The sequence below is a fragment of the Spirosoma sp. genome (assembly GCF_026391055.1).
Lineage (GTDB): Bacteria > Bacteroidota > Bacteroidia > Cytophagales > Spirosomataceae > Spirosoma.
This window is the reverse complement of the sequence record NZ_JAPLET010000014.1, coordinates 170,156-227,826: the sequence shown is the minus strand read 5'-3', so window position 1 is coordinate 227,826 and position 57,671 is coordinate 170,156. Positions and strand designations below refer to the sequence as shown.

Annotated in this window: 54 protein-coding genes and 1 pseudogene (2 of these 55 running past the window's edge); 14 read left to right on the top strand and 41 right to left on the bottom strand. The window is 52.8% G+C overall.

Annotated features, from left to right (window positions below):
- Window positions 1-3,337: the 5' portion of a CusA/CzcA family heavy metal efflux RND transporter gene (locus tag NT073_RS05695; RefSeq protein ID WP_297370077.1), read on the bottom strand. 1,106 nt of this gene lie to the left of the window's left edge; 3,337 of the gene's 4,443 nt are visible here — the first part of the coding sequence; the start codon lies at window positions 3,335-3,337; the stop codon falls past the left edge of the window.
- A 97-nt stretch (window positions 3,338-3,434) separates the two neighbouring features.
- A complete protein-coding gene (locus NT073_RS05690) occupies window positions 3,435-3,773 on the bottom strand; it encodes a DUF6660 family protein (protein WP_297370074.1) in 339 nt (112 codons plus the stop codon).
- Between the two features lie 1,925 nt (window positions 3,774-5,698).
- Here NT073_RS05690 and NT073_RS05685 point away from each other — a divergent pair.
- On the top strand, window positions 5,699-6,700 hold the full coding sequence (locus tag NT073_RS05685) for a replication initiation protein (RefSeq protein ID WP_297370071.1): 1,002 nt from the start codon (window positions 5,699-5,701) through the stop codon (window positions 6,698-6,700).
- A 144-nt stretch (window positions 6,701-6,844) separates the two neighbouring features.
- On the opposite strand, the gene NT073_RS05680 is transcribed toward NT073_RS05685, so the two are convergent.
- Window positions 6,845-9,928: a Tn3 family transposase gene (locus NT073_RS05680; RefSeq protein WP_297370067.1), complete on the bottom strand. Its 3,084-nt coding sequence runs from the start codon at window positions 9,926-9,928 to the stop codon at window positions 6,845-6,847.
- A gap of 142 nt (window positions 9,929-10,070) precedes the next feature.
- On the opposite strand from NT073_RS05680, the gene NT073_RS05675 reads away from it, so the two are divergent.
- The 7 genes from NT073_RS05675 to NT073_RS05645 all read left to right on the top strand — a co-directional run bounded on the left by NT073_RS05675 (window position 10,071) and on the right by NT073_RS05645 (window position 15,261).
- The gene (locus NT073_RS05675) at window positions 10,071-10,337 is read left to right on the top strand and encodes an isoprenylcysteine carboxylmethyltransferase family protein (RefSeq protein WP_106139129.1); all 267 of its coding nucleotides are present in this window, start codon (window positions 10,071-10,073) and stop codon (window positions 10,335-10,337) included.
- 152 nt (window positions 10,338-10,489) lie between these two features.
- Entirely contained in the window at window positions 10,490-11,125 is a 636-nt protein-coding gene (locus NT073_RS05670; protein ID WP_012931354.1) for a Crp/Fnr family transcriptional regulator, read from the top strand.
- Between the two features lie 78 nt (window positions 11,126-11,203).
- Entirely contained in the window at window positions 11,204-12,010 is an 807-nt protein-coding gene (locus NT073_RS05665; RefSeq protein WP_297370063.1) for a sulfite exporter TauE/SafE family protein, read from the top strand.
- 94 nt (window positions 12,011-12,104) lie between these two features.
- A complete protein-coding gene (locus NT073_RS05660) occupies window positions 12,105-13,517 on the top strand; it encodes an MBL fold metallo-hydrolase (protein ID WP_297370060.1) in 1,413 nt (470 codons plus the stop codon).
- A gap of 12 nt (window positions 13,518-13,529) precedes the next feature.
- Entirely contained in the window at window positions 13,530-14,153 is a 624-nt protein-coding gene (locus NT073_RS05655) for a class I SAM-dependent methyltransferase (RefSeq protein WP_297370056.1), read from the top strand.
- A 15-nt stretch (window positions 14,154-14,168) separates the two neighbouring features.
- A complete protein-coding gene (locus NT073_RS05650; protein WP_297370053.1) occupies window positions 14,169-14,744 on the top strand; it encodes a YeeE/YedE thiosulfate transporter family protein in 576 nt (191 codons plus the stop codon).
- A gap of 13 nt (window positions 14,745-14,757) precedes the next feature.
- Complete coding sequence (locus NT073_RS05645) at window positions 14,758-15,261, top strand: DUF6691 family protein (RefSeq protein WP_297370050.1); 504 nt, start codon at window positions 14,758-14,760, stop codon at window positions 15,259-15,261.
- 38 nt (window positions 15,262-15,299) lie between these two features.
- Here the strand turns inward: NT073_RS05645 and NT073_RS05640 are convergent, their stop codons facing one another.
- Window positions 15,300-15,599: a hypothetical protein gene (locus NT073_RS05640; protein WP_106139124.1), complete on the bottom strand. Its 300-nt coding sequence runs from the start codon at window positions 15,597-15,599 to the stop codon at window positions 15,300-15,302.
- Window positions 15,600-15,668: 69 nt separating this feature from the next.
- Here NT073_RS05640 and NT073_RS05635 point away from each other — a divergent pair, with 69 nt between their 5' ends.
- Window positions 15,669-15,947 carry a hypothetical protein gene (locus NT073_RS05635; protein ID WP_297370043.1) on the top strand — a complete coding sequence of 93 codons (279 nt, stop codon included), beginning with the start codon at window positions 15,669-15,671 and terminating at the stop codon, window positions 15,945-15,947.
- 361 nt (window positions 15,948-16,308) lie between these two features.
- Here the strand turns inward: NT073_RS05635 and NT073_RS05630 are convergent, their stop codons facing one another.
- The 16 genes from NT073_RS05630 to NT073_RS05555 all read right to left on the bottom strand — a co-directional run bounded on the left by NT073_RS05630 (window position 16,309) and on the right by NT073_RS05555 (window position 28,908).
- Window positions 16,309-16,827 (bottom strand): hypothetical protein, encoded by a 519-nt coding sequence (locus tag NT073_RS05630; RefSeq protein ID WP_012931361.1) that lies wholly within the window; start codon window positions 16,825-16,827, stop codon window positions 16,309-16,311.
- Window positions 16,828-17,028: 201 nt separating this feature from the next.
- Window positions 17,029-17,580 carry a hypothetical protein gene (locus tag NT073_RS05625; protein WP_012931362.1) on the bottom strand — a complete coding sequence of 184 codons (552 nt, stop codon included), beginning with the start codon at window positions 17,578-17,580 and terminating at the stop codon, window positions 17,029-17,031.
- A 39-nt stretch (window positions 17,581-17,619) separates the two neighbouring features.
- Entirely contained in the window at window positions 17,620-18,873 is a 1,254-nt protein-coding gene (locus NT073_RS05620; protein ID WP_297370038.1) for a sulfite oxidase, read from the bottom strand.
- Window positions 18,874-18,996: 123 nt separating this feature from the next.
- Window positions 18,997-20,001 (bottom strand): putative sulfate exporter family transporter, encoded by a 1,005-nt coding sequence (locus NT073_RS05615; protein ID WP_297370035.1) that lies wholly within the window; start codon window positions 19,999-20,001, stop codon window positions 18,997-18,999.
- Window positions 20,002-20,076: 75 nt separating this feature from the next.
- A complete protein-coding gene (locus NT073_RS05610; RefSeq protein WP_012931365.1) occupies window positions 20,077-20,973 on the bottom strand; it encodes a LysR family transcriptional regulator in 897 nt (298 codons plus the stop codon).
- Between the two features lie 12 nt (window positions 20,974-20,985).
- A complete protein-coding gene (locus tag NT073_RS05605; protein ID WP_297370031.1) occupies window positions 20,986-21,300 on the bottom strand; it encodes a DUF1622 domain-containing protein in 315 nt (104 codons plus the stop codon).
- Window positions 21,290-21,676, bottom strand: coding sequence for a DUF1622 domain-containing protein (locus NT073_RS05600; RefSeq protein ID WP_012931367.1), 387 nt, complete (start codon window positions 21,674-21,676; stop codon window positions 21,290-21,292). The genes NT073_RS05605 and NT073_RS05600 overlap by 11 nt, the downstream gene beginning before the upstream one ends.
- Window positions 21,677-21,919: 243 nt before the next feature.
- Window positions 21,920-22,606: a sodium:calcium antiporter gene (locus NT073_RS05595; protein ID WP_297370027.1), complete on the bottom strand. Its 687-nt coding sequence runs from the start codon at window positions 22,604-22,606 to the stop codon at window positions 21,920-21,922.
- On the bottom strand, window positions 22,569-22,886 hold the full coding sequence (locus NT073_RS05590; RefSeq protein ID WP_297370024.1) for a hypothetical protein: 318 nt from the start codon (window positions 22,884-22,886) through the stop codon (window positions 22,569-22,571). Before NT073_RS05590 ends, NT073_RS05595 begins: the two co-directional genes overlap by 38 nt.
- A gap of 2 nt (window positions 22,887-22,888) precedes the next feature.
- Window positions 22,889-23,818, bottom strand: coding sequence for a substrate-binding domain-containing protein (locus NT073_RS05585; RefSeq protein ID WP_297370021.1), 930 nt, complete (start codon window positions 23,816-23,818; stop codon window positions 22,889-22,891).
- 64 nt (window positions 23,819-23,882) lie between these two features.
- Window positions 23,883-24,338 carry a DsrE family protein gene (locus NT073_RS05580; protein WP_297370017.1) on the bottom strand — a complete coding sequence of 152 codons (456 nt, stop codon included), beginning with the start codon at window positions 24,336-24,338 and terminating at the stop codon, window positions 23,883-23,885.
- A 64-nt stretch (window positions 24,339-24,402) separates the two neighbouring features.
- A complete protein-coding gene (locus NT073_RS05575; protein ID WP_297370013.1) occupies window positions 24,403-25,479 on the bottom strand; it encodes a c-type cytochrome in 1,077 nt (358 codons plus the stop codon).
- A 13-nt stretch (window positions 25,480-25,492) separates the two neighbouring features.
- The gene (locus NT073_RS05570; protein ID WP_297370011.1) at window positions 25,493-25,861 is read right to left on the bottom strand and encodes a sulfite exporter TauE/SafE family protein; all 369 of its coding nucleotides are present in this window, start codon (window positions 25,859-25,861) and stop codon (window positions 25,493-25,495) included.
- Window positions 25,862-25,869: 8 nt separating this feature from the next.
- Window positions 25,870-26,448, bottom strand: a complete 579-nt coding sequence (locus NT073_RS05565) for a DUF308 domain-containing protein (RefSeq protein ID WP_297370008.1) — start codon at window positions 26,446-26,448, stop codon at window positions 25,870-25,872.
- Window positions 26,449-26,523: 75 nt separating this feature from the next.
- A complete protein-coding gene (locus NT073_RS05560; protein WP_297370005.1) occupies window positions 26,524-28,374 on the bottom strand; it encodes a cbb3-type cytochrome c oxidase subunit I in 1,851 nt (616 codons plus the stop codon).
- 12 nt (window positions 28,375-28,386) lie between these two features.
- A complete protein-coding gene (locus tag NT073_RS05555) occupies window positions 28,387-28,908 on the bottom strand; it encodes an AraC family ligand binding domain-containing protein (protein ID WP_297369999.1) in 522 nt (173 codons plus the stop codon).
- A 219-nt stretch (window positions 28,909-29,127) separates the two neighbouring features.
- On the opposite strand from NT073_RS05555, the gene NT073_RS05550 reads away from it, so the two are divergent.
- Entirely contained in the window at window positions 29,128-29,871 is a 744-nt protein-coding gene (locus NT073_RS05550; protein ID WP_297369989.1) for a substrate-binding domain-containing protein, read from the top strand.
- 121 nt (window positions 29,872-29,992) lie between these two features.
- Window positions 29,993-30,652: an MBL fold metallo-hydrolase gene (locus NT073_RS05545; protein ID WP_297369985.1), complete on the top strand. Its 660-nt coding sequence runs from the start codon at window positions 29,993-29,995 to the stop codon at window positions 30,650-30,652.
- A 35-nt stretch (window positions 30,653-30,687) separates the two neighbouring features.
- On the opposite strand, the gene NT073_RS05540 is transcribed toward NT073_RS05545, so the two are convergent.
- The 14 genes and pseudogenes from NT073_RS05540 to NT073_RS05475 all read right to left on the bottom strand — a co-directional run bounded on the left by NT073_RS05540 (window position 30,688) and on the right by NT073_RS05475 (window position 49,654).
- Window positions 30,688-31,824 (bottom strand): efflux RND transporter periplasmic adaptor subunit, encoded by a 1,137-nt coding sequence (locus tag NT073_RS05540; RefSeq protein ID WP_297369978.1) that lies wholly within the window; start codon window positions 31,822-31,824, stop codon window positions 30,688-30,690.
- Window positions 31,825-31,920: 96 nt separating this feature from the next.
- Window positions 31,921-35,187: an efflux RND transporter permease subunit gene (locus NT073_RS05535; protein ID WP_297369971.1), complete on the bottom strand. Its 3,267-nt coding sequence runs from the start codon at window positions 35,185-35,187 to the stop codon at window positions 31,921-31,923.
- Between the two features lie 12 nt (window positions 35,188-35,199).
- Window positions 35,200-36,624: a TolC family protein gene (locus NT073_RS05530; RefSeq protein ID WP_297369968.1), complete on the bottom strand. Its 1,425-nt coding sequence runs from the start codon at window positions 36,622-36,624 to the stop codon at window positions 35,200-35,202.
- Window positions 36,625-36,678: 54 nt separating this feature from the next.
- Complete coding sequence (locus NT073_RS05525) at window positions 36,679-36,954, bottom strand: hypothetical protein (protein WP_297369965.1); 276 nt, start codon at window positions 36,952-36,954, stop codon at window positions 36,679-36,681.
- 133 nt (window positions 36,955-37,087) lie between these two features.
- Complete coding sequence (locus tag NT073_RS05520; RefSeq protein WP_297369960.1) at window positions 37,088-38,482, bottom strand: HAMP domain-containing sensor histidine kinase; 1,395 nt, start codon at window positions 38,480-38,482, stop codon at window positions 37,088-37,090.
- A 26-nt stretch (window positions 38,483-38,508) separates the two neighbouring features.
- The gene (locus tag NT073_RS05515; RefSeq protein WP_297369958.1) at window positions 38,509-39,180 is read right to left on the bottom strand and encodes a response regulator transcription factor; all 672 of its coding nucleotides are present in this window, start codon (window positions 39,178-39,180) and stop codon (window positions 38,509-38,511) included.
- A 111-nt stretch (window positions 39,181-39,291) separates the two neighbouring features.
- On the bottom strand, window positions 39,292-40,542 hold the full coding sequence (locus tag NT073_RS05510; RefSeq protein WP_297369956.1) for a divalent metal cation transporter: 1,251 nt from the start codon (window positions 40,540-40,542) through the stop codon (window positions 39,292-39,294).
- Between the two features lie 37 nt (window positions 40,543-40,579).
- Window positions 40,580-41,113: pseudogene (locus NT073_RS05505) on the bottom strand (fasciclin domain-containing protein).
- Between the two features lie 53 nt (window positions 41,114-41,166).
- A complete protein-coding gene (locus tag NT073_RS05500; protein ID WP_297369953.1) occupies window positions 41,167-42,459 on the bottom strand; it encodes a chloride channel protein in 1,293 nt (430 codons plus the stop codon).
- Between the two features lie 85 nt (window positions 42,460-42,544).
- Window positions 42,545-43,774 (bottom strand): glycosyl hydrolase family 28 protein, encoded by a 1,230-nt coding sequence (locus NT073_RS05495; RefSeq protein WP_297369950.1) that lies wholly within the window; start codon window positions 43,772-43,774, stop codon window positions 42,545-42,547.
- Between the two features lie 40 nt (window positions 43,775-43,814).
- The gene (locus tag NT073_RS05490; RefSeq protein ID WP_297369947.1) at window positions 43,815-47,015 is read right to left on the bottom strand and encodes an efflux RND transporter permease subunit; all 3,201 of its coding nucleotides are present in this window, start codon (window positions 47,013-47,015) and stop codon (window positions 43,815-43,817) included.
- Entirely contained in the window at window positions 47,012-47,953 is a 942-nt protein-coding gene (locus tag NT073_RS05485) for an HlyD family efflux transporter periplasmic adaptor subunit (RefSeq protein WP_012931378.1), read from the bottom strand. Before NT073_RS05485 ends, NT073_RS05490 begins: the two co-directional genes overlap by 4 nt.
- Window positions 47,928-49,247: a hypothetical protein gene (locus NT073_RS05480; protein WP_297369944.1), complete on the bottom strand. Its 1,320-nt coding sequence runs from the start codon at window positions 49,245-49,247 to the stop codon at window positions 47,928-47,930. The genes NT073_RS05485 and NT073_RS05480 overlap by 26 nt, the downstream gene beginning before the upstream one ends.
- 2 nt (window positions 49,248-49,249) lie before the next feature.
- Window positions 49,250-49,654 carry a PepSY-like domain-containing protein gene (locus tag NT073_RS05475; RefSeq protein WP_041618072.1) on the bottom strand — a complete coding sequence of 135 codons (405 nt, stop codon included), beginning with the start codon at window positions 49,652-49,654 and terminating at the stop codon, window positions 49,250-49,252.
- Between the two features lie 209 nt (window positions 49,655-49,863).
- On the opposite strand from NT073_RS05475, the gene NT073_RS05470 reads away from it, so the two are divergent.
- Window positions 49,864-50,292: a hypothetical protein gene (locus NT073_RS05470; protein WP_012931381.1), complete on the top strand. Its 429-nt coding sequence runs from the start codon at window positions 49,864-49,866 to the stop codon at window positions 50,290-50,292.
- A 67-nt stretch (window positions 50,293-50,359) separates the two neighbouring features.
- Window positions 50,360-51,091, top strand: coding sequence for a phosphatase PAP2 family protein (locus NT073_RS05465; protein WP_297369933.1), 732 nt, complete (start codon window positions 50,360-50,362; stop codon window positions 51,089-51,091).
- A gap of 172 nt (window positions 51,092-51,263) precedes the next feature.
- On the opposite strand, the gene NT073_RS05460 is transcribed toward NT073_RS05465, so the two are convergent.
- The 5 genes from NT073_RS05460 to NT073_RS05440 all read right to left on the bottom strand — a co-directional run bounded on the left by NT073_RS05460 (window position 51,264) and on the right by NT073_RS05440 (window position 55,457).
- Window positions 51,264-52,442: an ATP-binding protein gene (locus NT073_RS05460; RefSeq protein WP_297369930.1), complete on the bottom strand. Its 1,179-nt coding sequence runs from the start codon at window positions 52,440-52,442 to the stop codon at window positions 51,264-51,266.
- Window positions 52,443-52,522: 80 nt separating this feature from the next.
- Entirely contained in the window at window positions 52,523-52,936 is a 414-nt protein-coding gene (locus NT073_RS05455; RefSeq protein WP_012931384.1) for an EamA family transporter, read from the bottom strand.
- Window positions 52,937-52,944: 8 nt separating this feature from the next.
- The gene (locus NT073_RS05450) at window positions 52,945-53,430 is read right to left on the bottom strand and encodes a DUF305 domain-containing protein (RefSeq protein WP_012931385.1); all 486 of its coding nucleotides are present in this window, start codon (window positions 53,428-53,430) and stop codon (window positions 52,945-52,947) included.
- A gap of 51 nt (window positions 53,431-53,481) precedes the next feature.
- Complete coding sequence (locus NT073_RS05445; RefSeq protein ID WP_297369923.1) at window positions 53,482-54,780, bottom strand: HAMP domain-containing sensor histidine kinase; 1,299 nt, start codon at window positions 54,778-54,780, stop codon at window positions 53,482-53,484.
- On the bottom strand, window positions 54,777-55,457 hold the full coding sequence (locus NT073_RS05440) for a response regulator transcription factor (RefSeq protein WP_012931387.1): 681 nt from the start codon (window positions 55,455-55,457) through the stop codon (window positions 54,777-54,779). Before NT073_RS05440 ends, NT073_RS05445 begins: the two co-directional genes overlap by 4 nt.
- A 254-nt stretch (window positions 55,458-55,711) precedes the next feature.
- Here NT073_RS05440 and NT073_RS05435 point away from each other — a divergent pair, with 254 nt between their 5' ends.
- Window positions 55,712-56,488: an aquaporin gene (locus tag NT073_RS05435; protein ID WP_012931388.1), complete on the top strand. Its 777-nt coding sequence runs from the start codon at window positions 55,712-55,714 to the stop codon at window positions 56,486-56,488.
- A 247-nt stretch (window positions 56,489-56,735) separates the two neighbouring features.
- Here the strand turns inward: NT073_RS05435 and NT073_RS05430 are convergent, their stop codons facing one another.
- Both NT073_RS05430 and eno read right to left on the bottom strand, forming a co-directional pair.
- Entirely contained in the window at window positions 56,736-57,089 is a 354-nt protein-coding gene (locus NT073_RS05430) for a hypothetical protein (protein ID WP_012931389.1), read from the bottom strand.
- 80 nt (window positions 57,090-57,169) lie between these two features.
- Window positions 57,170-57,671, bottom strand: the final stretch of a protein-coding gene (gene eno / locus NT073_RS05425; protein ID WP_297370129.1) for a phosphopyruvate hydratase. 785 nt of this gene lie beyond the right edge of the window; 502 of the gene's 1,287 nt are visible here — the last part of the coding sequence; its start codon lies beyond the right edge, outside the window; it ends in the stop codon at window positions 57,170-57,172.

Here is a 57,671-nt window from a genome sequence, read left to right as displayed (position 1 = left end):
CAATCGTCAGGGCGGAGACCCGGACCTGCGGGTTATTCTGAAACGTTTGCTGAAGCGCTCCTTCCAGGGAGAGGGGCCGGGTCACCGGGGCCTGGGTGTTCACTTGTGCCGATGCACTCGTAGCCCCGGCCACCAGCGAACCAGCCAACAAGCCAATGAGTAACCAACTGGGAGCGATGCCCGACGTTGGCTTCGGCGAGGTAACCCCGTCGGTTTCTTTCCTTCGTTGACCAAACCAGCTTTCCTCTAAGTAGTACAGAATGGGCAGGACCAGTAAGGTCAGCAGCGTCGCTGTTATCAACCCGCCGATGACGACCGTGGCCAGCGGTTTCTGCACTTCCGCACCCGCTGTCGTGGACAGGGCCATCGGCAGAAAGCCTAGGGAAGCTACCGTGGCCGTCATCAAAACGGGGCGCAGCCGCACGGCCGTACCTTGATAAATGACCTCGTGGAGGTCGCTGACACCCTGCTCGCGTCGAATCCGGTTGAATTCAGCCATGAGCACAATGCCGTTGAGCACGGCCACCCCAAACAAGGCAATAAAGCCCACGCCCGCCGAAATACTAAAGGGCATGTCGCGCAGCCAGAGAGCCAGCACGCCCCCAATGGCTGATAGCGGAATGGCCGTGAAAATCAGGGCAGCCTGCCTTACCGACCCAAACGTGACAAATAGGAGCAAAAAGATCAGGCCAAGGGCCACCGGCACCGCAATAGTTAGGCGCTCTCGGGCTTCGATCAGATTCTCAAACTGCCCGCCGTAGGTGATCGAGTAACCAGTGGGCAATTTAACCTGGGCGTCGATTTTACCCTGTAAGTCACGGACCACACTCTCCACGTCCCGACCCCGGACGTTAAAGGCAATGGTCAGCCGCCGTTTGGCATCTTCCCGCTGAATCTGATTCGGCCCCGGCTTGAGGCTGACGCTGGCTAACTGACCCAGCGGCACAGGCGTTCCTTCAGGTACCGAAACGGTCAGGGCCCGCACGTCCTCAATGTTTCGGCGGCTCTGGTTGGCCAGCCGGACGACCAGATCATACCGGCGTTCTCCCTCGTAGACGATGCCCGCACTCTCCCCGGCAAAGGCCGCGCTGAGGGTTCGGTTTACCTCATCGACCGAAAGACCGTAGCGGGCTAGGGCCTCGCGGTCCACGGCCACCACAATCTGGGGTAGTCCCTGCACCTGCTCCACGTACAAATCCGTGGCACCCGGCACCGTCCGGACGATGCGCCCAAGCTGGCCCGCCAGTCGCTGCAACTCGGTGAGATCCTCGCCGAATAATTTGACGGCCACGTCCTGCTTGGCCCCCGAAATCAACTCGTTGAACCGCATCTGGATGGGTTGCTGAAACCCGTAGGTGACACCGGGAATCGCTTCGAGGGCTTCCGCCATTTGGCCCGCCAAATCCTCCTGATTATCGGCCGACGTCCATTCGGACTGGGGCTTGAGCAGGACCATCAAATCCCCGGCTTCGATGGGCATGGGATCGGTGGGAATCTCACCCGCCCCGATTTTACCAATCACTTCCCGCACTTCGGGAAACTGTTTGAGTAGCAACCGCGCCGATTGCAGAAACTTATCCTCGGTTTGGCTAAGCGACGAACCCGTCAGGGTGCGCAGTTCCACGGCGAAATCGCCCTCGCTCAGTTCGGGAATAAATTCGCCCCCTAAGCGGCTGAAGAGCCAACCGGCCCCCACCAGTAGCCCGGTGGCTATGCCCAGTACGAGCCATTTAGCGCGCAGTGCCCACCGGATAGCGGGATCATACAACCGGTGGAAGAAGCCCATCATCCGGTCGGAGAGGGTCGGCTGCTGACGGATGTTTTTACTCAGCAGCAGTGCCGATACCATGGGTACGTAGGTCAGGGAAAGAATGAATGCCCCTAAAATAGCGAAGCTGACCACCTGTGCCATCGGTCGAAACATTTTGCCTTCAATACCGACTAAGGCCAGGATGGGCAGATAAACAATGAGGATAATGATTTCGCCAAAGGCGGCCGAGGATCGGATTTGGCTGGCGGCTTGGTAGACCTCCTCATCCATTTGGGATTGAGTCAAACGGTTTACCCGGCGACCTACCAGATGATGCAGGGTGGCCTCGACGATGATAACGGCTCCGTCCACAATCAGGCCAAAATCGATGGCTCCCAAACTCATCAGGTTTCCTGAAACGCCAAACAGACTCATCATGCCGATGGCAAAGAGCATGGCCAGAGGGATTACCGAGGCCACCACCAGCCCCGCCCGCCAGTTGCCCAGAAACAGGATCAGGACGAAAATCACAATAAGGGCTCCCTCGATGAGGTTCCGGGTCACGGTATGGATGGCCCGGTTCACCAACTCCGAGCGATCTAGAAACACACGGATTTCGACGCCTTCGGGCAGCGTCCGTCGGATCTGGTCAATCTTGGTCTTTATCCGGGCAATGACCTCATTGGCGTTTTGGCCTTTCAGCATCAGGACGACGGCACCCACGGCTTCCCCTTCTGCGTTGCGCGTCAGCGCCCCATAGCGCACGGCGGAGCCGAAGCGTACCTGGGCCACATCCCGAACCAATATGGGCACGCCCCCGGCCGTGCGCCGGACGACGATGCGGCCCATATCGGCCAGACTCCCTACCAGGCCCTCTGAACGGATGAAATAGGCGCTGGGCTTTTTGTCGATGTAAGCCCCACCCGTGTTCTGGTTGTTTTTTTCCAGTGCCGTAAACAAATCACCGATGCTAAGACCATAGGAGCGAAGCCGATCCGGGTCAACGGCAATTTCATACTGTTTCAACAGCCCCCCAAAGCTGCTCACGTCGGCCACGCCGGGCGTACCCAGGAGCTGCCTTCGGACGACCCAGTCCTGAATTGAGCGCAGTTCCATGGGTGAATAGCGTTTCTCAAAACCGGGTTTTGCATAGATGACATACTGATAGATTTCGCCCAATCCCGTGCTGATCGGCCCCAATGCGGGTTCGCCCGTACCGGGTGGAATCTGAGCCCGGGCTTCGGATAGTCGCTCATCCACCTGCTGGCGGGCCCAGTACAGGTCGGTGGCATCTTTGAAGACTAAGGTAACGACCGACAAGCCAAAGCGCGAGATGGAGCGGATTTGGGTAATGTCGGGGATGGTAGCCATCGTCTGTTCGACGGGAAAGGTAATCAGCCGCTCTACCTCCTGAGCAGCCAGCGCCGGTGAACGGGTAATAACCTGCACCTGATTGCTGGTGATGTCGGGCAGCGCGTCAATCGGTAAGCGACGGAGCGCGTAGCTACCCCACCCAATCAGCACCAGCGTCAGCAGGCCAATGATGAGTTTATTCCGAATAGAAAATCGGATAATGGAATCCAGCATGAGAAGAAAAAAGATAAATAGCCAATGCCTTCATTCAGGGTGAATGAAAGGTACTTAAGCCGGTTTGGTCAAGCCAATCGGAGCAGCGAATTGGGGCTTAGGCTAGCTGGGGAGGCTGCCAGATATGAAGGGGAAAACTGGTCGGCCGGGAAGGCAAGTACGCGAAGCGCGTTGAAAAAAGGGGCAAATAAGCTACGGTTGGTTCAAGCGGCATCAGCGGGGCCGGAGGGGCCGTTACCGAGGCCGGACAGGCTGAACACGAACAAAACGGCGTGCAGAGATCGCCGTCGGAGAACGAGCCTACAGGTTGGTGGTGAGTGGAAAGGGTTATCGTGTACTGATGGGAGGACTGGTCATACGGGATAGCCTCGGTGCAGGGAAGTACCGATAGCACAAGTAAGTGCAGGCTTAACAACAGACAAACCAGTGATTTCACGGGTCAAAGGTAAGAAAGGTTCGCGTTTTTAAAACGTATTATTTCCAGCCCATGAGAGACTATATAGAAAATCCGATTTTACTAACTCAAGTTTACTGCTAATGGAGAGGGTTCAGAGTCAAGTCCTTATTATGACGGGTCAGACGTCAATTCGTTCAATAAAAGGGCAAAGATTTCTTTTCATTTTATATGTACTGGCTGTCAAATAGTAGCTTTTAGCGTTATAAACCTTAAATTAAAATTGTTCAGTTATACCTCGGTATTTTGGAATCAGGCTATTACACCAGTTCGCTTCTCAGCGAGTTAAAGTCACATCCATATTCAACGGACAAGGCTTTTCTGTGCGATGATTATTACGATACACCTTACTTCTCTTGAGATACCCAATTAATTTTTCGGACACAAACGGTCGCGCTGCATCGTATCGCCCCTAGTGACCGTCCCCGGCCGGGCCGCAGCCGGTCGCCGAAGCGGTCGGAAATTTGCCGACAGAGGCCAGCCACCTCTTTGTTTGGTTACGCCAATATTAGGCCCAGAATAACTGTTAAGAAAGCATCTCTTCAAACGCCCATTTAAAGCGACGATATCCGAATGTAAATAAGCTTTCCCAGTTTTACCGCTGCCCAATCTCAAATTGCCGTCTCGCAAATCAACGTATCATTTTCAACGATGAGTGTGAGTTAATAATACACTGTAGACTGCCAAGTGACGGATTTTACGGTCCGCCGCAGAGGTACCAAACGGCTAATGCATCCTGGTTGGTATTCAGATTGTAATAACTCGCGTCTGTGCGTTGATTTTACCTGTATCCTTAATACCATAGGAAGTATCAAGATCTCCTTCCATAAGGCTGTAGAAACGCTTAGATGGCTATCAGCCCTGTAGTTGTATCTTACTTATCGTCAGATCCTGTTTTACTATAGGTTTCCCTGATAGTGGAACACTCATATCCCATTCACAATAAGGAGCGGGAATGCTCCTGCAGTAATTGCCAACTCTATCGGTTTAATAAGGGCGCTTGCCCTCTTATTCTAAAGCCTATCGAAATGCTTATTTAATGTGTCCTGGCTTCAGTCAGCTTGGTTAAGGCTTCATTTTTAAGATTCTTCTGATCGCTTAACTATAACAAAAAGTACGACGCTATTTATCTGCTAGTTTACTTTTTTGTTTGTTATATATCTGGTAATCAGACAGATAACTCGCTAACTATAACAAAAAATACGTTTCCTGATCTAAAATGATCGATTTTATTGTAGCATTGATTTTAAGTAATGCACTGTAAATTAGCACAATAAAACGCCAACTATAACAAAAAGTACGGTATGTATTACTGATTTGAGTGGTTATAGTTAAACTCCGATAAAGCTTATGTGTTGATTACTAATCAATTAGACTTAAAGTATAACAAAAAATACGTTTGATTTTTTTGTCTATTGCTTAAGTGCTTGTTCGAATTTAACCCATTTACCTTCATAATCAGGCAGTTAATAGCTTAACTATAACAAAAAATACGTATATGGTGAAATTCTTTTGCCTAGCAAGGCTATTTTTAATAGATAACAAATTGATTATCAGATGTTTAAGATAACTATAACAAAAAGTACGTTCGCGAGACTTTTTTCATAAACAGTATTTGATTTTTTGTTTTTTTCGGTGGATACTTTTGTGAAATACCCTTATTTTTTTCCTTTCTAAACCCTGTTATCAAAGATTTGTGAAAAATCAATTCTTTTATTTGTAGATTTATTTTGATCTTTGATAGCTCTATAACTTTATGATTATCAGTATGTTATGCAGTCTAACTATAACAAAAAGTACGGTTTCTATAACAGTTTATACGGTTTCTATAACAGTTTATACGTTTTGTCTAGCCTCTGATATAACAAAATGTACGTGGTGGAAGAACAAGTATAACAAAAAGTACGATGCCCGATAACAAAAAGTACGGTGGAGAAGTGGATAAGTTTCGATTGCGTTATGTGTGTAGTTGGTTTATTTTTGTGAACATGGCACGCGGGCATAAAACACAGACACTTATTTATCAGGGCAATACACTGACGACGGCGCGGTATGAAATGTCTGCCCTACAAAAGGACATATTATATGTGCTCCAATCAGCGATCAAGTCGAATGATGCGGCTGATCAGGAGTATATCCTGCGTGTACGCGATATTATTATTGATCTGGATCGAGATCCTAGTAACGGATATACCAATTTAAAGAAGGCTTCTTGGGGTATGATGGACATCAAAATGGAGATGTTCATTAACGGAGAGTATGTGCAAGTAGTCCCCTTTTCCCGCTTTATATATAACGAAGGTGAAGGGACGATGCGGGTTACTATAGATCCTATCATGCGAGGTATGTTAACTAACCTAAAAGGGGGTAACTATACTACGCTAGGGAAAGAATCCGCAATGAAGGTGACCGGTAAATACTCGAAGCGGCTTTATGAAATGATTTCTCAGTGGAAGGATATAGGGATATTTAGTATCACTATATCCGAGTTGCGATCACGTCTAGCTTTAGTTGATACTGAAACTGGAAAAGAACTGTACTCAATGATTGGTATGTTTATGGAGCGTGTTATTGATCCCTCCATTAACGAGATTAATCAGCATACGGAATTATTGGTTCGGTATGAACTTATCAAGCAGGGTCGAAAATATACTGGACTTCGGTTTAAGATCAGCAAAAACACCATAGAGCAGGAATTGTTTCTGCCAACACCAACCGATTCTATGGGCATACTATCGGAAAAACTTGTTAGCCGGTTTGGTTTGCGGACTGATCAACGGGATGCAGTTATCGAAAAATATGATCAAAAGCTTATCAATAAAAAGATTTACGAGATTGAAAAAATGATTAGTGATGGACAAATTAAAAACATTGGTGCCTATACAGCAAAAGTGTTTGGTGTGCAGTAAATTGACTTTGTTTGTACTGTAGCGCTTTTCCTATTACTTGTCGATTGATAAACTATGATGCATCCTAATTCGCATGTCCAAAATTTTGTACATATGGGTAAATCTAAAAAAAGGGAGCAAATTCGTCACGTTCATTTTACGAATCTATTTTACTGTTCTGGCACTGAGTATCTCATGCAATTTAAAGATAGTCGATAGGGGGCTATCGTCGCTAAAATCATACTCGCCTTGCAGATTGACATGATGCCAGGTGTGGGTGTTAGTTTGCAGAATGGCTTCCAATAAAACCTTACGTTCCGCCGAATTCGCACAACGTTTGAGCTGTTCACTTAAGTACAAGAGATTCCAGTAATTGATGGCGTTCATGATTAAACGCTTACAGCCCTCAGCAATTAATTGTTCCTGATACGTAGCCCAGCCAAGCTCGCCATTATTGCCCAGATTGACGGCTTTGGCAAACCGATTCGCATGTTCCACGCGGGTTAGAATTCCCTCAACGGTTTCCCTCAACTGGGGTTCGCTGATATAACGCAGAATGTATTCCGTCTTGAACAAACGCCCTAAATCCCGTAATGCCCGGTAAAGTGGATGCTGTCGGTCATACGAATTAAGCCGCTTAAAAAGCAGTGATGCTTTAGCGTAGCCTAGTTTGATCGTGGCCACCAAACGCAGAATCTCATCCCATTGACTGACAACATGCTCATAATCGATACGCGCATCTGGCCCAATCCGACACCCCTGCTCTTTATAAATTGATACGGCATCAAGGCTGTAAAGCCGCTGTCGATGGATCGAGGCAAAGCGAGGACGAAACTCCACGCCAATCAGGCCGGTAACCCCGAAGATAGGTTCCGAAAAGCCGTGCTGGTCGGTGGCGTGGGCGTCAGGTGTAATCACTTCATTATACGTAATGGCGTCCAGCATGTACGGGGCTTCCCGATCAGCGGCACTAAACGCCGTCGAATAAATTAACTGACCGGCTTCATCCAGATGGGAGTAAATCGTAATGCCCTGACCATTGCCAAAATACTTGTAAGAGGCTGAAGCCCGTAAGAGGGGAATTGATACGTCATATTTCTGACCATCCGAGCCGGTTTGAATAAAGTTTGCCCGGCGCCGAAACTGTTCGGTCAGGGGTAATTCGTTGCTTTTGGTTAGAATCAGATCGTTGGCCTTTAAGACGCTTTCGGGCGAAAAGTAGTGAGTTGCCACGGTTTCCAGACTGTTGATCGGAATGTTTTTGGAAATCATGGCCATTTTGCGAATGCCAATATTCTCCCCATAACCAATCAGGGCGGCTAACAGCAGGCTATTGTCGGGTCGAGACGGTTTGTGAGCGAAACCCTGGTGTTCAAAGGCGGACAGAAAGTCCGTTAACTCATCCACGTCCAATAGCACATCCCGCAACGAGATGACCCGGCTGGTTGGATAGAGATTGGTTTGAGGAGATGGTTGTTCTGATTCTCGCCCCCGGTAACGATGTAAATGCCAATCCCCGGCCTTGTCGAAATAAACCTGGGCGTTGGTGTTGAGGTGCTGGTTGGTCAGCCTAAACTGGGCATTGAGTCGCTCATTGATCTTGGCTAACGTTGGTTCTGCTTTTTCATAGCGAAGTAGATTAGCTTTTTGTAAATACGCCTGACGATGGATCTGCCACTGGCGACGGGGTATCAGGTATTCATCAAAAGCACGATGTTCATAGGAGGACAACACATTTAGACTGCCATCCCGTAAATGATCACGGATCTTCCAAAACAACAGCGCTTTGTAGAGTGATACCCGCAATTTACCGGTTAGGGTGAAAATGCGTTGCCGGTCCGCCAAATCCAGAAAGTCGAGAGGAAGGTTATTACTTTGAGTGATTTCGCCCTTAGTGGCTTGAAACAAGCGAAGGGCGGCTACCAGGGAGGGGGGTGAGCTTTGCTCATCGAAAACTAAGGCTTGGACCACTCCTGCCACACGAGTCTGAAGCTTCAGCGACGCTCTTTCCAAAGTGTCATAGAAGTCATCCCGGTCATGAATGGACTGATTGACCGTTTTCAGATCGATCAATCGCTCTTTATCGGTTTGCAAATCGATACCCGACAGGCGATGACGTTGAAATAAGTCCCGAATCTGGTCAATCTTCTGGGCAGCCTCCAGGCCCGGCAAATCAACGATTTCTTCGATCTGAACCAGCGCCTGAATATGGATGTCGCTCCGCCGGGTGACCCGGTGGACCAACTGGGCGTTGGCGTATCGGCTTTCGAACTGCTCATCCTTGAGGGTTTGTTCACATTCATTGAGAATGCTGGTTACCGACTGTCGCAGGGTGAGTACTAGTGCGTCACCCACACTTAAGTACTGATGAATAATAAATGCAATCAGTCGTAAGTACCGTTCGCTGGTGCGTTGAACGGTTTGTTTGGACTGGGTGTCTAATACGTATTGCGCATAGTAGCGGATGGCATCATCCGATAAATTTAATCGGACAATCAAGGGAGCCAACTGAGAAAAGAGTAGTTTTAATTCCCGGAATAACTCGACCCGCTGCTTAATTTGACCTGGCTGCATCGACTGACTAATTCGTTTGAAGTGAGTGAGCCGATACGGAAATAACTGAGTAGCTGAACCGGGTGGGCTGCTCTGCCGCCCCAATAGCGTATCCAATAATTGGCTGTCGTTTTCCTGGAGGTAGCGGTCAATAATTTGCTCCAGATTCGCTTGAAAGGATTGCAGCGCTTCAATTAGGATAAGCCGCAGCGTATTATAGGGGGGTATTTCAATCCGGCGTTCCTGCAAATAACCCGTCAGGGCATCCAACACTAGAGCAGGGCGGGTTTGGAGGTGGGCCAATCGCTGGGCTTCTACCAGTAATTCCTGCTCGTGGGTCCGATCAAAAGCCTGATAGCCTAAATGAGCTAAAATGGTTTCTCGGTGGCGGAAGGCTGTCCGGCTGCGGGTATATTTAGTTAAATCGATTTGGTTGGGATCAAGCTGCGTTCTTGCACAGAGCCAATTGATGATGTCAGGCTCAAATCGATCGGCCACGAAGAAGCGGTTAGTGATTCGGAAGTAGCCAAGTTGTAGCAAAAAGCCGATTTTATTGGTTGAGGATTGGATTTGCCCCATATAGGTCGTAGCCCAGGTTGGCAAATCCAGCAAGATGGTTCGGTGCTGTTGAGTTAATACAGGCGGGGAATCAAATCGAATTCGCTCTTCAGCAGAGATAAAGGCTCGACGTGGCATTCAACAGACGATTGAAAGTAAGCACTGCTCATGGGGAAAATAAATGATTAGGAATAACTGAGCAACGCATAGACCCACTGAGTAGCCAATAGGAATCATTCTATCTGCAACTGCGTACTACGACTGAGTGACATCAAAATAAATGGATATTAAAGGTGGATTTCGCGAACATGGTATTCTACGCTATGTACGACATCCTTTGTATCTGGGGATGATTCTGGCGCTGTTTGGCGTTCTTGTATATCAACCCACCTGGGCCAACCTTATTTTCCTTTTGGCCGCCAGCCTTTACATACGCATTGGAATTTATTTCGAGGAGCGGAAACTCATCGAGGAATTCGGTGAACTCTACAGGCACTATCGCCGACGAGTTCCCATGCTCGTGCCACACTGGTCAAAAACTGGTTAGAACGTACTTCGTTTGATACGTTGATCGACAGATGATTCAACATGCTTAATTCTAAATACCTGCCAAGGCTATTGACTCAAGTTTTCTGAGTAAGCAACTTGCCGGTTATGTTGACTGTTACACTATCAGCCTATTAATATAAGGACTATTCGATGACATTGACGACCACTTATTTGCAGGAAACGTTTGCTGGTACGTTCGAACTCGCGTTACTGACTGACATGGCGCAGGCAGGACTCTATAAGCGGGTGCCCACGGGTGCTTATTTAATTCGACCCGGCGAATACATTCGGTCCGTACCCATTATTATTCGCGGTTCGGTCAAGATCATGCGACCGGATGAGCTGGGTCGGGAAGCCCTTCTGTATTATCTGGGCGGTTTAGATTCCTGCGCCATGTCGCTTACCGGCTGTCTGGGCCAAAAGAAAAGTGAGATCACGGCCCTGGTCGAAGAAGAAACCGAGCTGATTGCCATCCCCATGGAAAAAGTCGATGAGTGGATGTGCCGCTATTCAACCTGGAAACAGTTTATATTTCATACGTACCAGAAGCGATTTAACGATCTGCTAGGGACAATCGATCAGGTAGCGTTTCATAAACTCGACGAACGGCTACTGGCTTATCTGCGTAAAAAGACCCAAAGCTGCCAGTGTACCGTCATTTCAATCACCCATCAGGAAATCGCCCAGGAACTGGCTACGTCAAGGGAAGTGATTTCCCGCTTGCTGAAACAGCTGGAGAAAGCAGCCCATATAAAATTGATGCGCCATAAAATTGCCATACTCTAGGAGAATTCGGGGTTCCTGTAACATTTGTCACGGAAGCCTAAGAGAAGGCCCGCTACTTTCGTTAAAAAAATAGCGTTTATGACCACTCTGCAAGTCGCTGGTTTCTCTTCATCCATTCTGATTGGTATTAGCCTGGGCTTACTAGGGGGGGGTGGCAGTATACTGACTTTGCCCGTTCTGGTATACCTGCTCCACATTAATCCAATCCTGTCAACGGCCTATTCCCTGTTCATTGTCGGCACTACCTCCCTGGTAGGGTCAATCAATTACATGAAACAGGGGCTAATTAATTACTCGGCGGCTGTTGCCTTTGCACTCCCTTCCCTGGTTACGGTCATCCTGGCCCGTCAGTTTATGCTGCCTTATATTCCCGCTCAACTTCCGCTTTGGGCCGGATTTGTGCTGACGAAACCAGTCGCGCTGATGGTTCTGTTTGCGCTGATTATGCTGGCCGCAGCCTATTCAATGATTCGGGAGAACAAAGCCGTCTCCGTAACTGAGCGGGAGGATAAGGAGACTAATTTTCCCGTCATTGCCCTGGAGGGCGGGCTGGTTGGCCTGGTGACCGGTATCGTTGGGGCGGGTGGGGGATTCCTGATTATCCCGACGCTGGTGCTCTTTGCCCGGTTGCCCATGAAAACAGCCATTGGTAGTTCGCTGCTGATTATAGCCTTCAATTCACTCGTTGGGTTTACCAGCAGTCCAGCCGACCAGGTAATCGATTGGGGATTTCTGAGCGTATTTACCGCACTTTCCGTGGGCGGTATTTTTCTGGGCAGTCAGTTGGCCCGCTATATCGCCGGGCAGCACTTGCGGAAAGCCTTTGGCTGGTTTGTGCTGGGCATGGGTGTATTCATCCTGACAAAAGAGCTGCTTTTTAGATGATTTTGAGGGCTGTGTGACAAGTATCACAGAACCCCGGAGATCCACTTCCTAGTTTTGATTCAATATTTAGTCCGTATGTCAATCCAATCGTTTTATGAAAATTGAGCAGATTTATACCGGTTGCTTATCGCAGGGAACCTACTATATCGAAAGCAACGGGGAAGCCGCTGTCATTGATCCCTTACGGGAAGTGGCTTCGTATATGGAGAAAGCTCGTAGCGATGGGGCGACGATAAAGTATGTATTCGAGACGCACCTGCACGCTGATTTTGTGTCGGGTCATCTTGACTTAGCCCGCCAGGCAGGCGCACCAATCATCTATGGCCCCAACGCACAGACTGGCTTTGAATCGTATAGTGCCCGCGCCGGAGAAGAGTTTCCACTGGGTGCGCTAACGATTCAAGTACTGCATACACCGGGTCATACGATTGAATCGAGCTGTTATCTGCTCCTGGATGCGGCCCGGCTGCCCATCGCGCTTTTTAGTGGCGATACCTTGTTTATTGGCGATGTTGGGCGACCCGACCTGGCACAGGGATCCGCATTGACCACGCCGGATTTAGCGGGTATGCTCTTCGATTCGCTTAGAACCCAGATTATGCTTTTACCGGACAACGTAGTGATTTATCCGGCTCACGGAGCGGGCTCCGCTTGTGGCAAGAGCATGAGTAAAGAAACCAGCGATACGCTGGGCAATCAGAAACGGGTCAATTATGCGCTCCGAGCCGACATGAGCCGGCTGGAATTTATTCAGGAAGTAACCGACGGACTAGCCAAACCGCCCGCTTATTTTCCTGAAAACGTCCGCATGAACCGGGAAGGCTACGAACAGATTGACCGCGTGTTGAAACGGGGAGCGCAGCCACTTAGTCCACAGGCTTTTGAAGCGGCCGCCAACCAGACCGGTGCACTCCTGCTGGATACCCGCGACGCACAGCTCTTCGCTACCGGGTTTGTGCCCAACGCCATTAATATTGGCTTGAATGGGCAGTTTGCTCCCTGGGTGGGCGCACTCATCCCAGACGTGAGGCAGCCAATTTTGCTCATTACAGAAGCGGGCAAAGCGGCTGAATCGCTGGTTCGATTGGCTCGTGTGGGTTACGATCAGGTTATTGGCTACCTGGATGGCGGACTAAACGCCTGGATCAATGCCGGTCTTGAGGTTGACCACATGCCGTCTCTTTCAGCCGATGAAGTGGCCACTCAGTTAGCGCTGGATGAGCTTACCCTCGTGGATGTACGTAAGCCGGGCGAGTTTGCCGCTGAGCACATTGATGGGGCGATTAACCTACCCCTTGATACGTTGAATGACAGGATGGCTGAAATAAAAAAAGAAGGGTCGGTCTATGTGCACTGCGCAGGCGGATACCGCTCCATGATGGCCCTGTCGATTCTGAAGGCCCGTGGCTTCGATAACCTGATCGACATTGCCGGTGGGTTTGCCGCTATGCAGCAAACCGGGCGTTTCAACACGACTAATTTCGTCTGTCCCGCTACCCAGCAGTAATTTATCAAGATCATGACTGAAAATCATCAACACTGGGAAACCGTTTACCGGACCAAACAACCCGATCAGGTAAGCTGGACGCAGGCTATTCCCCAGACATCGCTGGCGTTCATTCGCCGTTGCCAGGTACCCAAAACAGCCCCCATTATCGACATTGGCGGTGGCGATAGTACCCTGGTTGACTTTCTCTTAGCGGATGGTTACGAGCATATTACCGTACTTGACATTTCGGCCCACGCCCTGACCAAAGCGCAGCAACGAATCGGCAAGCAGGCAAACCGGGTCAACTGGATCGTGAGTGATGTGCTGACCTTCCGGCCAACGGCGACCTATACCATTTGGCACGACCGGGCCACGTTTCATTTTCTGACTTCGACGGATCAGATTGCGACCTACCTCCAGACGGCCCGACAGGCCGTTACTGGATTCATGACTATGGGTACCTTTTCGGAGAATGGGCCGGACCGATGCAGTGGACTGGCCGTTAAACAGTACTCTGAACCGGAGCTGGAAGAGCAACTAAAGGCGGGCTTTACGAAGCTTCATTGCGTGACGGAAGATCACCAAACCCCGTTTGGTACCACCCAGAATTTTCTGTTTTGTCACTTTAAACGGAATTTGTCAAATAGCTTATAGCCAATTTAGTACCTTATGGAATTTCTGCATACAATCCGGCAACCCTGGCCCTGGTACGTAGCTGGGCCGCTCATCGGCCTTACCGTTCCCACGCTGCTACTGATCGGCAATAAGTCATTTGGTATCTCGTCGTCGCTTCGACATATCTGCGCGGCCTGCCTGCCGGCTAACATTTCCTTTTTTCACTATGACTGGAAGAAAGAAGCCTGGAATTTATTTTTTGTGGCGGGTGTGCTACTGGGTGGTTTTGTCGCCACCCGCTTTTTGGCCAACCCTGACTCGATCAGTATAGCCCCGCGGACCGTAGTGGCTTTACAGGCTCTGGGGATTCAGGATTTTTCGGGACTGATGCCCGCCGACCTATTCGCCCTGTCGAATCTGTTTACGCTCAAAGGGTTGTTCTTCAGCGTTATTGGCGGGTTGATGGTGGGCTTTGGAACCCGGTGGGCCGGCGGTTGTACATCGGGGCATGCCATCATGGGCCTCTCCAACCTGCAATGGCCATCGTTGGTGGCAACGATTTGTTTTATGGTAGGAGGCTTTGTGATGACGCACCTTTTACTGCCGTTTATTTTCGCCTGGATCAACTAAGCCATCTTTCCCCATGAATCAATCCCTTCCCCTAAAGCCGCGTTCATCGACTGTCCTGGGATCTCTCCACGAAGCGCCCGGGGCAAAAACTAAACCCGAAACGGGGCTTGCCAATCTAAAGTACCTGATTGTCGGTCTGTTGTTTGGCGTTGTCTTCGTCAAAGCTGAAATCATTTCCTGGTTCCGGATTCAGGAAATGTTCCGGCTGGATTCGTTTCACATGTACGGGGTTATCGGCAGTGCCGTTGTGGTAGGGCTCCTATCCGTACAATTCATTAAGCGCTTCGGTATCAAAACGATGACTGGCGAGCCGGTTCATATTGCGCCAAAGAAATTTCACCAAGGCCAGATCTATGGCGGGCTTATTTTTGGCTTGGGCTGGGCTATTACCGGCGCTTGTCCAGGCCCCTTATTCGCTCAGATTGGCAGTGGGTATGGCCTTGTGGCGGTTACACTGCTGAGTGCTATAGGAGGTACGTGGCTGTATGGCTACTTTCGGGAGAAACTGCCGCAGTAATAGGGTCGCTTACGTTTCCACACGGCGGTTTTCACGATTTATAGTATAACGGCCTGTCCTGGTTCGGTCAGGTAATGAAACTGAATGCCTAATTTCTCAACGTAAGGCCCGTATGTTTCATACCGTTGCTGGAGAAAGAACGATTTGGCATACCCATCATGGACGGGCAGGATCTGTTTGGGTTGCATCTGTTTGACAAAATTGGCTACCACAAGCTCGGTCAGAAACGGAGCCATGACGGGCAGTACCAGCAACTCGATCCCCTTATAATTCAGTAGGATAGGAGAGAACGAATCTGCGGGATTGAGCACCTGATTGTCAATGACAAAAGCAAACATCTTAGGTAAGTGATCGTCCAAAACGGGCTCATGAGGAACCGATATCGCTTGTAGGGTAAACGGACCGAGTTGAAGGGTTCCTTCCTCAATAACCCGCACAGGTATTGCCTGCGGGTGGAGTTTATCGGCGACTTCCTGCGTCGAAAATACCTGGGTTCAACTCAAGTTGGAGATTTCAGAGGCATAGAGCAATGGTCCCGCTCCGGCGCCAGACCGGGTCACGCCAGACCGGGTCACGCCAGACCGGGTCACGCCAGACCGGGTCACGCCAGACCGGGTCACGCCAGACCGGGTCACGCCAGACCGGGTCACGCCAGACCGGGTCACGCCAGACCGGGTCACGCTTGACAGCACCACGGTCAGTTTAACGTGAAATAAATAGCCGCCGTGGCGCGGTCCGTCATTTTTGAAATTGGGCGGCCCCGCGGGGTGGTCAGTTTCGCTGAAATCTTCAAGTTGTCAATTAAATGAGCTAAAAAATGCCTTAGAGTTAGTGAGTCTTTATACTGATTACAATCATTGGGTATAGCCGAACAGGTGTGCCGCGGCAGACGGTCGCCACGGCAGACGGTCAGTGTCCAATTAGTTTAAATCCAACCCCTAATTTTTCAATAATAAATAAATTTTTTGAGACGAAACCAGATACCACTGTGGTAAAGCAGCGGGCGACAGCTGCCAACAAAACACTTGTAACCATGTAATCCAGTCCTTAATCCGTATCATCCAGCCAATGTGTTATGGCAAATTTGATGTCGCGCAGACAGACTTGCCGATTAACTTCGCTGCCCGCCGGGTAAGCCGTCGTTCTTTGGTGCCGAATGGATGTAACGCCTGACTGATTGATCGCCTGCTGGACGGGTTTTTCTATCGCCTTCATCAGCAGAAGCAAACTGGCGGGCTGGTAACTACGCAGCCGTTGACTCAGGGAGTCTATCGCTAGGTGACGATCATGCTGCCGTTGGCGTTTACTGGATGTATCGATGGGTTGCCAACTAAGATGATCCAGGTAGCAGCCCAAGGAGGCAAAAAAGTAAAGAAAGGCTTCCGTTGACGCAAAGGGCCCAAACACGTCCTTAAAGGCAGCATAGACAGTTCGGTATAGATTGGTGTTGCCCAAATAAAAATGCTTTTCGGTCGTGCCGGGGGCTTCGGCCACAAACAGAACGTTGATTCGGGCTGGTCTGTAGCGTTGATCGAACCGATTCCGATCAAACTCAGGAGTGGTCATTGTTTAAGTATTTATACTAAAAGGTGAGACGCACGGTTACGGAACTCCCGGCAAAAGATAAGTCGCCAGGCCGTAACGCGTTGATTCGGTTTTTAAAAAAAGACAGTTAACTAGATCGATTGGACAAAAATCGTACGTTGTCAACAACCTTAGGCGCACTGACAACGCACGATTTTTCTCGCTACAATCAAGTAGGATAACCTACCGGGTATGCCACTTAGGCGTCTCAAGCGGGAGTCTACGCCCGTCGAAGGGCGTTTTGATAGGACCGTAATTCTTGACCAGATAATCCAGAATCGGCTTTTCTGTCTCGCCCAGGTCCCAGAGTTTCTGGGTGCGCTGCATCCACCGAATCCGCTCGACCCACTTCTCGCGGTCGAAATGACTTTGCAGAATCAGCTTGCTGCTGTGGCAGACGGTGCATTGGCCTTTCACCAGAATCATGTTCTCGCCCAGGGCTAGCCCCGTTGCTTCATCGACCACCACGCCCTGCGCATTAAGGGCCGTCGCGTCCATCGGGGCCGTTTCGGTGGCTACCACAGCGGCTGCTTTGGCTTTAACGGGCTTTTTTGTCGTCGTGGTTCGGCGGACCGGAGCCGCCGTGTGCGCTTTGGCCGGGGCTTTCTTCGCCGGAACCGGCTGCTGGGCTATCCAGGCACAGAGCAACCACACGCACAGACTGGCCAGTAGCCAGCGGAACTTCGCCGTCCGCCGGGTATTCCCGGTTTCTTTATACATGTCTTTCTGTTTCATAGTATTTTTCCGTTTGTCCCTCTCGTCCTTTCTCCTTTTCTAAACCACCTTCACCGCAATCCGGTGGCAGGCGTTGTTGAGGTAGCCTTCGGGGTTCCACTGCGGCATCACCATCGGCTGCGATACGCCCTTGTCGTCGGTGGCCCGCGCCCACACTTCGTAGTAGCCCTGTATCGGGAAGTTCACCTCGGCGCTCCATTGCTGCCAGGCCAGCCGGTTTTTCGGGGCCTTCAAATCAGCCTTCTGCCAGGTTTCGCCAAAGTCAATCGAGACGTAAAGTTCTTTCACGACACGGTCGCCCGCCCAGGCGTGGCCGCGCAAGGCGAGGGGTTTGCCCATCGGCGTTTCCAGTCCCGTCTGCGGGAAGGTAATTACCGATTTGACGGGCATCGACTCGATAATCTTGAAATCACTATCCGGCGGATCGACACCCGGTACCACCGGATGGATGGGGACGCGGTAGCTTTTGCCCGTCATCTTGGCCCCGTCGTGCACCTTGTTGCGGATGGCAATCGTGTGCAGCCACTTGCCCGACACCGACGCGGGCCAGCCGCCAATTACCAGCCGCAACGGATGCCCGTGGACGAGCGGGATGTCCTGCCCGTTCATGGCCCAGGCTACCAGCGTTTCGTCTTCCAGGGCTTTGGCGATGGGGACGCCCCGCGAGATGACCGGCTGATTGGGGTCGCCACTCAGGTGCAGGTCCTGCCCGTAGTAGCCGATGTAGACCGCCGTGTCGGTGAGGCCCACGTCGGCCAGAATGTCTTTCAGCCGGACACCCGTCCACTCGGCGCAGCTAACGCCCCCTTCGGTCCACTGGTTGCCCGCCGTTTTGGGGAAGTACCCCGCCCGGCCGTTACCCCCGCACTCGACCACCAGTTGGTAGGTGTAGGGCTTGAATTTAGCTTTCAGCTCGGCGAGCGTATAGGTTTTGGGTGCTTTGACCGATTCGCCGTTGATGGTCAGCTTCCAGCCCGCCAGGTCGATGCTAGCCGGAATCTGCCCGTTGTTGCGGATAAACATTTTTTCGGCGGGCGTTACGTCGTCGTCGAGCAGGTAAGCGGGTGTTTCGACGTTCCAGGGTTTGTCGTTGAGCACCACCAGACTCTTGTTTTTGGTGGCCATCGGGTTGGCGGGGTCGTCCAGCCGGAAAACCAGCGGTAGGTAGTGTTTGGGTAGCCGGTCGGCAAAGGCGATGGGTGTACCCAGCAGGCTCGTCAGTGTGGCCAGCGAGGAGGTCTTGAGAAAGCCCCGCCGGTTAAAAAGCGACGCGTCGGATTGATTGGTTTTCATACGAACGAAAGTAGAAGGGTGATGCAATTTACGGGAGAAGATGAACGAGGAAAGACGCAGGAAAAAAGATAATGGCCGGTCGTCAGGTCTTTCTTCTTTCATCTCTCCTCTTGCGTCTCTATACTAAAACGTCAGAATTGCCCAGAGGGACGCGGCCGAGATGAGCACCCAGAGCACCACACCCTGCGCCAGCGGCTGCCAGCCCACCGCCCGGATTACCTTGCCCGACAGCCCCGCTCCGATCAGAAACAGCGTCAGCGTCAGACCAATATGCGCCAGTCTGACCAGCACGTCGGCGACCGGCTGAATGGTGGGTACGTAGGTGTGGACGATCATCGCCAGGATAAACAGGCCGATGAAGTAGGGCATGGTGATGGTGCCCTTGCCGGTCTTGAACAGAGCCGCCGTACCCAGCGCAACGGGGATGATCCACAAGGCTCGCGCCAGCTTGACGGTGGTAGCGACCTGCAAGGCTTCCGGGCCGAATTTGGCTGCTGCGCCCACGACCGAGCTGGTATCGTGAATGGCCAGCGCACACCACAGCCCGAACTGATTCTGGGTCAGGTGCAGCCACTGCCCGATGGCCGGAAAGACCAGCAGAGCCACCGAATTAAGGATGAAAATGGTACCCAGTGCGACGGAGAGCTGCTTTTCTTCAGCCTTCATCACCGGCGACAGGGCCGCAATGGCGCTGCCCCCGCAGATGGCCGTACCGGCGGCAATCAGGTGAGCGGTAATCTTATCGATCTTGAGCCATTTGCCCAGCAGAATCCCGACTGTCAGCGTACCGGCGATGGATGCGACGGTAAACAACACGCCTTCTTTACCCGCCTGCACCGCGCTGTGGACGTTCATGCCGAAGCCCAGCCCCACCACCGATGCCTGCAAGAGCCAGTGGGTTGCTTTATGGTTCAGGTGCAGATATGGATGACCGATGAACTGGGCGATTATCAGCCCCAGCAACAGGGCCAGCGGGGGCGACATGATCGGCGTCAGGCAGAGGATAACGGCCCCGATAAACACCAGTTGGCGGGTAGTAAAGCGGTGGTCGAGCAGGTGTTGCGCCCGTTGTTTCCAGAGGTGCAGTTGGGTAGCGGGGCGTTCGGCGGTTGCGTGGGCAGTGTTCATTACGTGTCCTGATTTGTCTACAACAAAGGTACCGCCCCTATACCACCGGGGCCAATCACGGCTACTGATGCCCAATTACCGGGCGTTATACTGCCGCCGGACAAAGCGCATGAACGTATCGGCCAGCCCTTCACTCATCCCTTGTAACTGGATCGCGTAAAAATCGCGCTCGATCGTCAGATCGGCCACATCGAGTACGCGCAGCGTCCCGCTTTTCAGTTCGTTTGGCACGGCGAAGATTGACACGAAGGCCATGCCCGATGAACTGCTCAGGTACGTTTTGATGCCCTCAGTGCTGCCCAGTTGCATCGCCTGTTGTAGCTCCGCCAGCCGCAGGCCCGCCCCGCGCAGCGCGTGTTCGACCACCTCCCGGGAGCCCGACCCCGGTTCGCGCAGTACCAGCGGCACTGTCTTCAGCTCGTCCAGCGTGATCTCGTCGCGCCCGGCCAGCGGGTGATCCGCGCGACAGACCAACACCAGTTCGTCCTTCACGAAGGGGGTGTAGCGAACGTCGCTGTGATGGGTACGGCCTTCCACCAGTCCCAGGTCAATCTCGTCGTGGAGCAGGGCCTGTTCGATCTGCTCGGTGTTGCCACTCAGCAGCGACAGCGTGACGTCCGGGAACTGCTCGCCGAAGCGGGCCAGCACCGCCGGAATGACGTACTGAGCGATGGTGGAACTGGCCCCCAACCGCAGTCGTCCGCCGGGCTTTCCCTTCAATTCGTTGAGGTCAAACTCGATCTGCCGGTAGACGCCCATGATGGTTTCAGCATGGCGCAGTAGTACGTTGCCCGCCGTCGTCAGGCTGATCTGGTTACCCCGCCGGTCGAATAGGGCCGTGCCTAACTGACTTTCCAGTTCCTGAATGTGCTTGGTGATGGCGGGTTGGGTCACAAATAATTCGGCGGCTGCTTTGGTGAAACTCAGCCGCCGGGCGACGGTATAAAAGACGGTTAGGCGAAAATCGAACATAGCGACAATACGTTAGTTGTTCAGGGGAAAGGTGCGACTGAAGGTCTGGCCCAGAAAAAAGCGCAGTCTGATGATGGCCAGTACCAGCAGAAAGTGGGTCCAGTCAGCGACGACAATCGTACGAATGATACCAGCCCCACTTTTAACCGACAGGGCTGTTACCAAATCAGCCGCCAGCGACCGCTGTATGCCGTTCACCGCTCCGCCGACACCCCTGGCCCTCAAGTAGCGAACAAGTGCGCGGCTGGCCCCTAATCCAATCAGGAGTGTCCCCGTAAAGTCGACAATCGTTGCCAGCAGGCTATACTGAAACAGATTAGTTGGCATGGTTATCAGGAGCAGAGATTATAGGGGTGCTACTGCCCGGCTGTCGTCGTTCCGCATTCCGGAGTTCCCGCTCCAGAAAGAAGTTTAGACCCGTACGAAGCACGGCAATGGCCGCCAGCAACCCGATGTCGTTCCAAGTAGGGGCGACGGCTGTTTTTAGAATATCAGCCCCCAGTTCCAGTTCCAGCGCCAAGGCCAGCGACCGGCCCAGCGACAATCGGATTTCCTCCTTGGGTACGGCCAGACTCCGATCCGTGCCGACCGCGTACAGGTAACTGACCAGCGAGCGGGCCGAGGCTATCGCGATGACCAGCGCAGCGCCCGCTTCTACCCACCGCGCCAGCGCCAGCGTAATCATTTTTATCCATTCTTCCATCACTGCAAGCCCAATGGCGATTGGTCAATAGGCCAAGTTAACTCGTCGTATCTGTCTGTCCGCATGACTGTATTCATGAAGCCGTAGGGCCTGCTGTGCACACCCTTAGACGAACCATGGTACGAAGTTAGTCTTGCCTGCCAACGAATAACCAAGTTACTGCTTCGCGATCAAAAACAGTCCGGCAGCCCCGATGAAATACACGATCAGTACCACCAACGAATCCAGACCCGTGCGGGCAAACTAGCGTTTGGGCCGGAACAGCGCACCGTAGAGGTAAGGAATCGTGACCAGCATACCTAGTCCGGTGAGGTAGATGTCGCTTTTCTGGGCGGTAGGCAGCACGGGTTTACCCGAGATGACTGTTGCCACGACCAGCAGCACAGGCAGAAACGCATTACCGCCGAAAATATCGCTGATCGCCAGCGTATACTCCTTGCTTCTGACGGAGGCCAGACCCGTCGAGACTTCAGGCAGGGAGGTAGCTGCTGCCAGAACTGTTGCCCCGAAGATAACCCCGTCCATACCCAGCTTCTTTGACATTGCGTCACCACTTTCTTCCAGGGCTACCCCGCCCGCCAGTATCGCCAGAGCTGCCAGGCCGAATATGAGCAGGGTTTTATCGGTGCTACGTTTATCGGACTGAGCGTCTTTTTTGGAAACGTTCCTGGCTGTATCTGTCTGCCAGGAAAGCCCCTTGTGGGCTTTGCCCGTTAGCCAGACGCCCACTATCCATGTACCGACGAGCAACAGACTATCGGGTGTGAGCCGGGCAAAAACAAGGTCTTTCGGGAGCTGATGGCCCATGACAACCAGTGTCAGCATAGCAATGACCAGTGCTCCTTCCAGCACCGGCGTCAGCGACGATTGCTTCGCGGTAAATGTGTCCTGTTTACCCACGCCCACCGCATCGAGCAGTACCAGTCGCATCGAGCAGTACCAGTACGAGGGTTTGCAGGGCAATACCGCCCAGAATGTTGCCCACTGCCAACTCGATTTTGTTGTTGATAGCCGTACTGACGGTGATAGCGATTTCAGGCAGGTTGGTGACGATGGCCAAAATAAGGATACCACCCAATGCTTCGCCTAATTTAAAGCGTTTGTCGAGCGAATCGGTGGTAGTAGACAGGGCGATACCAGCCCGCCAGACGAGGGCAGCGGCTCCGACAAAAACCAGGAGCAGTACGGGTAGTGATAGTGAGTTGACCATACTCAGGCCGGGGGCATGAAGCCGTATTTTTTGTAGATCGCCTGCCCCGTTGGGCTCATCAGGAAGTTTATGAAGTCGGTGCCAGCCCGGGCGTGCGGGGCCGTTTTGACGACCCCACCCATGTATTCAGCCACCACGTTCTGGTTGTCAGGAATCGGTACGAGGTCAACGGGGTTGTTGAGCATCTGCTGGTAAAAGGCTTCGGTGTACCAGACCGGCCCGGCATCCGACTGATCGTACAGCACCCGCATGGGCGTTTGCCGGTGGTGAATCTGGGTCAGGAAGGTGGTTTTGTCGCTTACTTTCTGCTGCATAATGGCCGACTTCAGCGCGTCGCCCCCGGCCTTGACGTAGGCTTCCTCAATGCGACCGCCAATGCCCTCCCAGGCGGGGTTGGGCATACTCACCCGCAGGTCGGCCCGGCCCAGGTCGTTCAACGTTTTCACCTGCTTCGGATTCCCTTTTCGCACCATGATCGCCAGTTTGTTTCGGGCGTAAGTAACGATACCGTTGAGTTTGTCGCGGTTTTCTTCGACGCGTTTTTTGCCGCCCAGGTACACGTCGGGCTGGTGGTCGATCCGTAGGTTGCCAATGACGATGGAGCCGCTGTTCATCTGTTTGGCCAGAATACCCGGCGGCAGCGTTTCCACGAAAATGCGGGTGTAGGCCGGGTACTGCTTTCTGAAAGCCGTCAGCAGTTCATCGAGCACCATAAACTGGTTACCGCCCATAAACACGATGAGTTGCGGGTTGACGATGTCGCCGTAGAGGTCGGGTACGTTGTCGACGCCGGGCACAGTAAACGACACCCCACCTTTGGGCGGCTGGTTCCAGGGCGGGTCGTAGCGGTAGGATTTGTCGGCCATTGGCTGGGCCTGGGTTGTCAATGCGCTCATCAGCAGGGCGATTATAAAAAAGTGGTTACGTTGCATAGAGTTTGTTGTTTACTGGTCAAAACAGTTTGTTGATCACAGGGCGGCTGTCTCCCATTAGCTGTTACGGGTGTATAATCGTCCAGCCGTCCTGCCCCCGGATAATCAGCTCGCCGTTGCCGCTGGGTACGTAGGAGAGGAACGGAAACAGTTCGTCTTTGGTGATCTTGCGTTCGCGCATGGTGTTTTCGCACATCGCCAGAATCACGCCCTGATCCTGGAGTTTCTTCAGAATTTCTTCGTAGCCACTCTCTTTTTTGAAAGCCGCTACCCCCGCCCCGTGTACGACCAGTTCGAGCTGTAATTTGCCTTTCAGGCGCGGATCGCTGATGGCGTTCTGGATGTTGCGGAGCGTGCCTTTGATCTTCTCCGGCTCTTCATTGTCGAGCTGGTAGACGGCCCGGTAAGTCGATTTGGTAGCGTCGGCACCGTGGAAGCCGGCGGGGTTGGTAGTCTGGGCCATCGTGGGTAGCGTTGTGCCCATGCAGGCGGTGAGGAGCACAATTTTCAGGGTCTTCATACTAGATTTAGTTGTTTAAAAGTTAAGCGTCAACGCTGGGTTGCCCGCTGGAAACGGGATGACTTTATGCCTTTGGTGCTTTCTTTTTCGCGTCGGCAATGGGCGGGTAGGGGCCGTATTTGTGCTGCTTTTCGCTGAAGGAATCGGCGTAGGGCGCGAAGGGGAAATCGACGGGCTTGGCGGCTGGTTTGGGCCAGTCGTGACGCTGGTCCCGGTGGGGCCGGGGCATCGAGTTGATGAACGCGGCCACGTCCCAGGCTTCCGCGTCGGTCAGCATCGGACTTTCGTAGCTGGCTCCAAACGGCATATTGTTCTTGACGTAGCCCGCAAAGTTCGACAGCCGGAACAGGCCAGCGCCGTCGTTGTAGCTGTGCGGCCCCCACAGGGGTGGGTAGGTATACTGGGCGTCGCCTGCGATCTTAATACCTTCCCCATTGGCACCGTGGCAGCTCTGGCATTTGGTGGTGTACACCAACTTACCGTTGTCGGGGCTGGCGGCCCGGTCGAGGTAAGCCAGCTTTTCCAGTCCGGCCCCGCTGGGTTTATCGCCTTTGGGTACGCCGGTGCCCAGCCATTTCATGTAGGCCACCATCGCCCGCATTTCGCTACTGCTGCTGTCGGGCGAGCGTCCGTTGAGGCTGCGCTCGAAACAGTCACTGATGCGCTTGACGATGGTTTCGTTGGTGCCTGACCGTTCGCGGTATTTGGGGTAAGTCGAGAAAACGGCCGAATAGTTGTTGCCCAGCACCTTCGTACCGGCGTCGAGGTGGCATTTCTGGCAGTTCATGCCGTTGGACAGGTGCCTCACCGACCCCGCCGGACCGAGGTATTTCGCCGTGTGCGCCACTAGTTCGCGACCGTAGCTGACTCGCCTGCCTGCTTCACCCGCGGGTAACTGGCTGTCGCCGGGCGGGTGCCAGTAGGCGGGTTTAGGCTGCGCGGCCGGGGCAGTCGACGCGGCCGTGCTCACCGGCGTGCTGGTGGCCCTCGCCAGCGCCACCGGCTGAGTGGCCGAGCCGTTCAGCCACAGCATCAGCGTCAGCAGTAGGCCCACGACTAATAGGGCTGTTAGCCCACCCAGGGCCATGAGCAACCGGACGAGCCGACGAAAGGGGTTGGGGGGTGTTGGATCAGTATTCATCAAAAGAAATTAGTTAGTGAGCACCACCGAACCACAGTTTCACGGCGATAAAGACGAGCAGCAGAGCGAAGCCTTTGGTCAGCAGGTTGACCGGGATGGCCGTCGCGATTTTGGCCCCGAAGAAGCCGCCGATCAGAAAGCCAGCCGCAATCCAGATGGCCGCGTGCAGATCGATGGCTCCCTCGCGGTAGTACGCGTAAGCGGCTAAAAGGCCAACGGGCGGAATTAGCGTGGCCAGGGCCGTTCCCTGCGCGGTGATCTGTGAGAAGCCGAACAGCAGTACCAGGGCCGGTACGATGATGATGCCGCCCCCGATGCCGATCAGGCCACTCAGCGCACCGGCCACCAGGCCTAGCAGTAGCAGCAATAGGATATGTGTCATGGTGCGGCTTAGTTAGCGTAGCGGGTGGCGTCGCGCTGAAGCATCCGGGTGAGGAACTCCTGCACCAGCCCCAGCCCCACCAGAAACAGCCCTACGTAGCCCAGGCTGGCCGTCAGCCCGTCGGGGCGCATGATGAGCAGGAAGGCGAAGCCCCCGGCGATGAAGACGCAAGCAAAGTGGATGACTTCGACCCAGTAGTCTTTGTCTTCGTTGGCGCGGGTACCCAGGAAGTAAAAGTTGGCTTCGATGGCCTGCAAAAAGGCGTAGATGATGGCCCACAGCCCGATAGTGTTGATCATAGCGCCCATCGGCTGATTCATCACCGCCAGCAGCCAGACGCCGAAAATAATGTCGCGGCCACTGGAGAGAATGAACCACAGGTTATCGGTGTCACCCCGCTGCCGACGGCGCATTCCCAGCGTCAGCGTGCAGATGCCTGCCAGCAGCAATAGGCCACCTAGCAGCCCGGTCCGCAGGGGTGAGGTTTCCGTCGGGTGAATGAGCAGGGTGACGCCCATCAGCGCGTAACAAACGTTGTGCAGGTGCATGAGCCACCAGGGCTGACTTGGGTGATGTAGGGTTTTCATGGTCATAAGGGCAGGTGCCCCGGTTGATAGAAACAAAGGTCATGGTTTAGAGCTAACCCGGCCAATCACAAATGGTTATGCCCGATTCTGAACTAAGCTCAGTTCACGCTCCGCCGACACCAGCGCCTGCTCATGGGGCAGGTTGGATTCGGGCGTCAGCGCATAGGGTACCGTCTGCGGAATAAAATCGTCGGGCGCCCCGGGTTTGCTATAGTCGTAGGGCCAGCGGTACACCAGCGGCAGCTCGCCCGGCCAGTTGCCGTGGGGCGGCACGATGAGCGTCGTCCATTCGAGCGTATTCGAGTGCCAGGGGTTTTGCGGGGCGCGCTTTACCCGGAACATACTCCAGGAAAAGTTGACCAGAAAAATGAACTGCGCGCCGAAGGTGACGAAAGCTGCCAGGCTGATAAAGGCGTTCATGTCGGCGAAGGCGTGGGTAAAATCGTAGCTGGTGAAGGCGTAATACCGACGCGGAAAGCCCGCAATGCCCAGGTAATGCATGGGAAAAAAGACCAGGTATACTCCCACAAATGTCAGCCAGAAATGCACGTAGCCCCATTTGGCACTCATCATCCGGCCAAACATCTTGGGATACCAATGATAAATACCCGCCATCGTGCCGAAAAACGAAGCCGACCCCATAATCAGGTGGAAGTGGGCGACCACGAAATAGGTGTCGTGCAACTGAATGTCGAGCACTGAATTGCCCAGCACGATGCCCGTTACGCCCCCGGTGAATAGAAACGATATCAGCCCAATAGCGAATAGCATGGCGGGGGTAAAGCGAATGTTGCCCCGCCACAGGGTGGTGATGTAGTTAAAGCCTTTTACCACTGAGGGCACGGCAATCACCAGCGTCAGAAACATGAAGATCGACCCCAGAAACGGATTCATGCCCGACACGAACATATGATGCGCCCAAACCACGAACGACAGAAAAACAATGGCTCCCATCGAAAGAATCATAGCCCGGTAGCCGAAAATGGGTTTTCGGGCGTTGGTAGCGATGACTTCGGAGGCAATCCCCAGGGCGGGTAGAAAGATGATGTAGACTTCGGGGTGTCCCAGAAACCAGAACAGATGTTGGTAGAGAATGGGTGAGCCACCCGTTTCGGGCAGCGCCTGCCCGCCCACGTATATCTCGCTGAGAAAGAAACTAGTGCCCATCGAGTTGTCGAAAAATAGCAGCAGAAATGCCGACAGCAGCACAGGAAAGGCCATCGTAGCGATGATGGCGGTGAACAGAAACGCCCAGACCGTCAGCGGCAGGCGGCTCATTGACATCCCCCGCGTACGGTAGTTGATCACCGTGGCGATGTAGTTGATGCCCCCAAGCAGCGTGGAGACGACGAAGAAGGCGAAGGCCAGCAGGTAGAGCACCATACCCAGCCCCGACCCACCCGATGCCTGAGGTAGCGCGCTCAAGGGTGGGTAAACCGTCCAGCCCCCTTCGGGTGGCCCCGTTTCGACTAAAAACACGGAAAACATAACCGCGCTGGCCGCAAAGAAAAACCAGTAGGAAAGCCTATTGATGAAACCGGACGCCATATCCCGGGCACCAATCTGAAGTGGAATGAGCAGGTTGCTGAACGTGCCGCTCAGCCCCGCCGTCAGCACGAAAAACATCATAATAGCCCCGTGCATCGACACCAGCCCCAGGTAGCCGTCGGGGGTGAGCTGCCCTGACTCGGACGTGTAGCGGCCCAGCAGCGCGTGCAGAATGGGCAGGTGCAGACTGGGGAAGCCCAGTTGAAGCCGGATAAGCATGGATGCTCCCCCGCCAATCACGGCCCAGGCCATGCCCGTCAGTAGAAACTGTTTGGCAATCGTCTTGTGGTCGGTGCTGAAGACGTAGCGGGTCCAGCAGGAGGTCGGTTCGTGGCCGGTCGCCGTCGGCGCGGTCACGGGAAGTTGATCCGTTGTCATGAGGGAAATTGGTTAATCGGGTTGGTAGCGGGCTGTATCGGCCAGCAGCCGGTCCAGGCAGCCCAGCAACGGCCGCAGCCGACCGGTGACCCGCTCCGGCCGGTTAGCCCCACTCGCGTGGCAGACGGCGTGAAGCTGTCCGAAAAGCTGGTCGAGCAGCCCCAGCCGGAAGTCGGTCGGGGGCAACGACCAGCGGCAGGCCGTCGGGTCAGCTGGCTGGTGGCCCGGCGTTGGGCGGACGAAGAGTAGATAAGCGCGGGTGTTCTCATCCATCGTCCAGCCCTGCACCTGGCCGGGTCGCACGTAATAGAGTTCCCCGGCCTGAAGCAGACAAACCTGCTCATCGACGGTTTGTACGACGGCCCCGGCCACGACCAGTATCAGCAAGTGGTAGGGCTGCGGGTAGGCTTCCCGGCGACTGGGACCCGCCGAGCCATCGTGGCGGATGAGGTGAACGGCGTCGAGCGAAGGCTGGCTGTCAGGCGGCAGCAGCCAGCAGCCGAACGGCTGGGCTTGCGTGGCTGCGCTAGTCATGGATAGGGAGTTAAGAATCTCATAATCAAACAGTTTTAATTAATCTTTATTCATTAATCAGGATAAAGGTCCACCAATTTGACTACCCGTGCCAATCACCATTCGTAAGGGGCCATTCAGAAATAGCATGAACATTACTGAGCGGGCGGGCGCACCTTTGCCCTCGAATAGGGGGTAAGTTCATGCCGTATTTGCCCACATAGAAACCATCAATCGTCTATGAAAACCCTGTTAATTGCCCTGCTGATGACGACACCCCTGCTGACTGATGCACAAACCACGACCGACACGCTGTACGTTTACGGCCCCGGCGGACCACTGGGTCCCATGAATGAATGCGCTGCCCTGTTTGGTGAGCAAACCGGCCACCCGGTTAAAGTAATTGCTGGGCCCGAAGCCAACTGGCTCCCGCAGGCGCAGCAGCGGGCCGACCTGTTCTTTGGTGGCTCGGAATATATGCTGACCCAATTGACAGCCGCCCACCCCGATCTGATCGACGCCGGTAGCCGCACGGAACTCTACCGCCGGGCCGCCGCCATCCTGGTGCGGCCCGGCAACCCCAAAGGCATCAAGACCCTGCGCAATCTGACCCGCCCTGGCATTACGCTGCTGGACGTCAACGGAGCGGGGCAACTAGGGCTGTGGGAAGATCTGGCCGGGCGGCAGAAGCTGATCGGCAGCATTCAGGCCAACATCGGACAGTCGTTTGCCAATTCAGCACTGGGCATTGCCGCCTGGAAGCAGGACAGCCGCTACGATGCCTGGATCACCTACGCGTCGTGGCACAACCGGCTGACGGCTGAGACGGACCTGGTGCAGTTGCCCGCTACGGAAACGGTTTACCGGGGCACGCCCGTTGCCCTGAGCAAAACGACTCGCCAACCCGCTATAGTCCGGCAATTTGTCGATTTTCTGCGCTCCGAAACTGGGCATGGAATATTTAAAAAATGGGGCTGGGACTAAACTCAGCCATAACTTATTCCGCCTGTTTACAGTCACAGCAGCCCAACAATTCTGGCTTCTCCGGGTATACACTATCCGTAGTAATCTCATCAATCAGGTTTTTGCGTTTATAAAAATTAATATGACCATTACCAAATACATCCACTCCTGCTTGCTGCTGGAAAAAGACGGGCAGCAACTCTTATTCGACCCCGGCAAATTTTCATTCATTGAGGGCCTGGTTAGCCCCGACGAGTTCGCGAACGTATCCTATATTATCATTACCCACGACCACCCCGATCATCTGGATGTACCGGCTTTAAAACAGATTGTTAGCGTAAGCCAGGCCCAGGTTTGGTCGACGGGAGAGGTAGCGGAAAAACTAAAGCCGGAAGGCATTGCGGTAAATGAAATCCGGGAAGGAACTTTCCAGCTAGGTCCATTCGCGCTGAGGGCGATTTCTGTACCGCACGAACCAATTCTGGACAATAAGCTGCCCATGATGTTTGCTTTTTTGATTGACGAATATATTCTGAACACGGCCGATTCATTGGATGATAAGCTGTTGACGTATAAAGGTGTAGATTTATTGATGTTGCCTGTTACGGCTCCTTTCCTGACGGAACTGACGGTCGCACGTTTTACGGAACGGTTGCAGCCAAAACAGATTTTACCCCTGCACGACGGCTATATCAAACCATTTTTTGTAACCCAGCGCTATGATAACTACGAACCCTATTTTGCGAAGCGGGGCATCCATTTTCACCGGTTGGAAAAGCCCGGTCAGGGAATAACCGTCTAATTCACGGAAAGGATTTTCGTCTCGTAACAGGCACCTTACCGGGCGGATACCTCCGCGGAGGAACTCGCTACCGTTTGGATGGCCATATTATCCCGAATGTCATCTGATCCTTTTACCACGACCTGATCCGTCGCTTTGAGGTTACCAATTACTTCGATCTGATTGTTTGATTCATTACCGGTTTGTACGGTTACCCAATGCGTTTTTCCGTTTACCACGGTAATGACATAACTACCCTCCATGGAAACGACGACAGCTGATTTGGGTACGTATAAGCTTTTACTTTGCCGCTGGACCGGAAAACCGACCGTGGCGTACATACCCGGCATGAGCTGCAAACCTGGATTCTTCACCTCGATTTCAATGAGTTCCGCCCGTACGCTCCGCTCAACATTATAGGAGATGCGGTTGATCTTCCCCGTAAATACTTTCCCAGGAAACGCGCTAACGGAATAGGTAACCGGTGTATTCTGGCGAATCTGACCCGCGTATACTTCTGGAACGGTCACCTGTAAGCGCAGGCGACCAATTTCTTTCAGCTTTAAAATGGGCTGTGCATCTTTCTGGGTTGGTCCTACCAGCGCCCCAGGACTCAGGACACGTTCCGTAACCACCCCGTCGAAAGGAGCCGTTAACTGTAAATACTGCTTAATCTGGCGAGCGCTGGCAACCCGCTGTTGTTGACTGGTTAGATTGGCACTGTCACCCATAACGATGGCCAGCGCCTGATCCAATTCCTGGGGGGCCACAGCACCGGCTGTTTTGGCCGCCTGGATCAGTCGCCGGTAATTGCTTTGGCTGATGGCGAGTCTGCCTCTGGCCGCTGTCAAGTCTGATAGGGTTCGACTTAAATCCGATTCCAACTCGGGCGCTTCCATCACCGCCAGTTGTTGTCCCCGGTGTACTTTATCCCCCACATCCACGGGCATACGTTTTATAAACCCGTTGACTTTAGCGAAGAGCGCAACATCATAGAAGGGCAAAAATTCACCTGGCAGTGAAAGTTGTTTCGCAACTGATTCGACCGAAACTGGCACTAGTTGGTACGCAGCCTGATTAGTAGCCTCGGACGGTTCTTCAGTTGTTTTCTTTTTGCTTTCATCTAAGGAGCAGGCTGGCAAAAGAACGGTCATGCTGACCAGTAGTAAACCGTAATAACGTATATTTTTCATAGTAGTAGTTGCCTTTGGCGCCCGGCCCGAGTTTCGGAAGTTCGGGTGTCACGGACCGTTCGGGATAACCCGATTGAAAGCCAGGCGTTGGGCAGATTAGTTAGGATGCGTAGTTAAAAGCTGTTTTTTTAGCGGGTCAACGCCGTCATAAAATTCACTTTCTTCATCGTTAGGATTCAGTGAGGACGATTTAACGGAGGCTTTGCGTTGGACACTGGCAAAAATGACGGGCAGAATCAGTAAGGCCGCAAAAGCGGAGAAAAAGAGGCCACCGATAACGGCCCGGCCCAATGGTGCCGACTGGTCGCCCGCTTCCCCCAGCCCGGAAGCCATTGGAATCATTCCAGCAATCATTGCCAGGGAGGTCATCATGATCGGGCGCAGACGCATACTGCCTGCCGTTAGGGCCGCTTTGGTAGCGTTGCTGTAGACCAGCCGCAATTGCTCGGCGTTGGTAATCAGCAAGATTGCGTTGGCCACCGATACCCCGACGGACATGATAATGCCCATATAGGATTGCAGGTTGAGTGTACTACCCGTCAGGGTAAGCAGCCCTAACGAACCCGCCAGCACCGCCGGGATGGTTGACAGCACAACAAAGGCTACACCGAACGATTGGAAATTGGCCATCAAAACCAGAAAAATAACGATAATGGCTAGCCCCAACCCCATTTGCAGACTGCCCAGTGTTTCGCGTAAGAGCTGAGCCATGCCCTGTAAGTCAACGACAGTCCCTTTGGGGGGAGCCCCTAACCGATCAATTATCCGTTGCACGTCGCGGGTAGCCGTACCCAGGTCTTTGTTGAAGATATTAGCCGACACGGTCACTAGTCGCCGGGGACCGCTGCGGTCGTACTCGCCCGGTACGGTCGTTCGACGGATCGTAGCTACGTCGCCCAGCGTTGGTCGAAGCTGACCTTTCACCAGGGGAATGTTTTCCATGTCTTCGGGGGAGCTCATCTCGTATTCGGGCAATTGCACCTGTACCTGATAGGCATAACCCGTTTTTCGATCCAGCCACAGATTTTTGGCCGTGAACCGACTCGATGAGGTGGCGGCTACCAGGCTCTTTGATATATCATCGGCGGTCAGACCGAACTGAGCCGCTTTGATCCGGTCGAATTGAATATCCAGGGTGGGGTAATTCAGGGGCTGTTTGATGCGAATATCCCGCAGGTACGGAATGGATTTAAGCCCATCCTGCAACCGTTTGGCGTAGGCCTGGCCATCTTCCAGGTTTTTGCCCCCGACCTGCACCTCGATGGGCGTAGAAGCGCCCTGGCTCATGATTTTATCGGTCAGCTCGATGGGTTCGTACGAAATACCTACGCCCGGCAGTTGTTTCTTGACCTCGGCCCGCAGCTTATCCCGCAGGGCGTCCATATTGCCGGTATAGCCTTCGTTCAACGCTACCTGCACGGTCGCTTCGTGAGGTCCAGCGTTAAACACATACAGGTTACTGGTCCCGTAACTGGAAGGGGTCATACCTACAAAGGCCGAAGAAATAGCTACGTTTTCCTTGCCCACCAGTTGCTCGATGATACTCAGCACCCGTTGCACCCGCTCTTCGGTTCGCTCGATGCGCATGCCCTGGGGGGCAATGACCCGTACCTGAAACTGCTTTGCGTTGCTCTTAGGCAACATATCCTGACCGATATGCATAAATAGTAGTCCCGCTAATCCAAAGGTTATCAGGACGTAACTGCTAATCACCAGTGTTCGATGCCGTAGCAATAATTCGACCAGTGCTATATACCGAGCTTTGAATTGTTCAAACCCTTTCAGCTCGGTTTTGCGATTCTTCTCGAATTTAGTATGGTGCTCAACCTCAGCTAATTCCTGGTTATCCAGCACCTGTACAGCCGCCTCGTGCTCGCCTTCTTGGTGGACTTTCATCCACCAGTTCGACAGCACCGGCACCAGCGTTAGGGCCAGCAGAAAGGCCACGATCATGGCAAACCCGATGGAAAGGGATAGGGGTAGAAACATCGCTTTGGGAACGCCACTCATCAAAAAGGATGGTGCAAACACGGCCAGGATACAGATCAGTATCAAGAACTCCGGGAAGGCAATTTCCAGACAGGCATCATAAATCGCCCGCGCCTTAGACTTGCCCATCTCCAGATGCTGGTGAATATTTTCTATCGTTACGGTTGCTTCATCGACCAGAATGCCAATGGCCAGGGCAAGTCCCGATAGGGTCATAATATTGATAGTCTGACCAGCCGCATTGAGGAGCATGACCGCTGCCAGAATAGCCACAGGAATGGTCAACACCACAATCAGCGAACTGCGCCAGTCGCGTAGGAAGAGCAGGACGGTCAGACCCGTCAGGACGGCCCCGATAATGCCCTCGCTCATCAGGCCGCTCACGGCGTTGGAAACATATACCGACTGATCGAACTCGTAGCTGAGCCGGACATCGTCGGGCAGTAGGCTTTGCATCTCGGCTAGTTTGGCTTTCAACGCTTTCACTACGGCCATCGTCGAAGCGTCCCCGGTTTTGGTTACTGGGATGTAGACGGCCCGCTTGCCGTTGACCAGCGCGTAGCCCACGGTCTGGTCCGCTGCGTCGTTGACCGTGGCCACGTCACCCAGCAGGACGGTTGGTCCCGCACCCATTTTCAGAGGGATTTGGGCAAATTCACTGACGGTATTGATGACGGAGTTCGAGGGCGTCATGTAGGCATAGTCCTTCATCCGCACCACCCCGGCGGGTGAAATCTGATTGGCCTTCACCACCGACTGCACAATCTGGTCGGGTGTCAGGGCGTAGGATTGCATCTTGGCCGGATCGACTTTGATGACCACCGTTCGCTCATTACCGCCGAAGGGCGGCGGGGATGAAGCGCCGGGGATTTTAGCTAGCAGGGGCCGGATTTTGGTCGAGGCCAGGTCCTGAATGTCGGAAAGCGAGCGGCTCTTGGAGTTAAATACCAATTGACCCACCGGGAGCGTGGAGGCATCAAAGCGAACGACGACGGGCGGTTGCGAACCGGGGGGCAAGTACGACAGTACCCGGCTCACCTGATTGGCGACCTCCCCGGCCGCCTGGGCCATGTTGGTGTTCTCATAAAACGAACATTTCACCAGGGTCAAGCCCTGCACGTTTTTGACGTCTACGTCTTTTACCCCGGAAACGTACAGCATCTGGTTCTGATACCGGGTCGCGATAAAGCCTTCCATTTGGGAGGGCATCATACCGCCGTAGGACTGGGCGATGTAGATGGTTGGTGCGTTGAGTTTGGGAAAGATATCAACGGGAATGTTGAGCAGTGCCATCACTGAGAACACCAGGATTCCCAGCACCAGGACCACAATCGTGACGGGCCTAGAGAGCGCAGAAGCAATGAGTTGATTCATCCGAGTCAGGGGTTATTTTATGGTCAGTTTAACGAAATCCGCCAGATCACCCTCCGCAGCCGATTTGAGCAGCAGCGCCCGCCAGACATTGTTGGTGGTCACGAACTGATCGATCTCCGCCCGGTTGAGCAGCGTAAACGCCTGGGTGAATTCGTACACGTTCGACAACCCGGCGGAGTAGCGGGCCTGGGCCTGCTGGTAAGCGGCCTGCGCAGCTCCCAGCTGGAGCGGAGCCTGCCGAGCGGCTTCGTAGGCGTTTTGGATTTGGAGATCGGCCGTTTGCTGCTGGGACCGGATACTTAATAATTCCTGATTGTAGCGGTATTGATCGCCCTGCGTCCGCAACTGCTGAGCTTTGGTTTGTTGCCGTGTTTGGAACACGTCACTAAATCGCCAGACCGTACTCACGCCCACAAAATAGTTGGCTACGCGAAACGGCAGGCCCGCTCCTAGAGAAGCGTTATAGATGAAATTACCCTCCGGGGTAGTATTGTCACTGATGCCCGATCCCCGTGCCCAGAATGCACTATTCAGGGCGATAGAGGGTAGGTACGATTTGCGAAAGGCTTCGGCTTTCGCCTGGCTAAAATCAATCTGTCGCCGGTAAAAAGCCAGCACGGGATGATTGGCGAGCTTCGCTTCCGAGTACGTAAAATCGGGTGGTACAGACGCCTGAAACGTGGCCGTATCCAGTTGGAAGATGGCACCGGGAACCCCTATGTATTCGCCCAGTTGCACCCGCTGCTGCTGGGCCATCCGTCGACTTTCGATAAGCAGGAGCCGGGCTTTCGCCAGTTCGGCATCCGCCAGCACACTATCCACGCCGGGTCGCCGTCCCGACCGGGTATTAGCCTGCATGACCGTTCGGAAGGCCGCAATCCGGGCCAGGTTAGCCGCCTGCACCTTAACCGTTTGGTCGATAATTAAGGCGAGTAAATACGCATCGGCCACACGAACCTGGTGAACGAATACTTCCTGCTGGTAGTCGGCACTGGCCCGTTGAATAGCCAACTTAGCTAAGGTCAGTTCGGCTTTATTACGACCAAAGGTGATGGCTCTCCAATTAATATTTAATGAACTCAGACTACCCCAGACGGCGTCTGCCGTTGGCCCATTGGCTTTTACCCCACTGGAGACGGAGTTGGTCGTGCCTTCATTGGGAAAGGTGGCCCCCCGCACGTTGTTGGACGTGGCATACAGGGCCTGAGCCTGAAACGACGCAGCAGGCAGATAGCTGGCCCGCTGGGCAGCCAGATCAGCTTGAGTAGCCTGGATTTCAGTCTGTTTATTTTTGATAGACGGGTAATTCTGTACCGCTAGATCAACGGCTCTGGCCAGCGACAATACGGAATCACCCGGAACGGATTGAGCCCACAGGGCAATGGGCCTAAGCACCGTTAGCGAAATAAGCAACCAGCTAAACATAGATAATCTCATAACGAATCAGGTAAGTCCTAAAAATGAAAGGAAACAGGAAGTAAGCCGTATAAATCAGGGGCCTGGCTGAGTCGAAAAGGTTGAGAAGGTATGAGCGCTTGGCTGGTGCTTGAGGCAGGCAATGACGCTGTCTTTGCGGGTGTTCTCCCAACTGCACCTGGACAATTGCTGTTGTAGCTGCGCAGCCTCATTTGGGGCCTCAATGGTCTCCGAATCCGGTGGCCAGTGGACACTCTGATGATAAAGCTGATAAACATTCACACCCAGCGAAGCCAGCAAGCCGATGCCCAGGATGATGGCTAAAAAGTTGATGGAAACGCGCTGCTTCATAACCCAGACGTTGACGTATGGCTACAAAGATGAAGCGGTGAGATTAGAGCTTTCTTAGATGCAGATTAGAATTCATTAGAATTGGCAGATGATCGGAAGCAGTTTAAATAGCCTAAACATTGATGCCTGTAAATCAGTAGATTATCGTTGATTTAACATTCAGGGCGGGCAAGTCAATGGTTACGGTCGTCCCCGTTGTTGGATGGGACGCCAGGCTAATGGTGCCCCGGTGCCGTTGAACAATCTGTTTGGTAATCGCCAGACCAACGCCAAATCCTTCGGCTTTATCAGCGTTTCTACCCCTGTATAATGGCTCGAAAATATGGGGTAAGTCGGCAGATGGGATGCCTACGCCCTGATCCGTGACGGAGATTTGATGTAGGGCTTCATCCGGCAGCGTAAAGAGGTTGACCTGAACGGGCTGTTGGGAGTATTTACAGGCATTATCGATGATATTTTGCAACGCTGTCGTGAGCAGGATTTCGTTACCCGTGACCACGAAAAAATCATCATCCGGTAGCTGGCCGAATTGGAACGAGACACTGCAGCCGGTTCGTTTACGCTTTACCTGACCAATAGCCGTCATGACGCATTCATCCAACCGCACTGGCGTCATGGCTAGCGAGCCGTCACTCGTGGTCGCCAGTTTTAATAAACTGTTGGTTAGGCCAACGAGCTTAGTGAGTTCCCGCATGGCTATTTCCATACTGGCCCGATAATCGGCGGGATCAGTGTCATACTGATGGGACGTTTCCAGCGTACCTAACACCGTCGTTAAGGGCGTGCGAAGTTCATGCGATGCATGCGAGACGAACTGCCGCTGGTTCTCGAACGTCGTTCGAAGCTGGGTCAGGAGTTGATTGAAGGTCATAGCCAGCTGGGCAATTTCATCCGTTTGATTGCCTTCGTTCAGCCGCAGCCGCAGGTGATCATCCGAAACGGGCTGAACAGCCCTGACCGAATTGACCATGTTGGCCAGGGGTCGTAAGAACCGGCCCGCGAAGTACCAACCCGCGACCAGAATGAGCAAAAAGCCCCCCAGGTTGGCCACCAGCAGTATTGTAAACAGGTTTTGTTGTTTGGCGTGACCCAATCGGTCGTAGCCTGTCACGAAGATAGGATAGCGCTGACCCTGGTCTAAATACAAAATCCCCGCCCCCTCGTTGCGGTTGATGGTGAACTGCAGGGTTGAATCGCGGGTCAGGGCCGGAATAAATTGGGCTTCTTTTTGTACGTAAGTTGGCAGTTGATTGGTAAAGATAACTCGTCCCTGCTGATCAAAGATGGTGATGTGTTCTTCGGTTAATGTTTGCAGATCCGTTGCGTTCAAGGCCCGGTCGGGTACGCCCTCCCTGGAATGCCGTGAAATCATGACCCGCCCAAACAAACGGGCCTTCCCCAGCAAACGGACCGTGAATCCTTGCTGCCGGTATACCGAATAAAACGTGTACACAAAACTGGTAAAGGCCAATTGGATCGCCAGTACGATGGCGGTAAAAAGCAGGGTTAGTTTGTGTCGGATCAGCATAATTACCGGCCAGCTAGTACGTGCGGTTACGATTCGTGGAGTGAATAGCCCATGCCAATGACCGTGTGCACCAGCTTGGGGGAGAAGTCCTTATCAATCTTTTTGCGCAGGTAATTGATGTACACGTCAATCACGTTGGTGTTGGAATCGAAATCGGTTTCCCAAACCCGTTCGGCTAATTCGGCGCGGGAAATAATCTTGCCTTTGTGAAGCAGCATGTATTCCAGCAGCGCAAATTCTTTGGAGGTTAACTCAATGCGTTTCTGGGCCCTGGTGACCACCTTGGTCGTTAGGTTTAGGGTTAAATCCGCCAGGCGAAGCTCCGTTGTATATCGCAGCTCATGACGCTTACTAATGGCCCGGATACGGAGCAGGAGTTCCTGAAAGGCAAAGGGCTTGGGCAGGTAATCGTCCGCGCCAGCATCGAATCCTTTCACCTTGTCGGCCAGGCTATCCAGTGCGGTAAGCATCAGCACCGGCATCCGCTCGTTTTCCCGCTTAATCAACTGGCATAGCTCAAAGCCGTTGATTGACGGCAAATTGACGTCCAGAATCACAACGTCATATTCATTTTGCTGGAAGAGTTGCCGACCCACGTAGCCGTCGTAAGCTACGTCGGTGTTGAATGATTCGGCTTCTAATCCTTTTTTGATAAACGAGGCTAGATTAGCTTCATCCTCAACGAGTAATACGTTCATAACCGATTAACAGATAACCTGAGAAAGTGGACATAATCTACTAACCGTTTACCTGATCATTTGGCTAAAAACCTGGCTAGTATCCGTCACCTTTTATGTCTCCAATGGCTATCAAAACTGTAAATAAAGCAATAACAAAGCGGCTACGGTCATCAGCCCGAAAGCTGACCAGCCCAGTAGATTCGTGCGGCTGCTGTTAGTGAACTCCCCCATGATGAGCGTATTGTTACAGATGCGCAGAATAATAAAAATCAGGACCGGAGCCGTTAGCCCATACCCAATCGCGGTCCAGATTAAGGCCTGAATCGGACTGATGGACAGAAAATCAAGCGATAGACCAATCAGTAGGGAGATGATCATGGTCAGGTAGAATCCCTTTGCCTGACCAAAGCGCTTACTTAATCCGTGATCCCAGCCAAACGTTTCGGCCATCATGTACGAAAGCGACCCCGCCAGCACCGGGATGGCTAAGGCGCCGGTACCAATGACGCCCAAGGCGAAAAGCCAGTAGGCATCCTCGCCCGCTAACGGTTCGAACGCTTTGGCGGCCTGGTCGACCGTATCGATGTGGTGAATGCCCGCCTTGAACAGAACCGTTCCCGCCGAGAGGATAATAAAGAACATGACCACGTTGGAGCAGAGCATACCGAAGTTTACGTCGGTTCGCATCGAATTAATGACCCGCTTATCGACCAGGACAGCGGGTGATATCAATTGCCGATTCTCGACTTCCATGGAGGCCTGCCAGAAAAACAGATACGGCGAAATCGTCGTACCCAGAATAGCGACCAGCATACTGGCAAAATCTTTGTCCAGATGAATCGTTGGCAGGATCGTACTGCGGGCAATGAGTCCCCAATCGGGATGGGTTAAAAAGGGGATTATCAGGTACAATAGCAAGGTAAGGCAGAGCCATTTCAATACCGAAGCAATGGTCTCGTACGGAAAGTAAATGATAATGCTCATCAGGAAGCCAGTAAAGAACACGTTGAACGCGGCCGTAGGAATCCGGGGAAACAGCAAATGCGCTACCGCCCCCATACCCGCGATGTCGGCCCCGATGTTGAGCGTAATGGCCGGAAAGCTAATGAGAATAACCAGATACAGCACGCGTCTGGAATAATGCTGCTTGATGACGCCCGCCAAGCCCTGGGCCGTGACGATGCCAACGCGGGCGCACATTTCCTGAACGGCAGCCATCAGGGGGAAGGTGATCCAGGCGGTCCACAGCGTAGCCAGGCCAAATTGAGCCCCCGCCTGCGAGTAGGTTGCAATACCCGACGGGTCGTCATCACTGGCGCCGGTGATAATACCAGGCCCTAACTGGCGAAACGCTCGCCACAAATTAATCAATCGTTTCATCGGTTGCCAAGTCAGATAAATCCCCCAAAAACTCTTCTTAGTTCACGTTCCGCTGGAGCACTTTGTTGATGGAGTAAACTACCCCGTTTGTAGCCCGTACGTCAGCCTGAATGACATCCGCGACGTTCCCGCGCCCATCTTCAATCGTTAAGTCGCTCGCTTGTTTGTGCACAACCAGGATTTGTCCCGTCAGATTGGTTAGGGTTTGACCGTCTTTGAGTTGGTCTGAGGTGATTCGACCTTTCACGACATGGTAAGCCAGGAACCGGATCAGTTTTTAGTGACTTGACGGCAGCAGTAATTCGCTCAGCAGGTGATCAGGCAAATCGGTAAACGCGGCATTAGTGGGTGCAAAAACGGTGTAGGCGTCTTTACCCGCTGCCTGCTGGATCAACCCCGCTGCTTTCAGGAGTTGTAGCAGCGTAGTGTGCTCGGGTGACAAAGCTGCGCTGAGGGCCAGATTCTTTCCGGTTACTACGCCACTCGCCGATAGGGTAGAGTTGAGTGTATCCTGGCCCACTCTGGAAGGGGATACCTGAGCCCTTGATTGGCTTACTGGTAGCGTTAGCATCAGTAGCGCTGTGATGAGAAAAAATAAGTGGTATTTGTTCATGGGACTGTTGGTTAATGCTTTCGCCGTACGTTCTTTAAAAATCGTAACCAGGTAGGTAATTGAATATCTACGTCCGAGGGATGCGCGTTCAGATCCTTAAGTTCCTTGCCTACGTAATCCTGAATCGCCCGTGATTTAGGGGTGCCCAGGACCTGGGAAGCGTACAAACTTCGGTGCCCCGACATCAGAAAATTGATCACGCAGGCGACCGCTGCGTAGGGCGCGACGGTGGCTCCAAACAACTCAATGGCCAGAATGCTACAGGCAATGGGCGTATTAGCCGCCCCCGACAGCAGGCTCACAAAACCAATAGCCGCAAACGTCGAGCAATCCGCCCCGACAATATCCGCGTAGAAACTACCGGCAGTTGCCCCAATAAACAGAACGGGCGTGATAACACTTCCACTCCGGCTGATGCTGAGAGTAATAATGGTAAACAGCGCTTTTAATAGAAACGTGTACGACGCAACGGGATGCCCTTTGATGCAGTTTTCCATCAAATCAAGGCCTAGGCCAAGGTAGTTGCGCGAAAACAAAAGCGTCAGGCCGACCAATAACAAACCGCCCAATAACCCCTTCCACGGTCGCCAGATGGGAATGGCATTTGTTAGCGCCGTGCTGGCCTGAATGGCCCGAATCAGTCCGTATGCGCACAGCCCAAATAAAATCCCTCCGCCCAATAACTGAAGAAAAAAGTCTTGGCCGAAAGCGGGCACAAATCGGAGCGGGTAGTAAAAAAAGCTAACGCCCAGCGCTGAGGAGATCTGGTAAGCGGTGAGAGAAGCTACAAAAGCGGGTAGCAGGACTTCATAAAGAATAACACCCACCGTAAGTACTTCGATCCCAAACAACGCCCCGGCAATGGGTGCCCCAAAGACGCAGGCGAAGCCAGGGCAGAAGCCGCAAAGCACCATTTTACGCCGGCCTACGTCATCCACCTGTAACAAATTGGCACAAACGCTGCCCAGGCCGGCCCCAATCTGTGCGCAGGGACTTTCCTTACCGGCGGACCCGCCCGTTGCCAGAATCAGGCTAACGTTCACAATCTTGGTGGGCACGAAGCTCCCCTGAATTTTCCCGTAATTTTTGTAGATCGCGGCAATTAAAGCGTCAGTGCCAATATGCTGTTTGAGTACGAATTGACTGAGCAGATTAGCGGCAAAGAAACTAAGCGGCAGCAGATAGAAAACGTGTTGATAGTGATTACTCTGCTCAATGACGTAATGGATAAACAAGATAAAGCCAGATGCGGCCAGCCATTTAAGGACGAAAAAAAACAGAATCACTTCTTCGTTTACCTGCATTTGCCCAACTAATCAGCATCCATAAATTCGCTACCAACTCGATAAACCTACTAAAAATTGGTTGAAGCACGAAGCCGTTATTTCATCAAAAGCCAGTACCCGTAGCGTTCTGAGCAATGACCGACTGCCCACTGCTAACCTGAATACGGTAGGCGCTCATCGTTATATTGCGGGCGTTTTGCAACACCAGTCCCGTCTGGGCGCTGATTTGCAGGTTTGATAAAGTCAGGTTCTGGAGCAGGCTATTGGTCGACCCTACCAGACCCCCCGCGTTTTTGGCGCCCGTCACACTTAGTTGGTCGATGGTCAGGCCCGACACCGACGGGATGTCACTCGCGTAGCCATTGTTACTATTGAGCGAATAGGCCAGATCGATGATCAACGGATTAGTCACGTTGGTCATGGTAATCTGACTGTACGACAGGTTCTGAATGGCCCCACCCAATCCTGGTTGCGACTTAATGCGAATACCATTGGTCGTACCGGTGAACGTGCAGTTGGTTACCGAGACACTCGATACCCCACTGGAGGTTTCACTCCCTACTGATAAGCCATGCCCGTGCAGAAACCGGCAGTTCCGAATCTGGATATCCTGGCAGGGTTGAACGATCTGCCCATTACTGCGTCCGCCTTTGATAGCAATGTTATCGTCGCCATTGTCAATGGTGCAGTTCTGGATCAGGACGTGGGTGCAGTTGGCTGGGTCGATGCCGTCCGTGTTGGGGGAGTCGGACGGGGCGGTGATGGTCAGGTTCTGAATCGTTACGTTCTGGCACTGACTGGGAACCAGATGAAACGACGGCGAATTAATCAGCGTCAGCCCATCGATGGTTACGTTTCTGGAGCGGGTCAGGTAAATCAGGCGTGGCCGGTTCAGGGTTTTACCACTGTCGATAAACCGTTGCCACCAGACGGCCCCATTACCGTCAATGGTACCTGTGCCGGTTAGACTCACGTCGGTCAGGGAATCGCCATTGATTAGGTTGGGTAGTTTAGGAGTATAGTCGGCCGCGTTGGTACTGGCCAGTAGCGTGGCTCCTGAAGCCAGTTGCAAATTAACGCGGCTGCGCAGGCTGATAGGACTGATCAGGTATCTTCCGGCTGGTACAATCAGCGTACCACCCCCGGCCGCTCCGCAGGAGTCAATGGTTTGTTGCAGGGATTTGGCCTGATCAGTTGTGCCGTCGGCTAATAGGTGAAGCGTTACCGACGTGGGAGTAGGATTTGATTGAGCCTGCGGACTACAGGCTGACAGCATCCATAACCAACCACTTAGTATGAACGCTGGGAGCCATTTATATTTTATAGTTCTCATAGAACAGACCAATGAAGCTGATTGATTAATACTTTGCTTTCTATAACGGGTGCACAGACATAGAGTTTTTCCAGTCATAAAGCAGTCGCAATAGAGTCGGCAAAACCAGTAATAGCAGCGGCAGCCCCACGACAAAGCCCCCAATGACGGCTACGGCCAGGGGCTGCTGCATCTGAGCTCCTAGTCCAAAACCAAGGGCCAAGGGCATTAAGGCCAGAATGGCACCAATGGCTGTCATCAGTTTAGGTCTCAATCGCAAAGCAATGGCGTAGTTAACCGATGCCTCCACGTCGCCGGTGCGGGCCAGCGTGTGCTCAAACTGATTGACGGTAAAAATGGCGTTCTCCGCAATGATTCCCACGATCATGATAATACCGGTATAACTACTGACGTTCAGGGGAATATTCGTCAGAAAAAGAGCCGCAATACAACCTGTAATTCCTAGTAGCGACAACACTAACACCAGCACTGACAGCCACCAGTCTTTGAATAAGAACATCAGAACGGCCAGCACCAACAGTGAGGCCAGTGTCAGAATCAATAGCAATTCTCTGAAAGATTGTTGTTGTTCCGAATAGGCTCCGCCGTAGCCGATCGTATAGCCTTGTGGTAAGGGTAATTTCTGAGTAAATTGGGTCTGAATCTCTTTAATGGCGCTACCTAGATCACGTGCATCCAGCCGGGCCGTGAGCACAACAGTCGATTTAAGATCCTCCCGGCGCTGCTCTATTTCACCCGCCAGTACGCTCACGGTACAGAAAAACGATAGGGGGCGTGTGGTGCCATCGGGCAGAAAGATCAACACGTTGCGCATTTTATCCAGATCATTCGCAGTAAAGTTGGAAAACCGAAGTACCATCCGACGCATCTGCTCCCCGTCCTGAAACGAACCCACCTGAATACCCGCCGTTAGCGCGGCCTGTGCCGGTGATGGGACTGGCTGGGCAGCATTAGGTCCCAGGGCCACCCCGCTCGTATAGGCTGTTAACTGCGTTTGAAAATCGGTTAGCCCAATCTTATACTGACTTAATTTTTCCTGATCTGGCTCGAAGACCAGTGATGGCCCCGCTTCCACCAGACCATCGTTCACATCGACGATGCCCGGCACCTTTTCGAGTATTCCCGATGCCTGTTTGGATAAACGCTGAAGCAGTGCATAATTATCGCCAAACAGCTTGATCTCAATTGGCTGGGAGGTGCTCATCAAATCACCCAGCAAGTCGGCAATGCGCTGACCAAAGGAGATAGCTAAAACCGGCTCCACGGCGTGAATGCGCGTGCGCAATTCGTCAATAACCTGAACGGTGGTTTTTGTACGAGTCGATTTTAACTGAATGGAATAATCACCAAAGTTGGGAGGTACGCCCTTAAAGGCCATTCGGATACCCGTTCGGCGCGAGTAGGTAGCTACGTCGGAGTGAGTGGCAATGATTTTTTCCGCTTCCCGCAGTATCCGGTCCGTTTCCTGAATGGAGGTGCCAGGGGGCGTAAAGTAGTCCAGTACGATCGTACCTTCATCCAGATCGGGCAGAAAGCCCGTTTCCAATCGACTGTAAGACCACCAGGTACCAACACCCAGTAAACCCACAAATACGAGGGAGATTAGCGGTTTGGTGAACAGGTTCGTTAGCCAGCTTAGCTGACGAACGTTAGCGGCCTCGTCAATCGGTTTGGCATTTTTCGCCGAACGCGGCCCCGGCAGCTTAAAGCCAATTAGCAGATGCAGCACCGGCAGCAGAAGCCAGGTTACCAGAAATGAGCAAACCATTGTGATCTGCATCGTATCCGACAGTTCCCGGAAGAAACTACCGGCCAGTCCACTCATCAATCGGAACGGAAAGTGAATGACGATGGTACTGAGCGAAGAGCCAACCATGGCCGGAAAAAGGGTATGAATTGCTTCCTGCACGACGGCAAATTTATTCTTCCTGGGTTCCTCTTCATGTCCCCGGTAAATCTGCTCGATAATAACAATGGCATCATCGATGATCAAACCGATTGAGGCTGCTATGGCCCCCAGCGACATAATGTTAATCGTAATGCCCACTACGAACAGTACCAGCACCGTAAAAGCCAGCGTAACAGGAATGGTCAGTAGCACCACCATTGAGGCCCGCCAGGATCGCAAAAAGACGATCATCACCAGAATAGCCAGAATCAACCCTTCATAGATCGTTTTAATTACGCTGTGAATGCTATCGCCCACGAAAGCCGATTGATTATAGTACGGCTTGACGTGCATGCCTTTGGGCAGAATCCGGTTTATTTCAACGGCTTTAGCCTCAGCGTTTTTGGCGAAATCAATCAAATTGATACCTGGCTGTTTGACCAGATCAATCTGAACTGCCTGATGGCCGTTGGCATTGACTACCAGAAATTCCTGCTGCTGCTCCTGGACTTCGATGCGGGCCACTTCGGACAGATGAACAATCCGGGTGCCGTCATTTTTGACAATCAGTGCCCCTAATGCATCGACATCCAGCACACGGATATCAGTCAGGGTCAGATAGAGTCGTCGGTAATCGACCATATACCCGTTAGAAAGGACACTGTTGTTGGCATTGATGGCCGTCATCAGCGCCGAAATCGATAGATTGACCGAGGCCATTTTGACTGCATCGGGCAGAATGACAACCTCCTTGGCCTTGCCACCCCGCACCACGACATTGGAAATGCCGGGTACCTGGGAGAAGATAGGCCGGACCAACAGGTTCGCCTTGTCACGCAACGCCACCAGTCCGTGTCGACCTAGCGCGGTCCGATCACTTTCCAACGTGAATCCATAGACCGGAAACAGGGACTGGTTCATGGCTTCGATGGACAGGTTCACCCCGGGTGGCAGAAAATTACGAATCTCGTTGATGCGACTTTCCACCTGCGTCTTCTGGGTGTAGATATTCTGCCCCCACTCAAAAAACACGTCAATGGTGCAACTACCCCGGCTGGTGCTGGTTTTCACGATGGTTACCCCATTGACCTTTTTCACGGCGCTTTCCAAGGGTTTGGTAACCGTAATCATCATCCGGTCGATGGGCTGCTGCCCATTGTCGGCAATGATGGACACGCGCGGAAACAACACTTCGGGAAACAGATTGGTCTGCATCCGGGTGTAGGCGTAGATACCCGCCAGCAGCAGCAACACGCCCGTAAACAGAATGGGGCGGCTAAACACCTCGAAATACGACCGTTTGGGTTGGTCGGGTCGACGAACGGGCTCCGATACGGTTGGTTGTTCGATCATAGCTGCTTAGCGTTTATCTGCACCCGGGCCGTATCAGGCAGGCCATAGTTGCCTTCTGTGATGATCCGATCGCCAGTCCCAAAAATTGGGCTTTTCACTTCGACAGTCGTCGTGGTCTTTTCGCCCAACTGCACGGGGACTTTAACGGCGATACTGTCGTTAATTAGTCTCATGACCCAAAAATGCTGGAGCATTTCATCACTGAGTATGGCGGCTTTAGGCAACAGTTGAGCCTGCGCATTGGCCTGGCTCGTCACATCGACCTGCACGGTGAGGTTTTCGGGCAAGGGTACCGAACTTGTCATACGGGCCAGCACGCTCTGGGTCTGGGCCAGTGCATTGACTGTCGTCAAAGGCGTCTGGAAGATAGCGGTCAGAGCGCGCCCATCGGGCAGTCGAACCCGGCATCTACGTCCTGGTTTGGCCAATGCCTGGTACTCATAGGGAACGTTGACCTGAACAGCTAGCGCATTATCCTCGGCAATAGTACAAAGCTGAGTACCTTCCAGGACATAATCGCCGGTCTGTTGCTTATCGAAAGTACTGATCAGACCACCCGAGGACGCCTTGACGATGATTCGCCCTAATAGTGCTGAGTCGCCCCCAACGGATAAATTACCCAAGGCCCGACGCTCTTTGGTTTCGAGCTGATAGAGCGGTTGACCCGCTTTCACCCGCTGCCCTAAACTGATATAGACCTTGGCTATAAAGGCGGCTACGGGTGCCGTTACGGCGTTCCGGCGCAGGTAGAGGGTAGTACCAAACAGGGTCAGACTGTTGCTGATACCGCCCCGCTCTATTGATTGTACCGTCACCGGCGTGCAGGGAGAAATCTGATCCTGAGTTGTCGTGGAATTAGTCTGTTCGGAGGAGCTACAGGAAGCCAGCGCCACGAGCAGGGTAAGCCAGAGGCTACCAGTTATAATAATTGAACGCATTGATGAGGAGTTGTCGGTTGGATTCGAGGAGTAGGGCATCCCGGCGGACGGCTACCATATTTTTGACGACCGTGATGTAGTTGATGATGGGAAGTTGCCCCTGCAACAGCTCCCGGCGATAGGAAGCCAATACCGATTGGTACCCCGCGATTTGCTGCTGGTAGACGAGCAGGCGACTCTCCAGCCCCCGAAGCTCTCCCCGTATCCGCTCCCGACGCACGCCATTTTGATTGATCGCGAACCGGCGGTAGTTGCCATAGCTTTGCTGGAGAATGGCCGTTCGCTGGGCGTTCAGGAGTTTTTGGTGACCATCGTAGAGCGTCCAGATGAGCGACACACCCGCGCTAAATCCGAATCGGCGAGGCAAATCAGGTAAGTAGGACGTATTAAGCCCACCGTTAGCGATAAAATTCCATTGTGGCTTATAGCGCAACTCAAAAATGGTTTGCTGAGCCCCTAGCGCTAAACTGTCCAGCGCATACCGCCGGGTAAAGCCGGATTCAACCGGCCCGATGTCAGCATTCATCATCAACTGCAGGGGAGCCAGTTCAACGACCGTCGTATCGGTAAGACCACTCAGGGCATTGAGTTCCAGCACATCGCGCCGATAAGCGGTCTGATAGCCGACCCGTAGATTCCGTTGTGTTTCCGTTTCGATGTCTACCAGCGTCAGATCCGATTGCTTGAGTAGCGACGATTCAACGAATTTTCGCACGATGCCCCGCTGCTCAGCCATCAGTTGCAGTAAACTATCGGTGTATTGCACCTGTAGGCGGTCCTGCAAACAAAGAATATACTGGTCGGTAACGGCCCGTTCGACATCGTGCTGGCCAAGCCGAATTACTGTCTGCCCAATCTGGGAAGCCAGGACAAACGGTTCGGCGTAGGCTTTGGCGCGAAAAAGATTGGAAAGGGGTTGGTTCACGCTAATCAGGCCCTGATAGAGCCCCCCGTTTGAGACGGCCAGATCATACCCAATATACTGGTCAGCCCCGCGCGAGTTTAGCTCCGGCCTGACGCCCCCGTTGTCGGTAGAGACAATGGGGGCGAACTGGGCCGCTCCGGTCAACTGGACTAAAGGCTTTGTGTACAGGGCTTGAAGCCGCTGGGCTTCGAGAGCATTGGCCTGTAGCTGATTCCGGTTGTCGAGCAGGAGCGGGGAGGTCTGCCGGGCGGACTCGACATAGTACGTTATGCCCCGTTGCGCCACCTGCGCCCGTACGACTCCCATGCCCAACTGCAGGGATAGCGCCAGTAACGTCGTTAGCTTGGAAAACCAGGGATGTCTGTCCATGATCAATCTTTCTCTTCTTCGATATATGTACCCGCCTTATCAAAAACGACCTCCATGCCCGTGATCCGAATCTCATAGTGCATGCTCCCATTCGCTTTCGTCACGGTTTCAGCCGCCTGCATCCGTTCATTCGGGTAATGCTGCTTTATGTACGTTGAGATGACTGGCGGCAGGCTGGTAATGGGTATTCCTACTTCGGTTTCGGCTACTTGGCCCTTCACGTCGAATTTGATAGCCCGGTGGTTCTGGTTGAGGGTAAAAATGGCTTCGTAGTACGGGGCCGCTCGTTCCCACTGGAGATGCTGTACCGCTGGATGAAGTTTTCTAAGTGCCTGTTGAACCGGTATAGGTACCTGTTTTGCCGGAATTAATTGGGCCTGTATTGTACCCGTTAGTGTACCAAGCAAGAGTACTAAAGGAGTTAAATGCCTCATAAAGTTTTGATCTGGTTTACGAAAACAGCGTGAAGACTTGGCAAACCTAGTGGTGAATTCTATCGGAAATCTGATAACAGCGGAGTCCAGGTAGCATTGGTAAGGCATCGTATTCTCCCATCAGGATTGCATCAGATTTGGGTTGTAGGTTTACTGCCATAACCAACAGCAAGGATCGAATCATGAAAACGTATGTCATTGTCAGCGCCCTGCTTTTGGGCGCGACATTCACTGATGGGTCAGCCCAGTCAGCGAGTACCAACCGGGTGCCGCGGACCGTAAAAACGGCGTTTACGAATACGTACGCTACAGCCAGGCAGGTAAAGTGGGATCGGGAAGGAAAAGATTGGGAAGTGTCATTCACGTTGAACGGCGAAAAAAAATCGGCGCTTTTCAACCCAGACGGTCAGCAAATCGAACTTGAAACGGAAATTTCGGTAGCGAAGCTTCCCCAATCCGTGCGAAGCTATATGGATGGTCAGAAAAAACCCATTGCCGAAGCGGCCGAAATTACCGATGCGATGGGGAAACGTTATTATGAGGCTGAATCGGGGGGTAAGGATTACCTGTTTACCGCCGAGGGCAAACCGGTGAAAAAGATCGGCCAGTAGATTTCATGAAAGCCTGATGGTCGTTGCCGCGACTATCAGGCTTTAAAACCATAGAGGACACCCGATGATGAAACAGCTTATTTTTTTAGTCATCCTGACGACTTTTCCGCTTTCTGTCACCCAGGCTCAGTCCGATACAACCCGTGCGTCTGCGGCCGCAACCAGCGCGGTTTTTCAACCCTCGGCCTACATCGTACCCGTTGGCTTGATGACGGCGGGGCTGATCACGCAGGGAGCTATCAGCCGCCATGTTCAATCAGAGGTAGTTGGACGGTATCCCGGCTTTTCGTCGCATGTGGATGATGTCGGTCAGTTTGTGCCCACACTGGCCGTGTTGGGTCTGGGTGCTTTGGGGATAAAGGGAAAGCACGCTTTTGGGGATCAGGTGGTTCTTACTATTTTGTCGCACGGGGTCGCACAGGCGATTACGCAGGGACTAAAGTACACCGTTGCCTACCCCCGGCCCGATGGCGTAGGTAACGAGTCATTCCCATCGGGCCATACGTCATTTGCCTTCACGGGTGCCGCCCTGCTGGCTCAAGAATACGGCGAACGTAGTGGTTGGTACAGCGTTGCAGGCTACGGTATGGCCACGACAGTGGGCGCGTTGCGGGTAATGAAAAACCGGCACTGGCTGGCCGACGTTCTTTTTAGTGCGGGGGTGGGTATCGGCTCAACCGAGCTGGTCTATCAACTTTATCCATGGCTCCGCCGGGTCGTCTTTCACAAAAAGAACATGGCCTTAGTGCCCATTTACACAGGTTCCAGCACGGGGGTATGCATGATGGCGGTTTTTTAGGCAGATTCTCTTCCGCTTTCACCTGTTTATTTGATGCGGCATTGATCAATTATTGATGCGTTACTGACGTTTAGAATCATCACCGTATCCGAGAGAAGATCGCCCGGACGGTTTAGCGGTTAATGATGCCACTACTTTTACGGAATGACAAAATCGGCGAGCGGACCGGTTGCTATAGCTTCTCGACAACACTGTATGCACTGAGGTGTTGCCACAGAGTTTGCAGACTACATACCTGCACGTGCTCCTGTAACCGAAAATCGTCAGCCGACGGCGTGACGACCAACAACGGAATATCGCCTAAATCCCGGCTGGCAATGTAGTTTCCCCGGCTCAGGGTAGGCGCATTCGTGTATTTTATCTCAATGCCTACGACGGGCTTGGTACCCTGCACCAGCAGTATATCCAACTCTGAGCCGTCGGCCGTCCGGTAAAAATAGGGCTGGATATCATAGCCAATTGTCGCCATGACTTGCTGAACAACATAGCCCTCCCAGGAACTACCCACGTATAGACTGCCACTCAGCACCTCCAGTGAGCCAATGGCTGCCAAGGCGTGAAACATACCACTATCCCGCAGATAAAGCTTGGGTGATTTGACCAGACGTTTGCCAATGTTGACAAAATATGGGGGTAATCGGCGAATGAGAAACGCCTGTTCCAGAAAGTCCAGGTAGTGCTGAATGGTGGGCACACTCAGTCCCAGGGATCGGGCCAGTTCGGAAACATTCAACTGATTTCCATGAACACTTACCAGCATCGATAGCAGCGTACGTACCCGGGCGGGTGACGCCCCTAAGCCAAGAGCTGGTAAATCCCGTTCGACATAGGTTTGAATAAAATCATTCATTCGTCGGATGGCAGATCGATCACTATTGGCTAATAGCATATCTGGATAACCGCCCCGCAGCCAGTGGGTTTGATAGGGGAGTTGCTCCTTTACCTCAGGCCAGCTTAATGGCTGCAGTTCCAGGTAAGCAATTCGACCGGCCAGAGACTCCGAACTCTGCTGAAGCAGTTGCGGAGAAGCAGAGCCCAATAGTAAAAAACGGCCCGCGACCCGGTGACGATCAATCAGCGAACGTAGTAGGGGAAATAACTGGGGCATCCGCTGGACTTCATCAATGATAACGAGTTGCCGCTGACGGTCGGACAGATACAATTCCGCATCCTGCAAACGGGCCAGATCCTGACTCGATTCTAAGTCCAGATAAAGCGGCTGCGTTTCAAACTGAGCCGCCAGCGAATTGACCAGGGTTGTCTTGCCTACCTGTCGGGGACCAACCAGGGCCACGGCTGGTCGATCCGCCAGTAGGTCTACTAATTCAGGTGCAATAAGTCGATTAATCATGACCCCGCAAATTTAAAATTTAATTTTAAATTTGCGGGGTTAGTTGTTGAAAAATATGGATGAAAGAACTAGCTTTGAGGTTAAAGAATCAGCACCAGCGTGCCCCCAATGATGAGGCTAGCACCCAGCGCTGTTTTCCAGGTTAAGTCCTCACCCAAAAAAAGCACTGATAGTAAAATCGCAATGGCGACGCTGAGCTTATCGACCGGAGCTACCTGCGACACTTTGCCAAGTTGCAGGGCTTTGAAATAACAGATCCAGGATAGACCCGTGGCAATACCGGATAATACCAGAAACAACCAGTTTTGACGAGTCAGCGTAGGCAACCCATCCAGACCGCCCCGCCAAAAGACCAGACCCCAAGCCACCACCAGAATCACAAGGGTACGAATGGCTGTCGCCAGGTCAGTATTGACGTTTCTGATACCGACTTTCGCTAGCACCGCCGTCAGCGCGGCAAATAGGGCTGACAGCAAAGCATATGTCCACCACATCGACTTAGCTATTTTTGGTCCATGCGAACCAGTATCCGCTTCATCTGGGCAATTTCCCGCTCCTGCGCCGTGATAATCGATTGGGCCAATTCTTTCACTTCAGGGTCTTTCAACTCCGCCCGTTTGCTGACCAGGATGGCAATCGAATGATGGGGAATCATCGACTGCATAAACCGCTGATCGTTGATTAATACCTGATTCCGAATGCAGAACAAAGCTGTGGCAAATACCAGCACGCTACCGCCGATAATGAGCTGATTCATGCGTCGATCCGTGTACATGGCCCGCATAAAGCCGAGCATAATAAGGGCCATGGCCGAGATCATCAGGAAGGTCACATAAAGCCGGTTTGTGCTTAAATAAAAATGGTCAGCCTGTTCCAGATTGGCGTACGTCAGGGCATTCATGACGACGAACGAGACACCTAGCATGAGAAAAAAGCGGCCGTAATGACCGGACTGCATGGGGGCTTTAGCGGTTGCTGGCATGTTCATAAGGTTGTCAGTTTAAACAGATGAATTGAATTAAATCGGTCCTCGTTTGAATTAGATTATAGAGTCAGCGGCACTATGACTTGGCTGTAGCCCCAGCTCAAATCGGTGTATGGATTGGTCTGCGTTGAACTGGTAGCGAAGAGGAAGCCCATATCGGTCGGCAATCTGTTTGACAATCGCCAGGCCTAGCCCCGTCGCATCGGGGAGGGCGGGATTCTTAACGAAACGGTCAAAGAGCTGGCTGGCCGGAAAGGGCAGCGGATCCCCCGTGTTCTCAATGCAAAGCATTGTGCGGGACACCGTACAGGTCAGCATGCCCCCTGGCTGGTTATGCCGGATCGCATTTTTCAACAGATTCCCCACCAGTACGTCCGCCAACTGCGGATTCATCGAAAGGGTGGTGTCCTGGGCCGTCAAATGACGGAACGTCAGTTGTTTGTGGACAATAAAATCCGCGTACCAGTCGAGTAATCGAGCGGTCAACGCCCCTATATCGACGGGACACACCTCGGCATACTGCATATTTTCAATTTTAGTGAGCAGCAATAGCGCCCGGTTAATATGGGACAGTCGATTGACGGCACTGGCAGCTTTCTGCACGTGATCCAGCGCGTCATCGGGCAAGTCATCCGTTTGCGAAAGCACTTCCAGTTCAGCCGACATGATGGCCAGGGGCGTCTGCATTTCGTGAGAGGCATTTTCAGTGAATTGTTTCTGGGAAGTGTACACCTGCTGGTTGCGGGTCAATAGAGTGGTCAGGGACTGATGCAACTCCCGAAATTCATCGATCTCAGTAGTCGACCAGCTGGGCGCCTGGTCACTTTCGAGCCGGAAGTTGCGTATCCGCCGTAAGGCATCCGTGAAAGGTTGCCAAAGTGACCGGGTAATCCGCCGGTTAATCAGTCCCAGTCCTAGTAAGAGTAGCAGGAGTAGGCCCGTTTGCAAACCGGTAATGGTTAGCATAAAATCCTCCTCTTCAACCAGCGACTGACGAATAAAGAGTTGATAGACTTCTTCCCCGGCTTTCAGGCAGGTGACTAATTCCCGATGGGGTTCGAGTTCATGGAGTAAGGGTAAATAGTAGTCCTTATCATGAAAGTAGTCTGAACCAGGACAACTGGCTACCCGTAACAACCGGATGTTGGGGTCCGTTGAGGGTAGATACTGTAGAGTAGAAGCCGGCCGTTTAACTACCAACTGTTGAATCTCCTGCTTGCGGGCCAATAAGGCTTCATCGACATCGACAATCACCAACCACTGAATGATTCCGTAAAAAACGGGGACGCTCAGGGCCAGCACGCCCAAAGCCAGTCCCGCGTAGTACCGGTAGGTCAGGGCTAATAGTTTCATGTATCCAGCGTAAATAAGTAGCCTGCCCCGTAACGGGTCTTGATGTAATCCGGGCAACCAGCGGCCAGCAATTTCTTTCGTAAGTTCTTGACGTGCTGGTAGATAAAATCGTGTGAGTCGGCTAATTCCATCGAATCACCCCAGACGTGCTCGGCGATAGCCGCCTTCGATAATAGCCGGTTTTTATTACTGATCAAGTATAGTAATAGATCATATTGCTTACCCGTCATTTCAACGGGTTGCCCCTGAATCTGCACCTGCTGGGGTTGGGGATCAATCGTCAGCGCACCGAAGGTAATGATCTGACTGCCCGCAAATAAGCGTCGTCGCAGCACAGATTTCAGCCGGGAGTTCAACTCCGATAGGTGAAAGGGCTTAGTCAGGTAATCGTCAGCCCCCAGGTCCAGCCCCGTAATGCGGTCATCGAGCGCGTCCTTCGCCGATATAATGATGATGCCCGTCTGAGGCTGGAGCTGTTTGACCTCCCGGATAATGTCCAGTCCATTACCCCCCGGCAGCGTAATGTCAACCAGCAGACAATCATACTCGTAGTCGTTAGCCCGCCGGGAGCCCTGCAAAAAGGTATCGGCCGTGGTGACCCGGTACCCTTCCCGCTCCAGGTAGGTTCGAATGGTTTGTTGCAATACCGGTTCATCTTCAATCAGCAGCAGTTTCATCGCCTTATTTTTTCAGACTAGTCTAAAGGTAAGGCCCAATTCTGATGCAATCCTGAATCGGCCGTTTGACTAGATAAACACGTGATATTGCTAGGTCAGTTAGCCACGGCGACTAATGGGGGCAATCTGGTTGCCCATTTTCGCAATACCATCGGGTATACATTTCAAAACCAGTTATCTTTGTTTAACGGCCTTTCCGAAAGATAGCAATACATCTTCATAGAATCTGTCCGGTTGCCGGGTATACAACCTGAATGAAGCCAGAAGAGTGGAAAGCGGTAATCGCGGAAGGAATTGGTACGGCCTTGCTGGTTTTCGGAGGCATATCGTTTGTCATTATTGACTTCGGACCTGGAAGTATTGTAGCCAGTTACGTGCCTGACGCGATGGTGCGTCGGTTTGTTACCGGCTTTTTGTTTGGCAGCGTTGGGTGCCTGATCACGTTGTCGCCCCTGGGACGTATCAGCGGGGCGCATCTGAATCCAGCAGTCACTATCGCTTTTTTTGGACGAGGTTTACTGCCATGGCGGGCGTTGTTTGGCTATATTATTGCTCAACTAGCAGGCGCTACGCTCGGTGCGGGAGCGCTGGCGGTATGGGGATCGATGGGTGATAGTCTACGCGAAGGAATAACCGTACCGGGACATAACGTGGGGACGGCATTTGCGGGTGAAGCATTCGTTACGTTTTGTCTGATCTGCGTGATTTTACTGTTCACCAGCCATGACCGACTGAAAGCCTATACCCCTTTCATGATACCACCATTGTTTTCGGTGCTGGTCGGTCTGGAAGCGCCCCTGTCCGGGTGCAGCGCCAACCCAGCCCGTAGTTTTGGCCCCGCCGTTTGGAGCGGTATCTGGACTGACCACTGGCTTTACTGGCTGGCCCCCGTAACGGGTACATTTGGCGCTCTGCTTGTATTTGCTCTTCCTGTGCTGCAATGGCTGCGAACGGATATTGCCAAATTGTATCATTTCCGGCATGACGAAACGGGATTTTTGCGGGGGCAGGAGCAACCAGCCAGTATTTAACGTAATAGGTAGTGCATAACTGACGAATTCGAAAGTTTCGCACAAAACCGAGTAATCGCATTTTTTTGCGAAGCTTTTTAGCCTTTTTGCCGTTCAGTAGAATTGGAATAACTATTAAAATATAAGCAGTTGATCGGTAAGGATTTGCGGTTAAAGTTGTTACCTCCTACGCCCGTTTCAGTGCAGGAGGTAACGGTAAAAGCAGGGCGATCTCTTCGCCTGCTGCCAAGGTCTGACCAAGGATTCATCAGGTCTGAATCGTTCGAATGAGCACGATCAACTGGCCTATATCCTGATCATTGTCTGCTGGGTGCTCATCGGTTGTAAACGCGCCGTACCCTGGCATCTGATCCGAACGGCTGTCCTGTAGATCGACCCAAAGCGACGAGCTTAACGCATTGAGTCGTTGAGACCAGGCAAGCCGACGAGCCGAAAGGCCATATTTGTGCACAAGCTGACCAATCAGGTCTCGAATGGCCTGAATCTGCTGGTTAAGCAACTTTTGCTGATCGGCCGAAAGGGCTGGTTCCAACTGATACGTTAGCCCGTTAGCTCCATTCGTTAAATCAGCCTGCAGCTCATTCAGCCGTAGTTCAATCACGTGCAATACGGTCCCAGGCGACGCTGGTGGTTTGGGAATAAGTGAGTCGTTGTCATCTTGTTAACGAGTTTTGAATTCAATCACTGCCCAAACGCATCCCGGCCCGCAAAGCGAGCAGCCGCCCCCAGCCGATGCTCGATGCGCAAAAACTGGTTAAACTTCTCGGTCCGTTCCCCCCTGCAACCCGACCCGGTTTTAATGGCTCCTGCGCTGGTCGCTACCGCCAGATCGGCAATAAATGTGTCGACGGTCTCTCCGCTCCGGTGCGAGATGAAGATTCGGTACTGATTTTGCTGCGCCAGCCTGACCGTATCGAGTGTCTGGGTCACTGTGCCAATCTGGTTGGGCTTGATGAGCACCGCATTGCCTATTTTCTGGTCGATTCCCTGCTGAACCAGTGCCGGGTTGGTACAGAATATATCGTCACCCACCAGCTCAACCCGGTGGCCAAGCGTAGCAGTCAGAGCTTTCCAGCCCTCCCAGTCGTGCTCACCCAGGCCATCTTCCAGCGAAACGATGGGATATTGACGCGTCCAGTCCTCCCAGAGCCGGATCATGGCCTCCGTAGATAAGATTTGACCC

What these genes read in the sequence shown, in the direction of transcription:
- NT073_RS05460 (WP_297369930.1), bottom strand. Translation starts at nt 52,442, where the DNA reads ATGATTAATCGACTTATTGCACCTGAATTAGTAGACCTACTGGCGGAT.
- NT073_RS05585 (WP_297370021.1), bottom strand. Translation starts at nt 23,818, where the DNA reads ATGCAACGTAACCACTTTTTTATAATCGCCCTGCTGATGAGCGCATTG.
- NT073_RS05660 (WP_297370060.1), top strand. Translation starts at nt 12,105, where the DNA reads ATGAAAATTGAGCAGATTTATACCGGTTGCTTATCGCAGGGAACCTAC.
- NT073_RS05540 (WP_297369978.1), bottom strand. Translation starts at nt 31,824, where the DNA reads ATGAAAAATATACGTTATTACGGTTTACTACTGGTCAGCATGACCGTT.
- NT073_RS05555 (WP_297369999.1), bottom strand. Translation starts at nt 28,908, where the DNA reads ATGACTAGCGCAGCCACGCAAGCCCAGCCGTTCGGCTGCTGGCTGCTG.
- NT073_RS05485 (WP_012931378.1), bottom strand. Translation starts at nt 47,953, where the DNA reads ATGCGTTCAATTATTATAACTGGTAGCCTCTGGCTTACCCTGCTCGTG.
- NT073_RS05640 (WP_106139124.1), bottom strand. Translation starts at nt 15,599, where the DNA reads ATGTTTGCTTTTGTCATTGACAATCAGGTGCTCAATCCCGCAGATTCG.
- NT073_RS05580 (WP_297370017.1), bottom strand. Translation starts at nt 24,338, where the DNA reads ATGAAGACCCTGAAAATTGTGCTCCTCACCGCCTGCATGGGCACAACG.
- NT073_RS05575 (WP_297370013.1), bottom strand. Translation starts at nt 25,479, where the DNA reads ATGAATACTGATCCAACACCCCCCAACCCCTTTCGTCGGCTCGTCCGG.
- NT073_RS05500 (WP_297369953.1), bottom strand. Translation starts at nt 42,459, where the DNA reads ATGCAGGTAAACGAAGAAGTGATTCTGTTTTTTTTCGTCCTTAAATGG.
- NT073_RS05435 (WP_012931388.1), top strand. Translation starts at nt 55,712, where the DNA reads ATGAAGCCAGAAGAGTGGAAAGCGGTAATCGCGGAAGGAATTGGTACG.
- NT073_RS05520 (WP_297369960.1), bottom strand. Translation starts at nt 38,482, where the DNA reads ATGCTGATCCGACACAAACTAACCCTGCTTTTTACCGCCATCGTACTG.
- NT073_RS05510 (WP_297369956.1), bottom strand. Translation starts at nt 40,542, where the DNA reads ATGAAACGATTGATTAATTTGTGGCGAGCGTTTCGCCAGTTAGGGCCT.
- NT073_RS05650 (WP_297370053.1), top strand. Translation starts at nt 14,169, where the DNA reads ATGGAATTTCTGCATACAATCCGGCAACCCTGGCCCTGGTACGTAGCT.
- NT073_RS05570 (WP_297370011.1), bottom strand. Translation starts at nt 25,861, where the DNA reads ATGACACATATCCTATTGCTGCTACTGCTAGGCCTGGTGGCCGGTGCG.
- NT073_RS05545 (WP_297369985.1), top strand. Translation starts at nt 29,993, where the DNA reads ATGACCATTACCAAATACATCCACTCCTGCTTGCTGCTGGAAAAAGAC.
- NT073_RS05620 (WP_297370038.1), bottom strand. Translation starts at nt 18,873, where the DNA reads ATGAAAACCAATCAATCCGACGCGTCGCTTTTTAACCGGCGGGGCTTT.
- NT073_RS05625 (WP_012931362.1), bottom strand. Translation starts at nt 17,580, where the DNA reads ATGAAACAGAAAGACATGTATAAAGAAACCGGGAATACCCGGCGGACG.
- NT073_RS05535 (WP_297369971.1), bottom strand. Translation starts at nt 35,187, where the DNA reads ATGAATCAACTCATTGCTTCTGCGCTCTCTAGGCCCGTCACGATTGTG.
- NT073_RS05480 (WP_297369944.1), bottom strand. Translation starts at nt 49,247, where the DNA reads ATGGACAGACATCCCTGGTTTTCCAAGCTAACGACGTTACTGGCGCTA.
- NT073_RS05615 (WP_297370035.1), bottom strand. Translation starts at nt 20,001, where the DNA reads ATGAACACTGCCCACGCAACCGCCGAACGCCCCGCTACCCAACTGCAC.
- NT073_RS05590 (WP_297370024.1), bottom strand. Translation starts at nt 22,886, where the DNA reads ATGGTCAACTCACTATCACTACCCGTACTGCTCCTGGTTTTTGTCGGA.
- NT073_RS05530 (WP_297369968.1), bottom strand. Translation starts at nt 36,624, where the DNA reads ATGAGATTATCTATGTTTAGCTGGTTGCTTATTTCGCTAACGGTGCTT.
- NT073_RS05595 (WP_297370027.1), bottom strand. Translation starts at nt 22,606, where the DNA reads ATGCGACTGGTACTGCTCGATGCGGTGGGCGTGGGTAAACAGGACACA.
- NT073_RS05680 (WP_297370067.1), bottom strand. Translation starts at nt 9,928, where the DNA reads ATGCCACGTCGAGCCTTTATCTCTGCTGAAGAGCGAATTCGATTTGAT.
- NT073_RS05450 (WP_012931385.1), bottom strand. Translation starts at nt 53,430, where the DNA reads ATGAACATGCCAGCAACCGCTAAAGCCCCCATGCAGTCCGGTCATTAC.
- NT073_RS05605 (WP_297370031.1), bottom strand. Translation starts at nt 21,300, where the DNA reads ATGCCAACTAATCTGTTTCAGTATAGCCTGCTGGCAACGATTGTCGAC.
- NT073_RS05560 (WP_297370005.1), bottom strand. Translation starts at nt 28,374, where the DNA reads ATGACAACGGATCAACTTCCCGTGACCGCGCCGACGGCGACCGGCCAC.
- NT073_RS05445 (WP_297369923.1), bottom strand. Translation starts at nt 54,780, where the DNA reads ATGAAACTATTAGCCCTGACCTACCGGTACTACGCGGGACTGGCTTTG.
- NT073_RS05600 (WP_012931367.1), bottom strand. Translation starts at nt 21,676, where the DNA reads ATGGAAGAATGGATAAAAATGATTACGCTGGCGCTGGCGCGGTGGGTA.
- NT073_RS05440 (WP_012931387.1), bottom strand. Translation starts at nt 55,457, where the DNA reads ATGAAACTGCTGCTGATTGAAGATGAACCGGTATTGCAACAAACCATT.
- NT073_RS05630 (WP_012931361.1), bottom strand. Translation starts at nt 16,827, where the DNA reads ATGACCACTCCTGAGTTTGATCGGAATCGGTTCGATCAACGCTACAGA.
- NT073_RS05610 (WP_012931365.1), bottom strand. Translation starts at nt 20,973, where the DNA reads ATGTTCGATTTTCGCCTAACCGTCTTTTATACCGTCGCCCGGCGGCTG.
- NT073_RS05515 (WP_297369958.1), bottom strand. Translation starts at nt 39,180, where the DNA reads ATGAACGTATTACTCGTTGAGGATGAAGCTAATCTAGCCTCGTTTATC.
- NT073_RS05685 (WP_297370071.1), top strand. Translation starts at nt 5,699, where the DNA reads ATGCCCGATAACAAAAAGTACGGTGGAGAAGTGGATAAGTTTCGATTG.
- NT073_RS05675 (WP_106139129.1), top strand. Translation starts at nt 10,071, where the DNA reads ATGGATATTAAAGGTGGATTTCGCGAACATGGTATTCTACGCTATGTA.
- NT073_RS05465 (WP_297369933.1), top strand. Translation starts at nt 50,360, where the DNA reads ATGAAACAGCTTATTTTTTTAGTCATCCTGACGACTTTTCCGCTTTCT.
- NT073_RS05525 (WP_297369965.1), bottom strand. Translation starts at nt 36,954, where the DNA reads ATGAAGCAGCGCGTTTCCATCAACTTTTTAGCCATCATCCTGGGCATC.
- NT073_RS05565 (WP_297370008.1), bottom strand. Translation starts at nt 26,448, where the DNA reads ATGAAAACCCTACATCACCCAAGTCAGCCCTGGTGGCTCATGCACCTG.
- NT073_RS05645 (WP_297370050.1), top strand. Translation starts at nt 14,758, where the DNA reads ATGAATCAATCCCTTCCCCTAAAGCCGCGTTCATCGACTGTCCTGGGA.
- NT073_RS05495 (WP_297369950.1), bottom strand. Translation starts at nt 43,774, where the DNA reads ATGAGAACTATAAAATATAAATGGCTCCCAGCGTTCATACTAAGTGGT.
- NT073_RS05655 (WP_297370056.1), top strand. Translation starts at nt 13,530, where the DNA reads ATGACTGAAAATCATCAACACTGGGAAACCGTTTACCGGACCAAACAA.
- NT073_RS05665 (WP_297370063.1), top strand. Translation starts at nt 11,204, where the DNA reads ATGACCACTCTGCAAGTCGCTGGTTTCTCTTCATCCATTCTGATTGGT.
- NT073_RS05550 (WP_297369989.1), top strand. Translation starts at nt 29,128, where the DNA reads ATGAAAACCCTGTTAATTGCCCTGCTGATGACGACACCCCTGCTGACT.
- NT073_RS05670 (WP_012931354.1), top strand. Translation starts at nt 10,490, where the DNA reads ATGACATTGACGACCACTTATTTGCAGGAAACGTTTGCTGGTACGTTC.
- NT073_RS05455 (WP_012931384.1), bottom strand. Translation starts at nt 52,936, where the DNA reads ATGTGGTGGACATATGCTTTGCTGTCAGCCCTATTTGCCGCGCTGACG.
- NT073_RS05470 (WP_012931381.1), top strand. Translation starts at nt 49,864, where the DNA reads ATGAAAACGTATGTCATTGTCAGCGCCCTGCTTTTGGGCGCGACATTC.
- NT073_RS05490 (WP_297369947.1), bottom strand. Translation starts at nt 47,015, where the DNA reads ATGATCGAACAACCAACCGTATCGGAGCCCGTTCGTCGACCCGACCAA.